Consider the following 57,671-nt stretch of genomic DNA (forward strand, 5'->3'; position numbering starts at 1 on the left):
CTTAGGCTTTTATCAACGCTTCGTGCAACAACCCTTTTGCACATTCATAGCCAACTTAAGATCCTGAATCACGCATCACTTCGTTCTGCTGTTCAGGATGACGTCTTAATTGGTTGACTGGTTCCTCGGTAACAGAAAAGTGTTAATGCCCTGAAATACTTTATTTGCCCCCATCATCTCCAGCGTTAGAATTGAGCAGGAATCGCCTTCATTTTGCATAGCGTCAGAGAAGCAGAACATGCGCCGATTCCGACAGCTGTCGGGGTGGTGTAACTCCCCTTTTGTCCACACAATAGGGGAAAAGAAAGAGAAGCTGGAGCTTCTTGAATGCATTCCCAACGTGGACGTTGGGAACGAGAGTAAGTTCTGCTTCACTGACGTTAAGAAAAAACCGTTTAAATCTTACTCCGATATTACTGTAACAACAAGAAGAAACATTTCTCTATTCTTATAGTTAATATCTAAATTAAAATTTAGGACATCCTTTAAAAGTTTTAGCAAATTACTGGAAAGTAATATCTAAGCTACGTTAAATTAATAATCTACAATAGAATAGGCTCTTATTATGCTTACCAAAATAACAACAAAACCTATTATTTCAATTCTGCTCTTAGGGGCTTTATTGATTAGCACAGCGTGCTCAAGCGATAGTGGCGAATCACCTACTTTGGACATAAACTTTAATACTAACACCTCAGCCTCTACTCTTTCAAAAGCAAAAAATAATAACCTTGTAAACACTCTAACTTTCACTAGTGGCACCATTACACTCACACAAATTCAATTCGAAGTTGAAAGCGATGAAGGCGACTCAGTAGAAGTTAATATTGAGCAAACTGTGAATATTGATTTTGCAACAGGTGGCACCACTCCTGACTTAAGTTCACTTGTTTTACCAGTTNGCACATTCGTTGAAAGTAGAGTTGAGCTAGAATTACTCGATGACACCAACAATCCGTCTGTTGTAATTGAAGGAACTTTTGTTGATGGAAACAACCAATCTCACCCAATTCTGTTTGAATTCAACTCTGGAGAATCGTTCGAAGTAGAGCGAGAAGGCATGATTACTTTCGATACGAATATGAATGTTATTGCAGAAGTAACTTTTGATCCTATTGTTTGGTTCGCTGGTGTTAGTAGAACTATGCTAGAAGGAGCCACTAAAAACAATTCTGGTATTATTGTTATTAGTTCCACTAGTAATAGTGATATTTTTGATATCGTTGCTGACGGGCTTGATTTAGCAACAGAAATAGAAATAGAAATGTAATTATAATGGGATAGTACAAACTCCCATTCTTAATTACTTGAGTATCAAATAAACCTAGTTTTCGAAAATATAGATTCAGTTTATACTTAAGTTTTCTCTTAAATACCGATTGTAAGTTTACTTTTACTAACTACCTACAACAAAAAAGGCTACCGCGTAAAACAGTAGCCTTTTTTCTATAATTCTATGAAGCCTATTATTTCTCGGAGGCCATATAGTAGAGCTGAATGATCTTCAGCTCGTCATAGCCAATGGTTTTATTCAGCTCATCGTAAACCGGGCGTAGCATTAAAGGACCTTTCTTCTTGAAGGCTTTCAACACTTGATCGCGTTGGCGTAGCGATAAACTTGAGGCATTCAACAAACCTTCTAAACGAAGTTCGTTGCCAGCATCTAAGAAATCTTTCAGGTGTTTTAGGATGGTCATGTCTTTCACGCCATGCTCTTCCGCAAGAAGTTCAATGCTTTGTCCGGCGTTAAAAGCCTCGCCAATCACTTCATACTTCTCACCAATCTTCTTAGTGGCTACTACCTTTTTCTCGAGCGATTTCTTTCGCTCTTCCACTTTGTGCTCTGCCGCGTACTTCTTCACCACGCCAATAAAAGCATCGCCGTACTTTTCCTTCTTCACATTCCCCACCCCATATAATGGATCGAGACTTTCTTTGCTTTGAGGGAAGAAATAAGCCATCTCAATTAAAGTCGTATCTGGGAAGATACTGTACGGCGGGATATCCTGTTCGTCGGCCAATTCTTTTCGCTTCAATCTCAACAGATCGAAAAGGGCGGCATCATGTTCATTTTCAATTTCAGATGAGGTACGCACAACGGCCTCGCCTTCCAACGAAGTCTTAGAACGGTCGAGTGTTCCAAATACATTTTCGGAACCATCTAATACAGCCAGCGCCGACTTCTCGAGCTTTAAGTTACCGTGTTCGCCCTTACTGATATATTCTTGGCGAATTAACAGCTTCGAGATTTGCATCCATTGATCTTTCGACCAATCGATACCAATGCCGTAAGTTGAAAGCTCATCATGACTGTTTTCCATCACTTTCTTCGCCTTCGAACCACGTAAAATATCCGCAATATGACCTGCACCGAATTTCTCTCCACTTCGGATAATTGTGCTTAAGAACTGCTGTGCTTGAATAGTCAAATCTTCCACTTCATCATCTACCGATAGGCAATTGTCGCACATGCCACATTCCTCTTTAGGGTAGTTTTCCCCGAAGTAACTCATCAATGGCTTACGTCTACAATCGGTAGTCTCTAAATACTTCACTAGGTCTTTTAAGTGCTTTTCAGCCACTTCTTTTTCCTGACCCTGCTTCTTGTTGATGAAGTATCGGATTTTCTGCGTATCGGATGAGCCGTACAACAACAAACAATCGGAACGCAATCCATCACGGCCTGCTCTACCAATTTGCTGGTAGTACGATTCTATGTTCTGCGGCATATCATAATGAATCACAAACCGTACGTTCGGCTTGTTGATACCCATACCAAAGGCGATGGTTGCCACAATAATGGATACATCGTCTTTAATGAAGGCGCGTTGATTCCCCGCACGCATACCATCACTTAAACCGGCGTGGTAGGGCTTCACGGAATAGCCTTCATCCTCTAATGCTTCGGCAAGTTCATCCACTTGGCGCCGAGAGAAACAGTAAATAATACCCGACTGCTTCTTTCTAGTAAATAGGTAATCCAACAACTGGTTCAGTGGATCTTTTTTATCCACAACTTTTAAGAACAGATTTTCACGATCGAAACTCGAAATAAACTCTTCAGAATCATCAAACTTCAGGATGCTCTTTATATCCTGTTGAACACGTGGAGTAGCCGTTGCCGTTAGTGCCACACATACTGCTTCCGGGAAGTCTTCACGAAGCTTAGCAATCTGGCGGTACTCTGGCCTGAAATCATGCCCCCATTCAGAAATACAGTGCGCCTCATCAATGGTGAGACAATCTACTGTTAAGTTATTCAACATTTCCCGAGTCTTATCCATCATCAAGGTCTCGGGTGCTACATATAGTAATTTCACTTTGCCCGACTTCACTTTCCGCACGTTGAAGTCGTACACATCATGGCTTAACGAGCTGTTCAGATATACAGCATCAATTCCATACTCTCTAAGCTGCTCTACTTGATCCTTCATCAAAGAAATCAGAGGCGAGATCACAACCGTCAACCCATCAAATAAAAGTGCGGGTATCTGGTACACAATAGATTTACCCCCACCCGTTGGCATAATTACCAATGCATCTTTTCGGTCTAAGATTTGGGTAATCGCCTGCTCTTGTTGAAGTCTAAAATTATCGTACCCAAAGGTGTCTTTAAGTACTTGCCTAGCCTGATCTATCATTAATGGTCTTGTGTGCTTTTGCTCAAATTCTATTTTGTTTAAAGATATCCATCTCAGCACTAATAAGTGAAGGTTAATATCTTGTTGGCTGAACTAATTTCATTTTTAAAACGAATAGAGTTTATCTATACTCTGTAATCGTATAAGATTATCCCTTGGAAGGGCTTACAGGCAGTGCTAGATTTATCAATCAACGCAATAATTCATCCATAATTGGTAATTAACTATGCTTGGTATCGATGCCCTAGATATTGTAATCGGACTTTTGTTCGTATATCTGCTCTTCAGCCTTTTTGTGACCATCCTTAATGAAATCATTTCTAGTCTATTTCAGATTCGGGGAAAGGAACTTCAATTTGTGATAGATGTGATGATCACCCAACCATTACGCGAGAATTTCTATAGTCACCCACGCATCAAAGCCTATAGCAAGCGTTCCCTATTGAGGCGTTTGAAGAATCCCCTTCCGGATAACAAAAAGAAGCCCCGACCAGACAAAGAAATACTACCCTCATCAATATCGCCCAAAGACTTCGCGCAGATCTTATTGGATATGTGCATCAGCGACATTGAAGCAAAGTCGGAAATACCTCTCGAGGATATTAACTATGATGATATCATTGCTTATTTAAACACGCTGGAAAAAGAGCAATCTTCCATAAACGAAATCACTTTCTTGAAATCTAGGGTAGAGGAAGCGCGCATCAACTATGAGCTCATCCGCAAAGAATCATTGAGCTGGTACACTCATTTGGTATCGGAATTGGAAGACTGGTACGAAGATATGATGAGTTACGCCAGTGAGTGGTATAAGCGCAAACTGCGGTTCATACTCATTGCTTTGGGCTTTGTAGTGGCGATTATTTTCAATGTGAATACCTTCAACGTAGTTGAAAACTTAGCGAACGATCCTGAAGCACGAGCTTTAATTGTTCAACAAGCCGAGCAGTTTATAGAAGACTATCACACCGTAGATGGAAAGGTGGTGGCTAAAAGTGATTCTGCAATGATGGAGTTTGCGAATACGGCAGAGGTGAATTTGTTTTTGCAGAACAAACGAAAAGAGTTGTTGGCTTCGCCCGATTCTGCGAAAGTGGATAGTATCTTGAGAGCTCAATACCCCACATTGAATACCATTGATTCGCTGAGTACCCAAACTCGATACTTGGTAGAGACGCAGCTTGCCGAAGCGACCTCTATCCTTGGCTTAGGCTGGGATAATACGGATAAACCGTCAGGGTTTATGGGCTATATAAAGCAACTCCTAGGCTGGTTCATTACCGCATTGGCAATCAGCCTAGGAGCTCCTTTTTGGTTCGATATGCTCAACAAAGTGGTGAACATTCGAAGGGCGGTTCAAGAGAACAAACGAAGTACCTAAGGGATTACTTACTTAGGTACAGGCTCTTGAACTCGAATGGCTTTTTGAAGTGCTCATCGTTGAAGTCTTTTGCGAAGTAGATACTTTCGCCTGTCGACTTCATTTCTGGTCCGAGCTCTTTTTTCACCCCAGGGAATTTATCGAATGGGAATACCGGCTCTTTAATCGCCCAACAATCCAGTTTCGATTCTAGGTCGAACTCAGAGAGCTTAGCACCTAACATCACCTTCACCCCAATGGCTGCCTCGGGGCGTTGTGTTGCTTTGGCTAAGAACGGCACCGTACGGGTAGTTCGTGGATTCGCTTCAAGCACGTATACTTTCTCATCTTTCACGGCATACTGCACGTTCAAGAATCCTTGAATTTCCATGGCCGCTGCAATCTTCTCTTGGTACTCTTCGATTTTAGCAATCACTTCATCACTCAGTGAATATGGAGGCAGTACTGCGGTTGAATCGCCTGAGTGTACCCCCGCTGGCTCTATGTGCTGCATCATCCCTGCAATGTGAAGTTGCTCGCCATCGTATACCGAATCAACATCCACTTCAACGGCATGCTCTAAGTACTTATCAATAAGGAAGGCGTTTTCAGGATGCGTTTTCAGGATACGACCCACATAACGCTTTAGCTCTTCCTCTTTCACGGCAATTCGCATGCCTTGTCCACCTAATACATAACTTGGGCGAATCAGCACTGGGTATCCAATTCTGTCGGCGATCTTAAGCGCTTCTTCTTCGTTGAAGGCCGTTCCGTACTCTGGGAAAGGGATATCAAGCTTGATCAGTAGGTCAGAGAACTGTCCACGATCTTCGGCGAAGTCAATCATTTCGAAGTCGGTTCCAAAAATCTTGATGCCTTCTTTAAGGAATCGCTTCCCTAATTTAAGCGCCGTTTGACCACCCACCTGAATAATCACACCTTCAGGCTTTTCATGCTCGATGATATCCAACACTCGTTCCCAGTACACAGGCTCAAAGTAGAGCTTGTCGGCAACATCGAAGTCGGTGGATACCGTCTCTGGGTTACAGTTAATCATGATGGCTTCATAACCCATCTCTTTGGTAGCAAGCACAGCGTGTACACAGCTGTAATCGAATTCAATTCCTTGTCCAATTCGGTTCGGACCACTTCCAAGTATCACTACTTTCTTTCGATCGGTTACTTCACTCTCGTTTTCCCCTTCATAAGATGAGTAGTAGTATGGTGTTTGTGCTGGGAACTCAGCCGCACAAGTATCTACCAACTTGAATACAGGCTTCAGCCCTAAACTCTTACGCTTCTCGCGTACTTCATCTTCTGTTACTACTCCGTTACTCTTACTCAATAACCAAGCAATTTGAGTATCCGAGAAGCCGGCTTGTTTCAACTCATATAAATCGTCTTTTTCGATAGTTATGAGTGATTGTCCTTCCGTTCTATTCTCAAGCGATACCATGTATCTGATTTGCTGTAGGAACCAAGGATCTACTTTGGTGATATCCGCTATTTCTTCTACCGATGCTCCTAATTTGAAGGCATTTCGGATTTGAAGCGAGCGATCCCAATAGGGTTTCTTCAATCGCTCGCTCACATGCTTACGATCTAGCTCTTCGTAGCCGTCTGCTCCTAAACCATCACGGCCTACTTCCATCGACTGCCATGCTTTGTTGAGTGCCTCTGGGAAGTTACGCCCGATGCTCATCACCTCACCTACCGCCTTCATCTGTGTTGAAAGCTCTTCGTCGGCACCAACAAACTTATCGAAGTTGAAACGAGGCACTTTACATACCACATAATCGATACTTGGCTCGAAACATGCCGATGTGGTACCTGTAATCTGATTCTTTAATTCATCAAGGGTATACCCAACTGCGAGTTTGGTAGCCACTTTTGCAATAGGGTATCCCGTTGCTTTTGAAGCTAACGCCGAAGAACGACTTACACGAGGGTTAATCTCAATCGCCACAAATCGATCGCTTCCCGGCTCCATGGCAAACTGAACATTACATCCACCTGCAAAGGTACCGATAGAGCGCATCATCTTGATGGCCGCATCTCGTAAAATCTGTAGCTGCTTGTCGGTGAGTGTTTGCGTAGGCGCAACGGTTACCGAATCACCCGTGTGAACACCCATAGGATCCATGTTCTCGATAGAGCAAATAATCACGACGTTATCGTTGGCATCACGAAGAAGCTCCAATTCATATTCTTTCCAACCGAAGATACATTCTTCAATCAACACCGAGTGTACTGGACTCATCTCTAACCCACGGAGTACCTTTTGGTCGAATTCGTCTTCATTCCATACGATACCACCTCCGGCACCCCCCATGGTGAATGATGGACGGATTACAATCGGCAAACCACCAAGCTCTTCTTTAATCTCTTTCGCATCTAACAGCGACTCAGCTTGTCTACTTTTACACTGCTCAATACCAATTTCTTCCATCTTATCACGGAATAACTGGCGGTCTTCGGTAAGCTCAACCGCGTCAATATCCACTCCGATAATCTGAATTCCATTGGCTTCCCAGAACCCTTCTTTTTCGAGATCTCGCGCTAAGTTTAGCCCTGTTTGGCCACCCATAGTTGGTAGTACCGCATCTGGCTTCTCTTTAGCTACAATCTCTTTGATAGAATCGGTGGTCATCGGCAACATGTAGATCGAATCTGCCATGATGGGATCCGTCATAATTGTTGCAGGGTTAGAGTTGATAAGCACGATTTCGTACCCTTCCTCTTGCAGTGATTTACAAGCTTGAGTTCCTGAGTAATCAAACTCGCACGCTTGACCAATTACAATAGGACCAGAACCGATGATGAGAATTTTGTTAATGTCGTTACGTCTAGGCATTTCAGTACTTTTTAAAAAAGTTAAATTTCTTGGTTTCTTTGGTTATTGGAGCGCTTAGGCCTTGTGCTTTTTAATCAGGTCAATAAACTGATCAAACAAGTAGGCTGAATCGTGTGGTCCCGGTGAAGCCTCAGGGTGATACTGCACTGAGAAGCCTGGGAAGTTCTTGAATTTCAGCCCTTCAATGGTGCCATCATTTAAATTGATGTGAGTTACTTGAGCTACCTTCTCATCAACGCTACCTTCTACTACTCCGAAACCATGATTTTGAGTAGAAATTTCAACGAGTCCAGTATCTAAGTTTTTAACAGGATGGTTTGCTCCTCGGTGGCCTACAAACATCTTTCCAACTTCGATGCCTTCACTTAGCGCCATTAATTGATGCCCTAAGCAAATTCCAAACATCGGCTTTCCAGTAGACTTCGCATACTCAACAATCTCGAGTGCATACTCGGCGGTAGCATTTGGATCGCCCGGGCCATTGCTAAAGAAGTAGCCATCGGCATTCCATTCTTTCACTTCTTCTAAGCTCGTTTTAGCCGGGAATACTCGAAGCGTACATCCTCTGTCTCGCAGGTTGTTGATGATGTTTTGCTTAATCCCATAGTCGAAAGCAGCCACTTTGAGTCCACCTTCGCCATGAACTGTTTGGGCTTCTTCTCTACATACTTTTGAAGCAAGCTCAAGACCAGCCATATCTTCCCAGTCTTTTGCCATCTGCACTAATTTGTCTTCATCTAGTTCAGTAGATGAAATCACGGCGTTCATCACACCCTTCTCACGAATATGACGTACTAGTTTTCTTGTATCTACCCCAGAGATACCCACTACTTCATTATCCTCAAGGTATTCTTGAAGGCTGCGATCGGCCATTGGGTTACTAAACTCCCAAGAAAAAGCTCTAGTGATGATACCTGCAACCATCACCTTTCTGGCTTCATCATCTCTTGCCATTGTACCATAGTTCCCAATATGAGGATAGGTCATCATCATTAACTGACCGTGGTAACTTGGGTCTGTAAAGATTTCCTGATAGCCTGTCATGGAAGTGTTAAAACAAAGTTCACCGCCAGTGATACCTTCATGACCTACGGCCCATCCGTGAACCACGGTGCCATCACTAAGTGCGAGAATTGCTTTTTTTCTAGGATAAAGTGACATAAACGTTTTTTGATTTTTGCTGGTGCGAGGTTAATGACGTTGAACAGAGCGGAGTCCACCCCTTCCAAGTTTTGATCGTGGAAAAGCGACGGACAAGAAGTAAAAAAGTGGTAGTGAAAAAGAAGGTAAGGCTTAGATAAAAACTCAAAAAAAATCCGACTACGGAAACCGTGTCGGATTTAAAACTGATATGAGTAAACAGAAATGGCATCAATTGCACATCCATTTTATTAAGGTGTGCGCTGCCGATTTATCAAAGCTATAGATTGCTGACACTTTTATTCTGTTCGAGCTTTGTTCAAAGTTCCACGAAGATAAGGAACCAGCGATTTCTATTCAACGCAGTTCCGCTTTTTATTCTGCTTTTTACCAATCTTCATCTATAGGGGACACTCCTTCAAAGTGTATCACATAATCACCATAGATAGGATCGTAATAATGACCGTTTTCTTTGTAGTCGGCATTCCACTTCTTACTGCCATTCTCGCCCAGTTCATATAAATACGGCGATATCTTAAGGCGTTCTAGATGCCAACGCCCTTCTTCCCCGGATGGAATTTCTTCGCCATTTCCATATAACATGAGTCCACCATCGGCATATACCTCGTGCTGCGGACTCGTTTCTCTATACTCATGGCTTACATTCATCACTTTGTGCCCAATTTCATGAGCGACTGTTCTTCTGAATCTGTCTGGGCGCGCCAAATTACTAATAGTGATCACACCTCTATATGGTTTTGGGATGGTGCCCGGATAGGAATACGATGGGAAGGAAAGTCCGCCAGTTCGCACTGTTTGCATCATCCAATTTCGCCCTTCGGCCACGGTTAGAAATGGATAGAATACATCTTGAAGAGCCACTAAGTAAATGGTTCTATCACTGTCTTCAGTTTCTTCCACGATATGCTCAAAAGCCTGCTTAGTTTGCTCGGTTAATTCTGCAGGGTTCCGGTAACTGTGCTCATACATATTTGCATAACCCGTGGTTGGAATACCCGGCACCTTATTGGCTTGAATTGCTAGAAATTTGGGGTCGATCTCACCCTGCTTAATCCAGAGCAGATTAATCTGAACATCCGTAGGCTTAAATATTTCTTTAGCTGCTACAAAGCTTTCAATCATGTTATCCATGGTTACTTTGTTGAATGCATCATCAAAGTTTGACGGGAAATAAATTCCTACATCCATGGTTAGTTTCCCCGGTACTATATCGCTGTTGATGCTATCTACTTTGCTTGTAAGCACTTCTTGCCACTTAACCGGTTCCACATCCGATTTTACTTCTGACTTATCGCCTGTAGTACACGAAATCATTAAAATTACCACGAGTAGCGTGTTCAATATTCTCTTCATTACCTATTCCCTTATGTTAGTTTTTGAGGAAGGTAGCACATGGCAACCAATTCAAAAAATGGATTTTTAGTATTATTTAGCGCCTTTTACAATCAATTTAGAAACAAGTACTTCCTTTAATTATATTTATCGAATTCTTTAAAGAGCATAATTTTTTATATCGTGTTCACAAACCCCAAACAACTCTATCTATTATGAAAAAAGCATATTCTTCCCTCATTCTATTGTTCGCCCTGCTGATTTCAACTCATGCTGTTGCGCAGGAAAATCAAATGCACGCTGGTGCAGGTCTGGTTTATGGCAATGAAGTCGAAAAATTCGGTGTAAACCTGAATGGGTACTACACCATCACATCTGAGTTTAGAATTGGTGCTACTATTAACATTTTCTTCCCTGAAAGTGAAACCTTTGGAGGCAACGACTTCAAATCTCAGTTTACAGGCATCAACTTTGATGGTAATTATTTCTTTTACCGTGAGAATGAGTTGAGCGCTTACGGGTTAGCTGGAATTAATATCCTACGTGGTAAAGTAGAAGTAAATAACGATTCTGAAACCGACTCTGAGGTTGGCCTTAATCTAGGCGCCGGTTTAGAGTATGCTTTAGATTTCGGCAATCTATTTGGTGAGTTGAAGTTTGCAGGCCTTGGTGGCGATGCCGATCAACTCGTATTGGGTGCAGGTGTAAGATTCAACCTGTCCAATTAAACCAACCTTTTGATAAAGCCCCTAACTTCAGGGGCTTTTTTTTATTTAGCTGAATCTTTTGTGGCAGCAATCACACTTCCGGTCATCACACTCAGCCCTCCGACTAAGCCCCCAATCAATCCCGTAATCAATACCACCAATAAAGGACTTCCTACGTTCAACATCGTAGCGATGCGCTCAGCCAAAATTCCGTCATTCGCCAAGTGAATATATAAAGCTTGTGCTCCCCATAGCAGAAACATGGCCGCAAAACCCATTCCAAATGCTTTTCCTGCATGTTCTTTGTAAAACAGCCCTAGAAAAAGACCGGCTACCGTAATTACCCACCATGGCAGTACAAGGTTAGCTAGAAAGGCGAGTAAGATATAAAGTGTAATTAATTTCATAATACGATTGCTAAAAAAAGGTTCTCAGATTCTACTTTTTGGGAGATAATTCCACGCTATAACTGTATTCAGTTGGTGCTTCTTTATGCAAGATGAGCTCAAAATGCTTCCCTGTTCTCCAAGCTTCTAGCATATTATCATAATATGGGGAGCCCGGATTCCCAGATGGTCCACCCGGATACACGCCATACCCTCTAACTTCGGGCCCTAATACTATCACCATTCTCCACGATGGGCCAAAACCATCTCTGGTTGCATTCACCGACTCCGACGAACCTCCCGATATCACATTTTGATCTCCAAAGCCAGGGATATAAGAGATGTGTTCAATATCATTATTCATTTGGTATCCCCACTTCCATCTATCTGTTACTTCTTCTCCTAAGCTAGAGTAGATGTTCGTAATCGCTTTCTTAAATGAGGCCGTTGCTAACTCTTGAATAGACTCCTTTTTATCGGTGGTAATGTCATCAATAAAGGCCATTTCAGGATTTTCTTTTATCAACTCAATCACTCGATCTCTTGAGGGTCTACGCATAGCTAGCTCAACAGAACCATACTCATCATTAAAAATAGCATTGTAGAACTGCCTCCACCACTGTCTAAATAAAAACGGCTCGATGAGATCTGCGTTATTGAAAAAATTCCATTCACTAAGCTGTTGCAGAAACTCCTGTTCATCTTCACTCAGTTCACTGCTATCTACCCAGTTAATCAATTCAGGAAGGATAGTTGAGGCATGATAGCTGAAGTTATCCATTTGCAACTCCATCATATCTTGCATGGTGATGTCCTCCATTTCACGAAGTCTATCATTGATGCGTCGACCTCTTTCGAAGGGAGCGAATTCATCATCTAAGTAATAGGGATAATCTTCAGCCGCTGACTCCTGGTTCGCTGAACTCACAAAGCCTCGCTCTGGATTTTTAACATGTGGGTTATGCTCAAATGGAATCCAACCTTGCCAATCATATCTCGGATCTGACCCATCACTAACGGTTCGTCCTTGATGCTTCCACTTATTTGGAAATTTCCCGTTCACCCAAAGAGCAATGTCACCCTCGCTACTAGCAAATACAAAGTTTTGAGCCGGGGCCACATAATGACTTAACGCTTCCACATAGTCATCATAATCTTTTGCTCTATTCAAGCCATAAAACGTTCGAATATCTGAAGAGCCTTCATGTGCAATCCATCTCAGTGCAAAGTATTTAGTCTTCTCTTCATCTGTTGCGGAATTCAACTCCCATACAGGACCATGATGCGTATAAATCAACGTGTCTAAAATGGTTTCTTCACCACGCACTTTAATTTCTTCGATTCGTTGTGAGGTTGGCTGCCAAGCGCCGTCATACCAATACTCACTCATCGTCTCATCTTTGAAAGTGATTTCGTACCAATCCATTACATCCGAGCCTACATTGGTAACCCCCCAAGCTACTTTTTCATTGAACCCGATTACCACTCCTGGTGCCCCTTGTAAAGAAACCCCACGTACGTTCACCGTTGGTGAGTGTAATTGCACTTCGTACCAAATAGATGGGTAGGTGAGAGATAAATGTGGATCGTTTGAGAGTATAGGGTAACCCGACTTTGTTTTTGAACCGGCGACCGCCCAGTTATTACTACCCACTCCTTCAGGACGTTCGAAATCATCCACTCCTCTTATATCTGATGGCACATATAGTGAATCAGGTTGGTTCACTGGCACTCGCTCAAAATCCCATTTCTTGGAAGCTGGAATAATAGGGTCGTTTAAATCGGGCTTAGTAGTAAAGAAGGTTTCAATAAAGTCTTCCCCAAAATATTGAAGGGTATTACTAGTTCGAATGTCATTATTCCCTCCCGCCAGAGTGCGAGTCATGTTTTTTAGAAGATACACCGTGTTCTTTTCGATCCATGCTTCGGGTGCGAAATCCAACACTTTGTACTCTATAGGGTAGTCCTCAGCACTTAATTCTGCCAAGTATGCATTCACCCCTTTAGAATATGCTTGAACGGCAGCCCATGAAACTTCATCCTTTTTTAACACTTCATAGGCTTGATCGGCCCCATAAGTCATACCGAGCTTTCTGGTAGATCGATCACGTTCTAGAGCCTGATTACCTACTTTTTCTGCTAATCGCCCTGCAGCATCAAAAGCTTGCATCTCCATTTGAAACAGGCGGTCTTTGGCGGTTACATAACCCTGGGCATAATATAAGTCATGATCATTTTGAGCGAAGATATGAGGCACTTGTCGCTCATCGTAGTAGATGCTAACCTTGTCTTTTAGTCCTGCTAGCTGAAGTTCATCATCTTGGTTATCTGCTGTAACTGCATTTGCCCAAAAACCGGCTTGTGGGTCAAAAAACTTTCCTAAGGGTGGGATGGATCCAAATTTTGTATGGAGAGCAGTAACAACTGCAATCAGGAGGATTGCACAAATCCCGGCTTTTAAGAACTTCATAAAATAAAAACTGTTAAGTGTTAAAAAAGGCACACAGATTTAACACTTAACAGCGTAAATCTCAACTTACCAGAGCATCATTTTCATACAAAATACACTACCGCCGCTTTTAAGAAACTCTGCAGTGCTAAACTCATGTACGTTGAAGCCATTCTCACGTAGCTTTTGGTTTACATCCGTGCAGCCCTGTTGTATAAATACATTTTTACCATCAGGGCTGGTAGCATTACAAGCAAACAATTCTTCTGCTTCATACTTAGAAGCTTCTATAACGGTAGGGAATACCTTGTTGATAAGAGCGAGTCCTTCGTCAGTAAATGCCTTAGGGTAAATCAACGCTGTGTTCTCATCAAGAATACATAAGCAGGTGTCTAAGTGATAAAACTTATCATCTAGAAGCTCAAAGGTGATTACAGGAACATCATATTTTTCTGAGATGAGCTCATATACTTCCTTAGAGGAACGGAAACCATATCCACCCCAAATCAAGCCTTTCTTGAAGTGCCACAGTGCATCGCCCATTCCTTCAAAATCGTTGAACTTTGACTCATCTAAATGATGGATTTCATACTGGCTCTCTTCGTAGAACTTTTGAATAGCCTCTACTTCACCTTTACGTTCTTGTGCGTGCATAATACTCATCAGCACTTTTTTATTCCCATCTTCATCGATGTAAGGCAAACTTTGGTTCGCACAGAATACCATATCAGGATACCCACGCTCTCCATCTAGTACTTTCGTTTCTAAGCCTAATTCATCGTAGGCTTTTTTCAGGTGCTCCCACTCATCCATTGCTGCAATTTTGTCTACATCTCCAATATTTCCCTGCATATGCGGATTGATCACATACTCTACCGCAAAGTGTGTTGGCTTTACCAATAGCACCTTTTTAGGAGCTGGCATTTCTCTTAAATCGGATAGTTCAAAATCTAATTCTTCTACTGTTGATATAACTTTCTTCATGGATAATTTCTTTCTAATTAGGAGGGGCACCAAAGATTGCAAAAAAGCTAAATCGGAACAAATTTTAATAGCTTATTTATTAATGAAAAGCACAGGTAAATCACTATTTTCAACCACTGAATCCAAACATTTTTTCATGTCCCAAAAAAATCTCATTATCGCCTTCGGTGGAGCTTCGCCTGAACACGAAGTTTCTGTGTTAACTGCAATGCAAGTAATTGCTGCACTCGATGAATCTGATTATACCCTTACGCCTTTGTATATCACCAAATCTGGCAACTGGTTAACCGGCCAAAAGCTTCTAGATCTGAGCAATTACAAAGACCTCAACGAACTTGAAGCTTCCTCCACGCGCTGTGCTTTTGTGAAAGACGAGATGGGCCGAACTTTATTAAAGGAGCAAGAAAAACAAGGGCTGTTTACTAAGCCTGCCGCCATACCCGTGTATGCTGTTGTTACCGCCTTTCATGGTAGCGATGGTGAGAATGGCTCTTTTCAGGGTACTTGTGAGATGTTTAACATTCCTTATACCGGTAGTGGTGTTCTGGCGTCTTCCGTGGGCATGAATAAAGTAAAAGCAAAGCAACTATGTGTAGCCAATAAAATTCCTGTTACAGATAGCTTAGACTTTTTTGAAAAGAATTGGGAAGACGATCAAGCAACCATTTTAAAAGAAGCCGAAATGATTGGCTATCCACTTATCGTGAAGCCTTGTAATCTAGGCTCAAGTATTGGAGTAGCTAAAGCGAATTCCAAAGATGAACTCATCGACGCGATTGAAACTGCTTTTCGTTACGATGCTCATCTACTAGTAGAAGAAGCCATTCAACCTCTGATGGAAATCAACTGCTCGGTTTTAGGAAGCAGCACCGATTGCAGAGCCAGTGTTTGTGAAAGACCTATGGGTGCTTCTGAAATGCTCTCATTCCAAGATAAATACCAAAGTGGAGGGAATGCAGAAAAAGGCATGGCTTCCGCAGATCGAATTATCCCTGCCGACATCTCCTCAGAACTTACCGAAGAGATTAGAGAGCTCGCTGTTCAAACTTTCAAAACCTTCGATGCTTCAGGAGTTGCACGATTAGACTTCCTAGTGAACGCCGATACCAAAAAAGTATACTTTAATGAGATTAACACTATTCCTGGGTCGTTCTCATTCTACTTATGGGAAAAATCAGAGCTGACTTTTAAAGCGCTAATCGAAGAATTAGTAGCGGTTGCAATACAGAATCATCAAGCTAAGAATGGTCGTGTTCGTAGCTATCAAACGAATTTGTTGAATGAAAAAGCCGCAAAAGGTATTAAAGGACTAAAAGGTTTAAAAAAATAACACCATGCGTACGATCTCCTCTTTACTTCCTTTACTTATTGTTGCCATACTCATAGGATGTTCTTCATCTGCGGAAGTTATCGTAGTGGATTCTACCGGGGGTTTAGGGGAGGAGAGTGCTCAGCAAACGCCTCCAGCAACTACAACCACTGCACCTCCGAAATCAGATTTCGTTAAGGTGACCATAGGTGAACACGATACTATTCACTCCCTAGATCCACTGTTTGCACAAAATGCCGCCGAATTGAGAGCAGTACATTTGATTTATGATGGACTCACAACTATCAACGAAAATAACCTAGTGCAACCAGCAATTGCTTCCTCTTGGGAAGTAAGTAGTGATTCTCTGAATTACACCTTCACACTTCGACCCGATGCTTTTTTCCACAATAACACTGCATTTTCTTCGGGCAAAGGTAGATTGGTAGTTGCTGAAGATATTCTACAGATATTTAAACGCATGGGATCCCTGAATGCCCCAACCCATATCGCAGAGCGCTTTTATGCTATCAAAGGATATCCATCCTATCACCATGAGCAACTGAGTGTAAAAAATCCCAAGCTACAAGCTATTACCGAAATTGAAGGTATTTCAATTGAAAATGATTCTACTATCTCTTTTCAATTAACCCAAAAAGACGCGGATTTCCTTTCCAAATTAGCACATCCGAATGCTTCTATATACCCAATAGAGAGCGTTTCTAAAGAAGAGGTATTACTTGATTCGCCTATTGGAACCGGTGCTTTTTATATGGCCCAAAAAATGGAGGATAAAATCATTCTTGCTGCCAATAAAGATTACTTTGGGAATACAAATGAGCTAAGTCGAATTGATATCGTTCACGGCAAAACGGAATCGAGCCTGTATCAAGAGTTTGCTAAAGGCACTGTGGATGCTATTATCGCACCTAGCCCATCTACACTAGCTACCGTTAGTGATATCACAGGTGACATTAATCCTGTATTTAAAAATGTGTTTAGTTTAGAGAAAACTGATGCACTTACAGTAGTAAACATCTTCTACAATCCGAATTCACAAAGAAATGAACTTCATGATCTTATGACTCAGACTAGAGTTATTAGCTCTGATGCTGTAACTGACTTTACAATTCAAACGGCTCCTTCTATTGCTGACTCAATACTTGGTAATGAACAAATTCTTTTTGCTTACACCGACAGTCCGTTTGAATTACATTTATTGAACCGACTAGCAAGTACGCTAAATGAGCACGCAGCTGTAGTTCTTGGATCTACCTATGCCGTTTGGGATGAAACCGTATTTTCAACCAAGTATTTTAGTGGAGCAAAAACTAGCTTAACATGGAATGCACCCACTTATATTCTACAACATAAATCTATCACTGGTATAGATCTTGGGCCTTATAACTGGGCTATATCTTTCGATTCCTTTTCACGAAATTGAGGCACTATGAAATTTGCTATCGTTGCTAACCCGAGAAAATTCGAAGTAAAAGGAATATTAGAAAATGCCATTAAGTGGGCTTCCTCTAATAATGTTCAGTTTTTGGTGAGCGAGGAAGTGTGCTCCCTCACGAATATTAATTTCCCTGATGTAGTCATTAAAACCAAAGACGATAAACTGTCTATCGAACAATCGAATGTTGTAATTGTGATTGGCGGCGACGGAACCATTCTTTACACTGCTCGCATCTCTAAACACACTCAAAAACCAATTCTCGGTATAAATAGTGGTCGCTTAGGCTTTATGACCGATACCAAAGCTGAAGACCTTGAAAGTGCTTTAGACTCTGTAAAATCTGGCAATTATACCCTCGACGAACGTCATTTCTTGAAGGCTATAGATCAAGACGGAAATGAATATCATGCCCTTAATGAGTTTTTGTTTACCCGAAAAGATTCAACTTCCATGATCAACATCACCGCAGAGTATGATGGAAGTTTAATTAACACCTATTGGGCAGATGGACTAATCATTGCCTCATCAACAGGCTCTACGGCCTATAATTTATCATCGGGTGGACCTATTGTACTGCCCGGCACCGGGGTCATGCTGGTAACGCCTATTAATCCACATACATTAACTACTCGTCCGCTTGTAGTTCGATCAGATAAATCACTTAAAATTAGAGTGGATGAACAGGAGAGTGAAGTCAGTTTTTCTTATGACGGTGTGCACTGCCCAACAAATGGACTTCCCTTAGAAGTTGAGATCACAAAAAGCGACTTAGCCTTCCAGCTTATCACACTCCCCGGGCATAATTATTTTGAAACTCTACGCAATAAATTGATGTGGGGAAAGGACAGCAGAAGAAACAAGAAATAAGCTATTCAAATTGTTATCTTATGGGTCTTAGAGACTTTTAAATTGCTAAAAATAACCAAAAACAATCTAGATAATGAAAGTAACAGTTGTAGGAGCCGGAGGTAACGTAGGATCTACTGTAGCACTTAGCGTTGCACAGCGTGATTTTGCTAAAGAAGTTGTAGCCGTTGACCTTGAGCGCAAAGACGGAGATAAAACCTTTTACCCATCTAAAGGCCGTGCATTAGATCAATGGGAAGCATCCCCAATTCACCTTTTTGATACTCGTATTAAAGGTACTACAGACTACGCTGATACAGCTGGTTCTGATGTTTGTGTTATTACAGCAGGTGTACCTCGTCGCCCTGGCATGAGCCGTGACGACTTACTCGAAATCAATGCTAACATCGTGAAGAGTGTTACTGAGCAATTAGTAAAATACTCTCCAGACACGATTATCATTGTTGTATCTAACCCACTTGACGTAATGGTTCAAGTTGCTAAAGATGCTAGTGGTCTTCCACATGAAAAAGTAATGGGTATGGCTGGTATCTTAGATACTGCTCGCTACCGTGCTTTTATCGCAGACGAACTCAATGTATCTCCAAAAGATATTCAGGCGCTATTAATGGGTGGCCACGGTGATACTATGGTACCACTTCCAAGATTCACTACTCTCTCTGGGATGCCTATCACGCACTTTATCTCAGACGAACGCTTAGAAGAAATCGTAAACCGCGCTAAAAAAGGTGGTGGAGAAATCGTAGGACTTATGGGAACATCTGCATGGTATGCACCTGGTGCTGCTGCAGCTCAAATGGTTGAAGCGATTCTTCTTGACCAAAACAGAATCTTCCCAGTATGTGCGTACATCGATGGCCAGTACGGAATCGACGACCTTTACATTGGCGTTCCAGTGAAGCTTGGCAAAGGCGGAATTAAAGAAGTAATTGAAGTTGAATTAACGAAAGAAGAAAACGATCTTCTTAAGCAGTCGGCTGATGCTGTACGTGGTACACTCAACGACTTTAAAAAACTAATGAATAAGTAAACAAACGAGGACTAAGGTCTTCACTACTTGCATTTTAAAGCCCTTTGGTTTTCCAAAGGGCTTTTTTTATATCTCTGAAGGAAGGAAAAAGTTCTTCACGGTTAATATGCCTAATACCCCTACGGCTAATACAAACACAAATAACGAAGCGTAGAAATCGGAATTGAACATTCCTGTCATAGTTGGTTTTAAAGCCAACGCAAACTGAGCAATGGCAATCGCAAAAAAGCCTTGCCACAGTTTATAAGGTACATCAAAAGCTTTCTTAGAATAGAAATAGATGATCAAGGCCATCACCGCGTAACTCGCTAAGGTTGTATAAGCAGAACCCAACATCCCAAATCGATCAACAAAGAGTAGGTTTCCAACAATGGTTATAGTAGAACCAATCAAGGTTATAAAGGCCAATACTTTTGTTTTCTCACCAATAAATATTCCAGCAGAGAAATTAATGTACCACCCCTGAAACCAGTAGGCTAATAGTAGAGGAGACACGATACCTAAGCCCAGCCAATAATTTTTACCAATTATTGTGGCATCTGTAAACGGGATCTGAATCTTCACAATGGTGGGCATAAACAGTGAAAAGAAGATGAATATCAGAGCCGCTCCTAAATTGAAATATCGGAATGTCTCTGAAAAGATCTCAGGAGCTTCTTCGTCATCCGATTTCCGCATAAAAAATGGCTGCCAAGCAAACTTGAAAACCGTCACAAACAACAACATCACTACACTTAACTTGTAGCAGGCCGAGTAAATACCTACCAAGTCTTTGCCTGTGTAATTTGCGCCATATAAACTGATAATACGATCAGCATCCATGCTTTTTAGGAATAACCGATCAAGCATCTCATTAATCACATAACCAATTCCTGCTGGTACAAAGGGCAACCCAAACCGTATTGCTTTTTTAAGAAACGCAGCATCCCAGCTTCCCTTAAAGAACTTGCGGGTCATAAACCAAACTATACTAGCCGTTACTATAGAAGCTAGCAGATTACTGATTAGCACCCCTTCAATACCTAAGCCTAGTCCTAATATCAGATATAGATTCAAGCCAATATTGATCAGCACATTTAGGGTTTTCAGAGTTGCAAAAGCAACAGGACGTTTACCCATTCTAAGCTCAGCAAAAGGAACAGCAGCCATCGTATCAAAAGCGAGTATACCCAACATTAGGGTTAGTAGCGGAAATGGCTCCACTAATCCAATCAATGGATTAATAATAGGATTGGCTACCCAAACAACCCCCAATAATAAAAGGGTGGTGCAGAATAAAGAGATCTGCATCGTTTTGAAGATATCCTTAGCCTTATCTCTGTCTTTTGCATAGCGGAAATAGGTAGACTCCATTCCATAGGTGAACACTACATTCAGAAATGCTATGGCCACATAGATTAAACTAACGATTCCGTATTCATCCGCGTTAAATACATCGGTATAAAATGGAACCAATAGGTAGCTTATAAAGCGTGCGAATACACTACTAATACCATATATAATAGTGTCGGAAAAAAGTTCTTTTAATTGCTTCAAGATGTAGTACTAAGTTGTTCTGCTGCTTGAATACCTAATATGTAGCTTTGTTTCCCAAATCCTGTAATAATCCCATGCACTACTGCACCGGTAAGCGAGCGCTCTCTAAATTCTTCACGCGCATGAATGTTCGATAGGTGAACTTCTATTTTTGGAATTTCGATGGCCTCTAAAGCATCACGCAGTGCAACTGATGTATGTGTATAAGCTCCGAAGTTGGCAACTATTGCTTCTATTCCTAATTCAGTACAAGATTGAAGCTTGTTAATTAACTCACCCTCCACATTACTTTGATAGAACTCAAAAGTATGCCCTGGAAAATGATCAGTGATGTAATTTTCTATATCGGATAGTGTTTCGCTTCCATATACTTCAGGATTGCGCGTACCAAGCATGTTAAGATTAGGTCCATTTATGACTAAAAATTTCATTCTTCAAACTCCTTACTAATCATTTCTGCCACGGCTTTCATCCGATCTTCATCAACTTCTACTTTTCTTTTCAAACTCATGTCTTGCCCATCAAAATATATAGGTACTAAATGTATATGTGCGTGTGGGACTTCCATTCCTTCAACAATTACGCCTGTACGTATCGGCACAAGTGCAGCATCAATAGCCTTTGCTACTTTTTTACTAAAAGCTATCAACCCTTTCAAAGTATCATCTTCTAAATCGAATATATAATCTACCTCCACCTTTGGAATCACCAATGTATGCCCCTCAGCAACAGGGTTTATATCTAAGAAGGCATAGTAGTGTTCATCTTCAGCTACTTTGTAAGAGGGGATTTCACCTTTTATGATCTTTGTAAAAATAGTAGACATTTTTTTTACTTCTGAATTGGTTTCATTATGATGCTTAAGTTAACAGACACAACTTAGAAATACACCTGATGAAATATCTTCTTGTCACTCTCTTTTTATGGATGCCTTTTCTCGTCCAATCACAAGATCATTTATCAGGACCTACTACAGAATCACAGATTCGGACACACAAAATTTTTGATTTGTATGCTAAACGCTACAAACCAGATGAGAAAGTAGTAGCCGCATTCAATGCTATCACTGATCAAATTCAGATAAATGTATTTATGGGCACCTGGTGCCACGACAGTAAACGTGAAATTCCAGCTATGTTTGCCTTGATGAATGCTATTGATAATGCAAATATCTCTACTAGTTATACGGCCATAGAATATAGAAGAAGTGGCCCAAAGGATATCATTGAGAAGAATAACATAAAACGCACCCCTACTTTCGTTATCCTCAAAAATGGGAAGGAGATAGGTAGAATTATAGAAGAATCAGAGAAGAACCTTGAATCTCATTTGCTGAAGATAATAGAATCTAAAAAAGACTGATTTTTTATAGATTTTCCTTGTTATCTAATTGTAAAAACCCTTATCTTTGGAGCCTTTCGCAGACGCGATGGAAGAACCGGTAGCTCAGTTGGTAGAGCAACTGCCTTTTAAGCCGTGGGTCGAGGGTTCGAGTCCCTCCCGGTTCACTTTTACAAGAATCTCTCTTGACCAGCCCCTTACGATTGATCTCGGAAGGGGTTTTTTGTTGGAATAAAGTTTAGACCAAAAAAAAAGACTTACAGATGCTGTAAGTCTTTAGTTAAGCCCGCAATGATACGGTCTAATACTTTCTCGTCGTTTAGCAGATACCGCTTCCGACTTTCTGTTAATTTTTTAGGCACTTTATTCGATTTGCGAATACTTTCCACTAATACCTGATCTGTTTTTTTTCTCATTAGATAACTTTCCTGAACTTATTTAAATCCAGAATGACTGCCCCCTCAGTTTTTTCTTGGACATTAGATGATAATTTTCCCTGTAAAAGTCTGGCCAATTCGTCGAATTCATTATTTATTGCCAACGACTGACAGTAAGTAAAGAACTCGAATAAGTTTTCAGAAGCAACATACCGGAAGTCTAATTCTTTCTTTATGACCGTTAATCGCTCATAGATAAGAATATCATCCTCTCTTTCACATGCTTCTATCAGTTCACGATAGAGCCCTTTGAAGTCTTGTAATGTTTTTCTGTTTTCACTCATGATGCCGTCCTTTTTCTAAAATTGTTATCGGCAATACTCTCAAAAACCAAAGTCTTTTTTTAAAAAACTTTTATAAAAAGAGAGACTCATTTACAAAATGTTACAATATGAGCCATACGCCTCGATTTCACGCGCCTAAAAATTTTAAATTTTAATGTTAGAAAATTTTAATTATTAATTTTTTCTAATAAATTAGTGTTAGAAGATTTTAATAAAAGGTCATAAGATATAAGAAGGTATTCAGGATGGACGTACAAGAGCTGGTTTCAAAATACATGGCAAAGCCAACACAACAATTGCGTGAAAGCATTATAAAAGAATCAATTCCACTCATTAAGAGTATTGTGAATAAGATCAAGCTTCCTAATTCACCACTTTGTGATGAAGAAGATCTTTTAAACATTGGGGCTACTGGTTTATTACAAGCTTTGGATAATTACACATTAGACAAAGATGTACAGTTTAACACCTTTGCCTATTACCGCATCAGAGGTAGCATTATCGATTACCTACGATCTATCGATGAATTATCTCGTACTAACCGTACTCGATATGGAGCAGCTCAAGAAGCTATTAGCGTACTTCAACAAATGCTTGGCCGCACCCCAACAAATACTGAAGTTGCCAATCACATTGACATGAGCGTTGAAGATTACCAGAGCCTACTTAGTACAGTACAAGTACGCTCGGCCCTATCACTGGATATGAGTTTAGATGAAGACTCAGGTTTTTCTCTAAGAAATACTATTGCTGATACAACGTATGAAAGCCCTGACTCACAAATTTTAAAGAATGAATCTTCCTTAGAGTTGAAAAAAGCGATTCAAACACTTAGCGACCGTGAGCAACTTATCTTAGCACTTTACTACTATGAAGACTACAACCTGAGAGAAATTGCGGAAAACTTAAATCTTAGCGAAGCTAGAATTTCACAAATCATTGGTAAGGTATTAATGACTTTAAAATCTACACTGCACCAAACAGTTATGGTTTCTCGATAGTTACCAAAGCACGTAATTTTGCGAATGTCTTTGGACCAATACCTTTTATAGCTAGCAACTCCTCTACTTCATCAAATCCTTGATTTTGCACACGGTAATCAATGATACGCTGTGCATAAGCCTCCCCAATTCCTGGCAACATCCTCAATGTGGCTTTATCGGCCGTATTTATATTGATGGGATAAACAGCCAAAGCTACACCATCTTTCTTACCCTCCGTTATTCTTGAAACCCGCGTTCCTACTTTCAAAGGATGCTTCCAAAGTCCGGCCTTCTGTGATTTTGCCGTTCGCTCTAATTCTCTATACAAAGATATTGAATCAGGGTGCTGCCTAAATCGATCTGAATACTCCCCATATCCTTTTTGGAGTACTTCATGATTCAATGAATAGACTTGTTCACCCACCTTTACTTTCACATAACCATATGCTCTATTGTAATAGCTGAATGGCTCACCCCCATCGTAATCTGAAACCTGAACTTCTCCCCCCTCAAGCAGATTGCTCATGTACTTTAACGCTTCCCCTGCTCCGTAGTAGGATGAATCTTCTCCCGCCCATAAGCTTGGCAATTGCACACCTAGCAATCGAACGGGGTAGCCAAAACCAGGCACAATTTCGATTTCAAATTCATTGCCATCCCTAACCGCATATACTTTATACCATTTCTTCGGATCAATAGGAGGGGCTGGGGCAAAAGACTTTCTAAGAGCACGATTTTTCACCTCTGATAAACTCTGATAGTACTGATTGGCTATTTCATCAGAATATATAATGAGGGTATTCTCGTCATTATTTACCTCCGCATTATTCGAAAAATTATATGAGCCCGCTATCACTACTGCAACATCCGCACTTGTTGTATCCTCAGCATCAATGATAATGAGCTTATCGTGCAGCTTTCTAGTTTCGCGTGCTGGCATAACAGCTCTATTTCCTGTATTAGCAGCTTCACTACCCCAAATGGTATTCGTTTTTTTGTACCTACTATAAAAGCCGGGGTCAATTAAACCTGTGAGGGTTATGGATGTATCAGATGATTTACTCCATAATGCCTTACTTATGGGAATAGTTGGTGTAATGGCGAACGCCTGAAAGTGCAGACTATGCTGTGTTTCGGCATCAATAATAGAAACAATCTTTTCCGAGACACTTGGCTTTGAACGATCTCGATTGATAGGAGCAAAATAGACTTCAACTTTAGTTCCACCTACATCAAATACATGGTCTGAAACATCTTTTTTGTCTTTGTGGAATACCGCTTTGTTTGGATTAGGATAGTCCCCATCACCACCCCACATTTGTTCGAATTCTTCAGTGTAAACCTTAGCCACATCACGGTCTTTGATTACAATTACGGAATTTGTATTAAAATTTGAGGTATAGGTTAAATTGGTAGACCCCGTCCAAACTAGCTCTTCATCAATAACTGCGAATTTGTTATGCATATCAGCTCCAGCATTCACCAGCTTATGATCTGATATTTCTCCATTGGGTAAATAGATATCTCCATCGTCATCCATAGAAATAACACCTCCATCAGCAAGTATTTGCCAGATTACTTCATCTAGATATCCACCATCGAACCTATTGAAATTATCAGTGATCACACGCACTTGAACTCCTCGCTTTTTGGCTTCGACTAGTGCAGTAGCTACACTTGGTAGTTCTAAATCATAAATACTGAGATCAATGGAAGTGGAGGCATCCCCCATCAACTCAATGAGCGTATTAGGTAAATTAACCTCGCTATTAGCCATTACACCAGATTGCCTAACGGTAGTATCAACTGGCATGTTGAAATATACACGAATCCATTCTTGCTCTTGATCTTGTGCAGTTACACTTAGCCAAGGCAGGGCACAAAGTACCAGAATGAACCAAATTCTTTTCTCTCTCATTACTGCTATCAAATTATTATAAGTAATCATTTTAACGTATTTTGGCAGCATATCATGTCAATATATACCATCTGCGACACATGAACACTGCTTTTTTTAACCCCATACATTGGAAAAAGTCTTTTTTAGTAGTGCTGCTATTAAGCTTCGTGCTAATCTGGTTTGGCTTTATTGATAGTTATAGCCTTTTGGCTAGATTTGAACTCAATTCAAAGAAAGCTGATCTCAATGAAAAGATTGAGAAGCTCAATGCATCTTCAGATGAACTAAAAGAGAAGATTGAAAACCTGAATAATGACGCTGCTCTTTTAGAAAAAATTGCTCGTGAGGAATACGGCATGCGTAAGCCAGGTGAGACCGTGTACAAGATCAAAAGAACAAAATAAGAAGGGTAAATGAAAGCCATTGGGGTAGACCTTGGAGGCACCAACAGCCGCATTGCCGTTGTTGATGATAAACAAGGAATTATAGAGCGTGTTAGCTATCCAACCCAAGCTGATAAGGGAATTGATTTTGTTTTTGGGCAGCTTAGCAAGACCATCAACACATTTAATGAGCAACACTCTTTAATTGGAGTTGGCTTTGCCCTTCCAGGCATGGTAAGCCTAGATCAAACAACGGTGTACAACCCACCTAATCTTCCTGGTTGGGAAACAGTATATGCCGCTGAACAAATCCGGAAGCGAACGGCCTTACCTTGTAGAATTGAGAATGATGCCAATATAGCTGCGCTGGGCTCTAGTTTTTATGGAGTTGCAAAAGAAAGAGGCTTCAGTTCATTCATTACGATAACACTGGGCACAGGAGTTGGTGGCGGCGTGATTCTTGACGGGGAGCTTTTTAAAGGCCCCAAAGGAATGGCTGGAGAATTAGGGCATATGATTATCAACTATGATGGCCCGAAATCGAATGGCAGAACCCCAGGCACCGTAGAAGCTTACTTAGGGCAACGATTTTTGAGTAGAAGAGCGATGCATCAAATACTTCAGCACCCTGATAACCCGCTATACCAATCGTTCAAAGACCAGCCCGATCTCTTAGAGCCCATTCATTTATATGAAGAAGCCAATAATGGCAATACTCTCGCTCAAAGCATCTTGCAAGAGTGCGGACAGTATTTGGGATATGCCATTATCAATTACACGCACATTTTTGACGTCAGAAAATATGTTCTATCTGGAGGCGTTTCGGGAACAGGGCAATGGATACTAGAATCTGCTCAAAAAACTATACAGGAATACTTAATGAAGCCATATCTCAATGGTCATGAGATATGCATTGAACCTTCAAATACCGATAGTGCTTTATTGGGTGCTGCTGCACTCGCTTTTAAATCTTTTGCTTAAATTGTCTCGATGTTGAATAGTCACTTTAAGCGCTTTGGCGGCATTCTTTGTTGCCTGTGCTTAACCTTACTTTTTGGTGGTAGCCTACTTGCGCAAAGTGGTCCAGATAAAGTGCGTACTCAAGACGGTGCTGATTCGCCTACTACTCAACCTGCTTCAGCACAAAAAAAAAGCAATGTAAAAGATGCGGTTGAGTATCAATCGAGCGATTCACTTGTTATTGATTTTACTGAAGGCCGAAAAGCATTTTTATATGGTTCGGCAAGGGTCTCACATTCTGCCGGTGAGCTTACTGCGGGCGCTATTAAAATGGACCTCAAGAAAAGCGAAGTTGAAGCGGCGGCAGCATCCGAACAGGATACCTTATCTTACCCCGTATTAAAGCGTGAATCGGATGAAATAAAGAGCACGAATATCTTATTTAACTACAAAACTCAAAAAGGTCGGTTTGAATCGGCACGAGTGAAAGTAGCAGAAGGGCACCTGATTGGCTCGCGGGTTAAAAATGTAAGTGAAGATGAAGTATTTATTGAGGACGGCATCTACTCTACTTGCCCTCCTGATTACCTCTATTACTACATCAAAGCCAAAAAGATGAAGGTGGTAGACCAAGAAGAGATATTCTTCTCGAATGCTCGGCTTTATATTTTAGATATCCCTTACCCACTCATCTTCCCATTTGGATATGTACCTGCAGATCTTGAGAAGAAGAGGTCAGGACTTTTAACACCATCCTATGCATTTGAAGCACAATCAACGCGAGGGATTGGATTACAAAACTTAGGCTGGTTTCAATACTTCAACGATTACATTACTGGACAAATAAGCACGGATATATTTACTTCAGGCTCCTATTATTTATCTAGTAATGTTCAATATGCTAATAGAGATCAATACACAGGTAATATAGGAATTGGGTACTCCCAAGAACGTGGGCTAGAAAAAACCGATCCCAACTTTACCACTACGGTTCAAAAGAGCCTATCGCTAACACATAATCAAGATTTTTCGCCCTACGCTTCGCTAAATGCGAACATCAACCTAAGAACGGCGGATTATTTCAAGCGAAACTCATACGACATCGATGACCGTGCAAGTACGAACTCAGATTCAAAATTATCCTATCAGTATAAGCATCCTGAAAACCTATTCTCATTTGGTATTAGCTCTCAATTGAATCAAAATTTTAGTGAAAACACCACCAATTTACGTGGTCCTTCTGCAAATTTTAGCTTAAAGACGTTAACTCCTTTTCAGAAAGGAACTGGAGATGCTAAATGGTATGAAACCCTTTCTATTCGATACGCCAACAATCTAGAATCTAAATTCGAATACGATCCGATTGATGCCGATTCTGCTGAAGTTACTTTTCTAGAAGCTCTGTTTGATCCCGATAAGTACGAAGAAGCCACCGGAAACAACGATCATTATCAGTATGGTGTTAAGCAAAGTGTGAGTGCCCAAGTAAGTCAGCTTGCCAAAAATCCCTTTATAAACTTATCAGGGGGTATCAGTTATAATGAGTATTGGGTTTCAGCTACCACTCAAAAAACATTTAATGCCGATTCCAATAGAGTTGAAACTACCCAAGTACCGGGCTTTGCAACCGCACGTGATTTCAGTACTAATTTGTCATTTTCTACTACATTTTATGGGGTTAGCAATGCTCAAATCGGGAAATTTCAGGGGTTCAGGCATACGGTTCGGCCACAACTTACCTATAGTTATCGTCCAGACTTTGGCAAGGAACACTGGGGCTATTACAAAACGGTGCCTATAGATTCGGCGGGTAATACACGTCAATACTCCATTTTTGAAGGGCAAATTTTTAGAGGCCCTGGAGCTGGCGAACAACAGTCATTGAATTTTTCAGTTCGAAATGTCTTTGAAACCAAAATTGTAGAACGCGACACAACGGGTGAAGTAAATGAGAAAAAACTAAAACTGATTGACAACCTTTCAGCCAGCTTGTCTTATAATTTTGCAGCTGACAGCTTGAAGCTTAGTCAGATGAATACTTCATTATCTTCTAGTGCAATAAGTGGCCTTAGCTTACGTGCCAATGCTCGCTTCTCGTTTTATGATGTTGATTCTTCAGGTATTCAGATAAATCGCTTTTTGATTGAGAACGGGGAAAAATTAGCCCAACTACAAAGCTTTAGTGCATCAGCTTCTACATCGTTTAAAGGGGGAAGTCGTGGCATTGAAGTTTATACTCCTGTATATCGTAGAATCTATGATCCTTATAACCAATCCAGGTTCCACCCTATAGATCCGCACTTTAATGATGAACCTGTAACACCATTCAATTCACCGTGGAGTGTTTCCTTAAACTTTAATTATAGCTGGACCTATAGGTTTAATCAGAAGCCGAATAAATCCGCTACAATCAATGCCCAAAACATCTCGTTTAGGCTTACTCCAAAATGGAGATTCAGCACTCGACTGGGATATGATTTCATTCAAGAAGAACTAACGCCTTCGCAGTTCAACTTAACTCGTAATTTAGAGTGTTGGGATCTGTCTTTTCAAATCAATCCCTTTGGAGACAATCAGTATTACTTCTTCAGCTTAAGATTGAACAATGCACAAATTCAAAGTTTATTCCAGAAGTTACCTGTACTTAAGAATTTAGAACGAAGCTCTTCTCCAACCGGACGAAGATATCGTGGTGGGGGTGGAAACCGCTTTTAAGGTTTACAGTGAGTCTCGACCTATTTTTGAGAGGTATTTAACTACATACTTCCCAATTACATCAAACTCTAGGTTTAGCTTGTCGCCTACTTTCTTATGATGTAGGTTTGTGTGCTCCCATGTATATGGAATGATAGCCAAAGTGAACTGATTTCCTTCTTCCCGAGCCACAGTAAGGCTAATACCCTCTACGGTAATACTACCTCTTCCCACAATCATATTCTCATATTCATTGGGGTATTCAAGTGTAAGAAGCCAGCCTGTTTTCTCTTCTTCGATATTGATAATGGTACCGGTAGTATCTACATGCCCTTGCACAAGATGACCTTCTATACCTGTTTGGAGGGTTAACGAACGTTCCAGATTCACTGGCGAGCTCGCTTCTAAATCCCCAATAGATGTCTTACGTAGAGTTTCTTCTACACTTTGTACGGTAAAGAACTCATCTTCAAAAGCAGTTACGGTGTGGCATACCCCGTTTATTGCGATGCTTTCATCTTCATGGCAGGTTGAAGCAAAACTACATCGGATATCAAATTCTAAACCACCACCATTCAAGCTTCTCTTTGCTTTTACTTCGCCAATTTCTTGTACAATTCCTGTAAACATATCTATCCTATAAATATCCTGTTAATAACATATCGTCGCCGCATTGAGACCATTCCACTTCTTTCAAGTTATAGATCTCAGCCATTTTGTTCACCCCGATGCTTAGTACCGATCGAGTACCACTACCTAATAGCTTAGGCGCTATAAACACACAAAGCTTATCCACCAGTCCCTGTTTTAATAGCGCTGAACTTAACTGTTGTCCGCCTTCTACCAACACAGAGGTAACCCCTCGTTCACCTAAATGAAGAAACACTTCTTTTAGGTTTACATGCCCATCCAACTTTGATACCTGAATGACTTCTCCTCTAAAGTAATTCTGCGACATCACCTTCATCATTGGGTCGGCGTCATTTTTTGATGCTTCTTTATTCCACGTAAAAACTATGGTTTTCTCTTCATGTTTATCCGAGAACACATTCAATTCTCTTGGGAGTTCGTAAGGCCCATCAATTACCACACGGAGCGGTTGTCGCCCCTTAACATGGCGCACGGTTAAGGAAGGGTTATCAGCCATCGCTGTAGTTCGGCCTACTAAAACAGCATCATATTCACTTCTCCATTGATGCACTAATTTCCTAGATTTTTCGCCAGAAATCCATTGAGAATCACCGTCAGCTGCAGCTAAAAACCCATCAACTGTTTGAGCTATTTTCAACATCACCATTGGCCGCCCAAATGTTTGATGATGAATAAAAAACTCATTCAATTTTTCGGCTTCTTCTTGCAGAACACCCGTTGTAATATCGATTCCAGCATTTTTTAGAATTCGAATTCCATTCCCGTTTACTTTTGGGTTTGGGTCTTTCATAGCCACTACTACCCGCTTCAACGGTAGTTTAGCAAGCATATCAGCGCAGGGTGGGGTTTTTCCGTAGTGCGAACAGGGCTCTAGGGTTACATAAGCTGTAGCACCTTTCAGTAGTTTTTTACTAGAGACTGATTTTATGGCGTTCACTTCGGCATGAGCTTGCCCAAATTTCTTGTGGTATCCTTCGCCAATTAGTTCATTATCTGCACTAACAATTACACACCCTACTAAAGGGTTTGGCGAAACGGCACCTTTACCTTTTGCGGCTAGCTGCAAGGCTTCCCGCATCCAATCTTTATCTTGTTCTGCTTGCTCTGCCATAGATTATCTATTCTGAACTTGGTTTATAAGCTACAAACAAAAAAGGGTGAGAAGAAACTCCTCACCCTTGCAATTTTCTTATCCAGCTAAATTAGCCTTGGCTAAAGAACTTTCTGTTATCAACGATATCAGCATTTTCTTTTAACTCTTCTAACCAAATAGATACAAACTTTTGGTTTTTCTGCTGCTCTAAACGCTGGCGAATTTGCTCAGCTGTTGTAGCATCCATGTTCTCAACTGAGGCCATTGATTTCGAAGTTACTTGAACAACGAATACACCTGTTGAACCCGTAATAGCTTTTGAAGTTTGACCTTCTTCTAAGGCGAAAACAGCTCCAATAACTTTAGGCTCACGTCCAGCTTCAGGCATTACAACAGCGTTGGCTGCAACACCACTTGCTTCCGTTATTTCCTTTCCACTTGCCGTTGCTAAAGCGGCTAAGTCTGCATTACCAGCTAGCATGTTCGTTACTTTCTCAGCGGTTAATGCTTTACGCTTTTCAAGCTTTACGATGTTTTCAATTTGGCTTTTAACTTCGTCGAATGGTCTAAAACCAGCTTCAGTTTTTTCATCCAGTTTTACTACAACGAACTCAGATCCTAACTCATACACTGGAGACACATCGCCTTCGTCAGCTTTTTCTAGGAATGAAAGTACTTGTTGGCTACTTCCTAATCCTGAAATGAATGGGTTATCTTTTGTAGCGAAAGAAGACTTGATCTCTAGACCTGCATTTTCAGCTTCTGTTTCGAAATCTGTTTCTTCGGTAGCAAATAATTGGAAGTCTCTTGCATCGCTATCTGCTTTTCTGATGGTTGAAGGAAGTGCTTCAATAATTTGAGAGTACACAACAAACTTCACGTCATTTCTACGCTCATCAACTTTTTTGATAACACTTACTTGTCCTGCGTTGATGAATGGCTCAGTTACTTCACCTTCTTCAATCTCTAATACCGCTTTATACTCATCACGTACATCACTCTTGTTGATGTAGGCTGCAGAGTAAGGAGTAGTAGACTGGCGACGAACTAAGAACAATGAATCATCTTCAGCAGTTGCAAAGTCGGCACGTAGAGCTTCAACTTCAGCGATGATTTCAGTAGTATCTTCAGCTGTAGGTAAAAAGCTAAAAGTAACATAGCTAGCTCTGTAGCTTTCTTCCTGCTTGTACTCTTCTTTGTTTGCGTTGTAGTAGTCGCGAAGATCTTTGTCAGATACGGTTATTTCAGACTCATCAATCTCGCTGAACGGGAAACGAATGTAAGATACATCAGCGAACGAGTTGTTCTTGATATACTCTTCTTCAATTTCTTGATTGGTAACCTGTAGTCCAGCAGTAATGAAGTTGCTTAACTTTTCTTGTCTTCTTTTTTGGCGTAACTGAAGATCAATAGCAATGGCTTGCTGTGAAAAGTCAGGGTTGGTCAAAATCTGATCGATATATGCACGATCGATAGAGCCATCTTGACGACTGAAATTCTGAACGATGAACGGGTCTGGGTTCTCACCATATACCATATCCAGTAATTCATTATCAGTAACAGTAATACCAAGCTCATCCATTTTTTGCTCGATCAGTCGAGAAGTAACAAGTTCGTCCCAAACTTGTCGCTCATAGATAGCCGTAATCTCAGGCGACATTGAGCCACCAGATTGCTGAACATATAAATTACTATAGTATTGCAAGCGGCTTTGATATTCTTCGAGTGAAATGTCTTCGCCATTCACTTCCCCTAATTTATTTGGTCCAGCTTGCATAGCCCCAAAAAAGTCAACATCAGCTAACACCCAAATCAACCCAAAAGAGATGATCAATACGATTACAATGTATTTGGTGCTGCTTCTTAACGTTTCCATTAAACCCATAACAGGTATCCTCTAAAACAGTACTTAAAATTTTAATTAAAATTAAGATGCACAGGCATCTAAAATAGCTTGCAAATATACAGTAAAGCCATAGGAATTGAAAGTGCTAGAAAGGCTTTGTTCGTTAAAACACCTCAACTAAACGCATATGCTTAAGATACTTCTTAGGATCCTTCTGAATGCTCTTTACTAACTCATTTAAATTAAAGGATAAGCTATCTAAATTATTATAGAGCGACTCATCATTTACCATTTTTCCTAAGGTACCTTCTCCGCTATTTATCTTAACTAGAAGTTCGTTTACAGTAGATGTAGTTTGATTTAAGCTTTTACTCAGCGTTTCCAACTCCTCACTGGTTGAACGCAGGTTCGAAATCATCTCACCAATTTCTTCCTTCTTAGATTCACTTAAATCATCAAAATTTTCGGTTAAGCTGCTCATGTTCGCAATCATTGCATCGATATCAGCTCTACGTTTTTCAATCACGAGTTGAACATCTTCACTACTCTTTTTCATGTTCATGAGAATATCACCAATAGGGTCTTCCCCTTCACGGTACATGGAGCTATCGAGCTTTTGCATAAACTGATTTAAGCCTGTAACCGATTCTGTAAGTTCATCCGTAAGCACTTCACCTTTTTCTGAAAAGGTTTCAAAGATACCACCATCAATCTCACCTTGGATATATGAACCCCATTCAATCACTTCTGAACTTTTAGACTTCTCAATTTCTATAGTAACCGCACCAAGAGGTCCTGGCTTTTTTAAGATAGCTTTAGAACCTTTGGTAATGGGTATATCAGCCGTAATGCTAAGAGTAACGAGCGTACTATCTTTATCAATAAGATATTCCATGCTTTTAACAGCACCGATTTTATAGCCTTTAATCTGAACCACATTACCTGGAAGCAGAGCGTCTACACGATCAAATTTTGTGTATAACACAGTTGGTTGACGAAATAAAGGTTCGTCGCGCATAATTCTGAAGCCTATAAAAGCAATGATTAATGCGGCCAATACCGTTAGGCCAATTTTGACTTCGTTGCTTAATATGTTCTTTGATGAATCCAATTTCTATGCCTTAATTTTATACTCACTGGCGGTCGTAAATTCTACCAGTGGAGGGTGTTCACTATTTTTCATTTCATCGATGGTTCCAAACCAACTCAGTTTCTGATCATCTAGAAATGCTACTTTCTCAGCAATCGATAACACACTGTGCATATCGTGGGTGATAACAATGGAAGTTATATCCAATTGATCGGCCATATCAACTATAAGTTCGTTAATTTCATCCGATGTTTTAGGATCGAGCCCTGAGGTTGGCTCATCATATAATAAATAATCTGGTTTCAGGATAATGGCACGAGCTAATCCAACACGCTTTCTCATGCCCCCTGATAATTCCGAAGTTTGTTTACTTCCAGATCCATCCAGATTTACAAGACTCAATGCCTCATACACGTTCTTCTCAATCTCTTCTTCAGTCTGATTGGTAAAATATCGAAGGGGGAAGGCAACGTTTTCAAAGGTATTAATGGAATCGAATAAAGCAGCTCCTTGAAAGAGAATTCCAAATCGCTGGCGAATCAATCTGAGTTCTGAATAACTTAAATCGAATATATGTTGCCCATCAATAATTACATCACCAGAATCAGGATAGAGTAACGCATTGAGGTGTTTGAGCAATACCGATTTTCCACAACCCGACTTACCAATAACGGCTAATGTTTCCCCATCCTCGATGGTAAAAGAAACATCCTTCCATATTAGGTTATCGCCAAAGCTCTTAGTAAGATTTTTAATTTCTATCATTTCTTATAGTAATATGGCTGCTAACACAAAGTCGGCCAATAATATATAGATACAGCTTAATACCGTAGCTTGCGTTGTAGCGTTCCCTACACCTTCAGCACCACCAAACGCAAAATACCCTTTAAAAGATGCAATGGAGGTGATTACAAAACCAAAAACGAACGATTTAAGCACTCCAAAAACGACATCTTCTGGGAAGAAAAATGAACGTGCTCCTTTCATGAATTCTGCAGCTGGCAAAATTCCATCTAGTGCACCGGCCATGATACCGCCAATAATTCCTAAGGAAGTGGCAATTACATACAACACAGGAAACATCAATATTCCTGCAAATACTCGAGGTAGCACCAAAAATGCTACGGAGTTAAAACCCATAGATTCTAAGGCATCTATCTGCTCACTCACTCGCATGGTGCCTAACTCTGTTGAAATTCTAGCTCCAACTTTACCCGCAAGTACTAATGCACTAATTACTGCGGCAAGCTCAATAATTACAGATTGGGAAACAATGGAACCAACGATGTATGGAGGATATAGATCAGTATCTAACTGATAGGCGGTTTGAAGCGTTAGCACGGCCCCAGTAAAAATACCAACCAGCATTATGATAGGAATGGACTCATACCCAACTTTTATGAACTCATTGAATAAATTTTTCCGATATGTACTGAATTCAGTAACCGAACGTAATGCCCGGTAAAGGAGTAATGAGTACTGACCTAATTGTTTAATTGCTTCCATTAAAAATATTGATATTCAAACTTAACTTAACCGTTTAGGGCTTTGCTCATTCAATTAATTATATTACAAAACATTTCATCCAATTGTCATTTCGAAATTGAAAGAAGTTAAGCCTTTACTACTCATAATTCTTACGTTTTTCCTCAGCAGTTCACTAATAGCTCAGTCTGACAGAACCGCTATTTACCGCTTTTTGGATATGAGCCCCAATGCAAGTATCGCGGGTTTAGGTGGATATCATCCTGGTTTATTCGAACCAGATTTTTCGAATATGCACTTAAACCCTGCGTATCTCCATGGCTCCGAAACAGGTATGGTTTCCGCTACGTTCATTAATTTTTTTGGTGACTCCAAAATGGGAAACACTAGCTATTCCCTCGACTTAGGCACTTCTCATACTTTAGGAGTAGGCCTAAGGTTCCTTGGACACGGCGACTTTACATCTTATGACGAAAATGGCAATGAATTAAACTCCTTTTCCGCCACCGATCTAGCCATTAATGCGGCATACGCCACTACTATTATTCCGAATTGGACTGGAGGGCTAAGTGTTGATTTAATTCATTCTTCCTATGAACAATACACCTCGTCGGCTTTTGCCTTAACGGGAGGTGTACTTTATACCGATACAGAAAATCATTTTTCATTAGGTGTCGTAATTCGAAATTTAGGCACCCAATTTAGTACCTATAATGGCACCCGCGAGCCCATGCCTTTGGATATTGCTGTTGGTATCACCAAAAAACCTGAAGCATTCCCCGCCGAGCTCACAGTCACATTACGAAAGCTGAATGACTGGAATTTAAACGGCGCTTTAACTGAAAGCAGCTCTTCCAATGCATTCAATGAACTGATGAAGCATGTTGTGCTCGGGTCCAAATTTCAGCTCAGTGAATCCTTTCAATTTACACTCGGTTATAATCACTATCTTCATGAGTTAAATAAGACCAATGAAAACTTTGATTTTGCAGGCTTACACGCTGGTGTAGGTTTTACTATAAAAAAGCTACACTTCGATATCAGCAGAAGCTCTTACAGCTCTTTAGGTGGGGTAACCCACTTGAGCTTTAAAATTGCTCTATAACCATGAGTTCTTTCAAGATTTTAAATGACAACCCCGGTATAAAGAATATTATTATTGCTACCGCTATGATGATATTGATCTTTAGTGTAGGCACTATGGGGTATCAATTTATTGAAGACATGACATGGTTTGAAGGGCTTTATATGACCTTTATAACCATCTCAACCATCGGTTTTACTGAGATTCATACTCTTTCCATTGAAGGCAGAGTATTTACAATGTCACTCTTCGTATTTGGTATTGGTGTCATCTCATACATCGCTTCCCAAACAACACAATTACTATTTGAGAGCGAATTATTTCATAAACGCGCAATGCAAAAAAGACTTCAAAAAATGGAAAACCATTATATCATATGCGGCTACGGTAGAATTGGCCATCGAATTGCAGAAGTACTCAAAGATGCCGGACTACCTCTAGTAATTGTTGAAAACCGAGAAGATAGTTTAGACCGTGTTAAACAAGATCAGGTTTTATTTATAGAAGGCGATGCTGAAGATGAATCTGTGTTACTTGAAGCAGGCATCAAAAAAGCTAAAGGGTTGATTTGCACTCTCTCAAGTGATCAAGATAATGTGTTTACCACTCTGCTAGCTCGTGAACTGAATCCAAATTTATTCATCCTTGTACGAACCAATGAGAACAAAAACCGAAGCAGAGTACTTAGAGCTGGCGCAAATAAAGTAATCTCCCCTTATGAAATTGGGGCTGATCGAATGGCAAATGTGATCTTACGCCCTCACGTAGATGAATTTGTGAATTCCATTACAAAATACACTTTACACGATCACACGTTTGACGAGGTTTTAATTGCTAAAGGATCGGAATTAGACGGTAAATCTTTAGCTGAGATCAACGTCCGAAATCAACACGGAGTGCTCATTATAGCGATCATTCCTCAAGGTGAAAGTATAAAATTTAACCCCGATAGTTCTGAACATATCTATGAAGGAGATTCCTTAATTTTGATAGGTGATCTAAAGCAGATTGATAAGTTTAGAACTGAGGTTTGCAACGACAATCGTTCAATAGCTGAACGAACAATGAATTACGAAATTAAAAAATCCCATGATTAGATATTTAACAGCGGGCGAATCTCATGGACCAGCATTAACCGGAATTGTAGAAGGGGTTCCAGCAGGTTTATCCATAACAGAAGCTGATTTAGCGGAACATTTAGCTCGCCGCCAAAAAGGGTATGGTCGTGGTGGTCGCATGGCTTTTGAAAAAGATATAGCCACCATTAACTCCGGTGTACGCTTCGGCAAAACCATGGGTGGTCCCATTTCTTTGGTTTTAGAAAATCGTGCATTCCAAAAAGATGCTGCAGGTTGGCCAGTAGTAATGAACAAAGAGGAAGAGGCTGAAGGCATTGAGAAAATCACCCTTCCACGCCCAGGACATGCAGATTTAGTAGGAAGCCAGAAGTATAGATTTGATGATATTCGACCTGTTATTGAGCGCTCTAGTGCTCGTGAAACAGCCATGCGTGTAGCTTGTTGTGGTGTAGCTCGGCAGTTTTTAAAACATTTCGGCATTCAGATTGGTGGGCATGTTATTCAAATTGGGAAAGTGGGTTACGAGTCTTGGGAAGATGTTAGAACCTTAGCCGACCCCCTTGTAGAAAAGGGCGCTGAAGAAATTTTTAGAGCTTCCGATCAATCCGATGTTCGCTGTTTAGATGCCACCTTGAGCGAAGCCATGCGTGAAGAAATTAAAATTCAACGGAAAGCTGGTTCTTCACTTGGGGGTATCTACGAAATTATCATTACCGGTGTACCCGTAGGTTTAGGTAGCTACACCCATTGGGATAAGAAACTCGATGGAATGATTGCCCATGCAATTATGGGAACTCAAGCAATGAAAGGCGTTGAAATCGGCTATGGGTTTGAAGCCGCGCGCACTCATGGCCATGAAGTGCATGACGAGATATCACATGATGGTTCAAGATTTACCCGAAAAACCAATAGAGCAGGCGGTATTGAAGGTGGTATGAGCACAGGTATGCCTATCATCATACGTGGAGCTATGAAACCTATTCCTACCATGCTTAACCCATTGGGAACGATTGATATGCATACGCTAGAGGAAACAAATACACGTTATGAGCGTTCTGATGTTTGTGCATTACCAAGAGCCGTTGTTGTGGCAGAAAGTGTACTAGCGCCTGTGATAGCCAATGCCTTTTTAGAAAAATTCGGTGGCGACTCAATACAAGAAATAGAAGAACGTTTTAAAAAAGCTAAATAGGTAATCCTGTGAGCTCAAAGATTTCAATACTTGCTACTAAGTTGAAAAATAATCCTAAGGATTGTTTTTTAATGTTTGCTTTAGCTCTAGAATTACTAAAGTTAGGTGAGCAACAAAAAGCTTTAACTCTATTTCAAACTATAGCTAAAACGGATCCTAATTACGTAGGGGTTTACTATCACCTTGGTAAACTTTTAGAGGAACTAAATAGAGCAGAAGAAGCTATAGTTCAATATAAAACAGGCATTAAAATCGCTCAGCAATTGAACGACCAACATGCCAAGTCTGAGTTACAGGGTGCGCTCATGAATTTAGAAATGGAAATCAACGAATGAACAAATTCACTCCAATAATCACTATGCTTCGTCCATTCTTAGTTTTAATTATCGCTGTATTATTCACGGGCTTTGTGAATGCACAAGAGAAACAAAGCTATACTGTTAAAAAAGGAGATACTTTCTATAGCATCTCAAAACTACTGGATGCTACCGTTGCTGAGTTAAAACAGTGGAATGATATCACAGGCAATGAATTATCGATTGGGCAAGTACTAACGTATTACACCACTTCTGATACTACGGCTACTGAAGCTATTGAAGAAGGCGTTGCAGATGACACCTCCAGTTTAGTAGAACGATCATCTGCCAACCCTAATACTTTTTATATCGTTAAAAGCGGTGACACTCTTACTAAAATTGCCCGGGAATATGATATGGGCATTCAAGAGCTCCGATCTTTAAACAACCTAAGCAGTGACAACCTTCGCATAGGTCAACGCCTTGCTGTTAAAGCCGTTAGTGTTGCTCCTGTTGTATCCGAGTTTTCTGAAGAGTCTTCTCCACAAGGGAAATTTGCTCTCTATACCGTAGGCAATTCAGAAAGTCTGGAGGATGTACTCTCTAAATTCGAAATGACCAAGACCGAGCTTCAAGCTCTTAATCCTGATATTAATATGGATAATTTCGAACTCGCTAAACGAGTGACTGTACTTCTACCTCCATCTCGAACTTTCGATAATCCCTATTTAGAAAAAGCTGACTTAGAAGACTTAGGCTCTGTGAATGTGCAAGTTTATACCGATGCCTCAAAAGGTAGTACTACAACCAACGGTGAACTTTATAATCCCAACAAACTAACCGCTGCTCATTCCAATATGTCGTTGGGTTCAATCATATTTATTGAAAACCCAGAGAATGGTCGTGGTATTTATGTTCGAGTAAATGATCGTATAGTTGGCTCAGGTTTGAAACTTTCTCATGAAGCTTACCGAATATTAGCTTTCGATTCTTCTAAACCTGCCACCGTTTCTATCTATACCAGCAACCAATGAAAAATGAGATAACTGAATATTTTAAGGATACTAAAAGTCTTTTATATAGCTTCCTATTCAGTTTGCCATTATTTCTCACTTACGAGCTACTCATTTTAATAGCTCAACCTGATCCCACTCTTGCTGTTCGAGTTAGCGTTGATGTTTGGTTCAAGTCCATTTTCACATCACTGAATTTAAATGCTATCTCTTGGACACTCACCGTTGCTGTTATTCTTGGGTTCATTATTCTTTACAAAGAGCGTGAAAAGCTTAGAACTTTACGATTTCGTTATTTCCCAATACTTATAGCTGAAAGTCTTCTATATGCAATAGTCACCGCTGTTATCGCAAACTTTCTCGTCAACTTAGTATTTGCATTCGCTCCTGATGGCAGCATTCAAACCTTGAGTGTTGTTCAAAAATTTGCACTTTCACTTGGGGCGGGTCTCTATGAAGAACTATTCTTCAGAGTTATCCTCGTTACTGCTTTAATATGGGTTTTTGATAAAGTATTTAAAGAAGCGAAATGGGCTTCTATAACTTCATCGGTTGTTTTATCTGCTCTTCTATTTAGCTTGGTGCATTATATCGGGCAATATGGCGACCCATTTACACTTTCATCTTTCAGTTATCGGTTTATATTTGGGTTGTTACTGAATGGCTTATATGTATGGAGAGGATTCGGTGTAGCTGCTTGGACGCACGCACTTTACGACATTATTGTTCTTCTTATTATTAATTGATTCTTTAAGAGACCGATAAGTTAAATCTATTAACAACTCTTGGGCAGGCTTGTTACTTTGATTTAACGTTGAATTAATTCAATACAACCAAACCGATTAGGAACGAATTACGTTTGTAATACCATTGACTGGAAGTTACATTGATATTCATTTAGAGGACATAGGATTTAATGAGGGATACGAAGAAAAAACAACAGGAATTCAATGAGGAAATTATTCCACACATGGATGTTCTGTATAACTTTGCCCTTAGGTTAACCACCGATCCCAACGATGCGGAAGATTTAGTGCAAGACACTATTGTAAAGGCCTTTCGTTTTTTCAGCAGTTATGAAAAAGGCACTAATGCCAAAGCGTGGTTATTTAGAATTCTCAAAAACTCCTTCATTAACAACTATCGTAAGGTTTCCAAACGTCCACAGGAAGTCGACTTTGATGAAGTTTCCACTTATTACGAAAGTGTAAGAGCAGAACGCACAGAAACCTCTGATCTTGAACGATTGATGTTTCGTGAGTTAATGGACGATGAACTTTCGATTGCTCTATCGCGCCTACCCGAAGATTTTAGAACGGTTGTATTACTTTGCGATGTAGAAGGCTACACCTATGAAGAAATCGCCAATATGCTGGATGTACCCATTGGAACCATCCGTTCGCGCCTGCACCGTGGTAGAAATCTACTTAAAACCGAGTTGCTTGAGTACGCTAAGAAAAGAGGCTATACCGGCGATTGATCAATCATCGGTGTGAGTTGCTCATTTTCTTCTTCAATTTTAAGTGTCACTCTCATGGTGGTTCCCTCATTAAGCTCAGATCTTAATACATAAACAGAACCATTGTGGTAATCTTCTATAATCCTTTTGGTTAAGCTAAGGCCTAATCCCCACCCTCTTTTCTTCGTGCTGAAGCCAGGCCTAAATACACTTCTAACATGTTTAATGTCTATCCCTAAGCCAGAGTCCTCGATATCAATTAAGATTTCACCTGCATCTACATTTGAGGTTACTTTGATGTAGGAATCCGTTTTGGATGATTGGAGTGCGTCCATTGCATTCTTAACCAGATTCTCAATCGCCCATTGAAATAACTCTGGATTAATAAGAACCTTTCCTTCAGCTTTTAATTCTTTTTCGATTCTAATTCCCTTTCCTAAGCGAGGTAAGCGCCGTTCCATGTACGCTAACACTTGATCCAAGATGGGCTCAATATTCATCAGCTTGAGCTCTGGTTCCGAGCCAATTTTCCCAAACCTTTCTGCAACTCCCGCTAAGCGTTGAACATCCTTCTCTATTTCGGAAGTAATATTGGTAGCCGTTTCATCATGCCGATACTCATCTTTCATCAAATGAATCCAACCATATAAACTCGAAATGGGTGTACCTAATTGATGCGCTGCTTCCTTTGCCATACCCACCCATAAGTTCGATTGCTCAGATCTTGTAATAGAACGATAGGTGGTGAATCCAATTCCGAGAAGTAATGCCAAAATCAAAATCTGTACATAAGGGAAATACCGCAACAGTTGTACCGTTGGGCTTTCCCCGTAATACACATACTGTACTATTTTCTTCTTCTCATCCCCAATAGTGATTTTGATTTCCGGATTGAGGCTTTTGTACTCACGAATCAATAATTCTTGATCGCGCGGAGTAGCTAGTCGAGCGGAATCAACATTGTTCGAAATGATAATCACATTCTCGTCATCCACTACAATTGCAGGAATCTTAGACTTTTCATCTATGATGATTTCCTGACTTACAAAATCATTTGAGCTTTTAGCCGCCTCGGCTTCCATAATAAGCTGGATCACACTATCCGGAACGGCTGGGTTGCGCCTTAGGAGCCTGGTTGCTTTAAACAACTTGGTGCTTGCTTGCTCATTTACAGGTAGGCTATTAAACTCGATGGCCTTTGCCCATAGCTCAACACTTGAACGTTCTTGTTCCAGTATTTTACTCACTAAGTATTGATTGTATACAACAGAGCCAACTCCTAAAAATATGAGGAGCACTACTAGTATTATCTTAACCCGACTGGAGGGAACAAACAGTTTCATTAGCGAGGCTTGGTGACTACCTGAATGTATGAATCTTTATGAAATGAAAAAGCCCCTATAAAAGGGGCTTTAAAACTGATTAAGCAGAAGCTTTCTGCTTTTCGTACACCGGTGGTGCTTTGTCTTCGATGGTCTCTGCGGTTATCACACAACGCGAGATATCTTTCATAGAAGGTAAGTTAAACATGATATCTAACATTGCTTCCTCCATAATAGATCGAAGTCCACGAGCTCCTGTTTTTCTTGCTTTCGCTTTCTTCACGATTGCTTTTAGAGCTTCATCTTCGAACTCTAGATCTACATCTTCCATCTTAAACAGCTTTTTGTACTGCTTAGTAATCGCATTCTTAGGATTTTGGAGGATATCCATCATGGCTTCATCCGAAAGCTCGTGGAGACCACAAATCATTGGTAAACGACCAATCAATTCTGGAATTAATCCAAATCGTTGTAAATCCTCGGGCTCTACTAGCGTAAAGATATCAGGGTCGTTCTTATCAAATTTCGTGTTTTCTAGGTTATGGAAACCCATCGAGCTGGTTGAAAGCCTTCTTGAAATAATCTCTTCTAGGCCAGCAAATGCGCCACCACAGATAAACAAGATGTTTGATGTATCTAATTGGATAAAGCTCTGCTCTGGGTGCTTTCTTCCGCCTTTTGGTGGGATGTTAGCTATAGTGCCTTCTAAGATTTTCAGAAGTGCCTGCTGAACTCCTTCGCCACTCACATCACGAGTGATAGATGGGTTATCGCTTTTACGAGCCACCTTATCTACTTCATCAATGTAAACGATACCTTGCTTTGCGCGTTCTACATCGTAATCTGCGGCTTGCAGTAAGTTGCTTAAGATGCTTTCAACATCTTCGCCTACATAACCAGCTTCGGTTAGAACCGTTGCATCGGCTATAGTAAATGGTACATCGATAATTTTAGCAAGGGTACGTGCCAGTAACGTTTTACCACTACCTGTTGGTCCAAGCAGTACGATGTTACTCTTTTCAATCTGAGTATCATCAATTTCGTTACCATCGTGATTAACACGCTTATAATGGTTATAAACGGCAACCGATAGTGTCTTCTTTGCTTGCTCTTGCCCAATCACATACTCATCAAGTTTAGTCTTGATTTCTACAGGCTTGAGTTGGGTGCTTTCCGGCTTATCTCTACGGCGTGCTAGCGATGCTAAATCGCTTTTGATGATACTAGATGCATCTTCAACGCATCTATCACATACATACACTCCAGGTCCAGCAACCATACTGTTCACTTCGAGGCTTGAACGCCCACAAAATGAACAATTTACAATATCATTGTTCTTTTCTTTATCACTCATGACACTACAATCTAATTAAATCGGACTTATTTTCCAGATTTTGGACGTGCAACAACGTTATCCACTAGTCCATACTTCTTTGCTTCCGCTGCCGACATCCAGTTATTTCTGTCAGAGTCTTTGATGATATCTTCTAAAGTATTACCACTGTGATCAGCAATAATTTGAGAAAGTTCTTTTTTGATGCGAATAATTTCCTTCGCTTCAATTTCGATATCACTTGCTTGCCCTTGCACACCACCTAATGGCTGGTGAATCATCACTCGTGCGTGTGGCAAACAACTTCTTTTACCTTCTGCACCTGCTGTTAATAGCACAGCGCCCATACTTGCTGCCATACCCATGCAGGTAGTAGCTACGTCGCACTTGATGTGCTGCATAGTATCGTAGATAGCTAAACCTGCTGATACTACACCACCAGGACTGTTAATGTATAGGTTGATATCCTTTTCAGGATCTTCAGATTCTAAAAATAGAAGCTGGGCTACGATAGAACTCGCTACAACATCATTGATAGGGCTACCAAGGATGATGATGCGGTCTTTTAGCAACCTAGAGTAAATATCGTATGCTCGCTCACCGCGGCTGGTTGTTTCTACAACCATAGGCACAAGGTTGCTTTCTATTGGATCATTCACTTCAAAAATGGGTTGGGTTGCTAATGGTTGTCTTATCATAGCCTCTTCAGCTTTATTTTTTAGATTTTTTCTCCCGCATTTTACGGTATTTCTCTTTGTCTACTTCGGTAATTTTAACCTCGTCTTCCAGTTTTTCAAATACTTTGTTCTCTCTAATGCTGCTACGTAATTGCTCTAGCATATTAGGATTTTGAGCATAGTATTGTTTTAACTGATCAGCCGTAGCACCATAACGTGCAGCTTCAGCCGAAATAAACTCATCAATATCTTCGGGTTTTATTTCGATATCTTCAAATGATTCCTGAAGTTTTTGACTAATGAACGACCACTTCGCTTCATTCAAGCCACGCTCGCGCATTTCTTCTTTGTAAACAACTTCGTCGAAGTTAGCTGGTAGCTTTCCACCTTGTTGTTGCTTTAATTGCTCAACATATGCATTCAAGATCTGCTCTAAGAATACTTCTGGAACTTCAACTTCATGAGCTTCAACGAGTGCTTCAACCAATTCGTTCTTCAGCATATCATCTGTAGATTGGTCGTAGTACTTTTGCATCTGGCTTTTTAGGAAGCTTTTGAATTCATCTTCCGTCTTCGCTTCGCCATTGCTGTTTTTAGTAATGAACTCTTCGTTCATCTCAGCTTTTTCAAGCTTTTGAACTTTCTTGATAGTTACACGGAAGCGATCTGTTTCGTCGCCATCACCAAGCTCCATGTCTACAACATCGCCTGTTTTCTTGCCTTTAAGCGACTTTAAGAAATCTTTAGCGCCATCCTGACGAAGATCGATCACTTGGTCTGTGTCTTCTTCACCATCTACAGGGTTGCCATCTGCATCTAAAGAGATTACGTCAACGATAAGTTTTGAGTCTTTTGTAGCTTTAGTATCTACATCTTCCCAAGTACCTTCGCGCTCAAGAGTTCTTTCGATTTCCTCTTCAACTTCTTCGTCGGTTACATCGTGAACCATTTTGTTCACTTTGATTTTCTTGAGGTCTTTGAGCTCAAACTCAGGCTTAGCACCAATTTTGAATACTACTTCAAGCTCATCGTTCTCCCACTTGAGATCAAGCATCTCAGTTTCGCCAACAGGAGCGTATTCTGGCACGATATCTTTTTCGTACACACGCTGAACGTAGTTATTTATTTCTTCGAGTTCGATTTCTTTACCGAATCTCTTTTTTACAACTGTCAAAGGCACTTTACCAGGTCTGAAACCAGGCATAGCAATTTGATTCTTGTATTTCTTATAGGCTTTATCGAAAGTATCTTGTAAGTCTTCGCGATTAGCTGTTAAGGTGAGTTCTTTATCAACTGAGGTTATCTCTTTAACAGAAATGTTCACTTTTTCTCCGCTTTTTGGTGTGCTATTAAATGGATGAACAGAATATCATTCATTAAGAAAGGAAAGTACGAGAGGGGGGACTCGAACCCCCACGCCGGTTAAAGCACTAGATCCTAAATCTAGCGTGTCTACCAATTCCACCACTCTCGCGAAATTTAGAGCTTGCAAAGATAGGAGTTATTCTCAACAAATACCAAACCTAAAGGGCAATTTTCTTTATTAATTTTCCTTCATACCAAATCCGCCAAAACTTAATTCTTGGGATTTCAGACAGCTTTTTTAAATTAATCGCTATGTATAATAATATTCATTTTGTTTACATCACTTTTCCCAACAAAGAGGAAGCTCGCCGCATTGGTGCTAAGTTAGTTGAAGACCGACTTGCAGCCTGTGTAAATATCTTTGATTCCATGGAATCTATATACCGATGGGAGGGGAAGATTGAATCGGATAACGAGACCGTTATGATTGCTAAAACGCATAAATCTAAAGTGAAAGCACTCACTAAATATGTGGTAAGCAATCACAGCTATGATTGCCCGTGTGTAATTTCACTTCCTGTTGCTGAAGAAGAAGGCAATTCTGCCTACATTAAGTGGCTTATTCAAGAATCAAAATATTAAGCCTTGATCACCACTGAGTTTCTTACCCCTCAAATACTTAAAGCTACTATTAATCGGCCTGAAGCTCGAAATGCCATTAATTTTAGAGTCATTGAACAACTTGAATCTCTCGTAGATCAAATACGGGATAATGACGAGATTCGCATATTCTTATTAACGGGGGAAGGCACTCAAAGCTTTATCTCGGGGGGCGACTTAAAGGAGTTTCACAGCATTACCTCTCAAGACGCAGCGGTAGAGATGTCGAAAAGAATGCATGAGTTGTTTTTGAACATCGAACAGCTACCCACTTGGAATGTAGCACTCATTAACGGTGATGCTTATGGCGGCGGAATAGAATTGATGCTCGCTTTTGATTTTATCTTATCTAAACCTGATGCAAAGTTCGGGTTCACCCAAGGCCGATTTCACTTAACGCCAGGATGGGGTGGGCTTACCCGCCTCATTGAAAAAGTTGGCCGTTCAAAAGCCCTTGAATGGCTGGGCAAGGCTGAAGTCCACAATGCTGAATCTATGCTTCGAGCACAGTTCTTGAACGCTATACTTTCAGATGAGAACTTAATCGATGAAGCGGTAACATGGTGTGAACCACTATTGAAGAATTCCAGAGATTATATAAGTCGCATAAAGCGCGCAGGGTGGGGTAATTCAGGCTCAAGAGAAGCAAGTATGCAAAACGAAGTGATTCCCTTTTCAGAGCTTTGGGTGCATCCAGAGCATATCGCTCGGGTTGAACGTTTTATGCAAAGAAAGAAATAAGTGATCTTTTTAGAATGAACCTCAACTCGTGTTTGGTTTAGCCTTTTTCTTGTTTAATTCTCCACAGCATAGAACTGCATCGAATGGCTAGTTTGGAGATTACTGAATACTCTTTCGTTGATATTACCGATGAACGCTTAAGTAGTAAGTACCCATAGATTTTAGTTTTTGCGGGTATTTTCATCTCATGCTTTATCAAATCAGATTCTGTGATGCAAAACATAGGAACTCCTATTTCTACACCAAGATCTTTTTCTTTCGAGAATTCAGCATTTACCCCATTACCGTCGTTTAACACATTATTGGAGTAATAGGGCTTTCGAGATTTAACAAACTTATGGAAGGTCTTTTCAGAGTAAAGGTCGTTCGGTGTGTAGTCGTTTTGGAATTCTATACCTGCCACCCCTTTTAGTGATGGCTCTTCTTTGTTTAACCACCAAAACGATACATGATCGAATTGGAAATTCTTTTTTAAAATCTCACAAAAGGATTGGCATACTTTATCAAACTCCTGTTCTGCCACTGCACTTATCATTTCTTTTACAACGGCATTCTGTGCTTCGCTTACTTTCTTAGGTAAATTTGGCACCGTTAGATTACTCACCAATTTCATTTCTATTCTATGGCGCACTTCTAACGGGCTATAGGTAAACATTTCTTTCTTTAAGAAATCCTGTGCACCTAAATCCAATGCTTGCTGTTCCTTTTCTACACTAGGCAGGCTCGTCATTATCAAAACTGGGATATGCTTTTTGTTGGCATCTTTCACCAGCACATTTAAAAACTCTAGGCCCGACATTCCCGGCATATGGATGTCTGATAGCACTAAGTCTACTTTTTTCTCCGACAATACATTGATTCCCTGTTGTGCATTCAACGCGTGAATTAAGGAATATCTTTTAGCTAGCATTGTTTTAACGATGTAGTGTGTCGACTTATCATCGTCTATTACAAGAATGGTATACTTTGTGCTCATTATTTACCCTTCACTCTCTTCCGTAAGGTCATTGTAGTTTCGTATTTATTATTGCCTCGTACTAGTATCAACTTCATCTTTTCACCCTCTTGATATTCGCGCATAAGTGCCCATGCATGCATTTCACTGCTTACTCGAATATCTCCTATTTTTGTGATGATGTCTCCCGGCATGATCCCACAATCATATGCTGGTCCGTTTTTATTTACACTAGTTACAAATAAACCAGGTATGGATGGCAACCCATACTGATACACAAGCTTACTCGTCATTGGAGTAAACTCCATTCCGGGGTCAAAATCAAGTGATACTTGACCCGACTCTTCCAATTGCTTTATGATTTTCTTAACCCTATTCGAAGGGATTGCGAAACCCAATCCGACAAAGCCTCCACTTGTGCCACCCGTATAAATAAAGGTATTTACACCTATTACTTCACCTTCACTGTTCACAAGTGGCCCTCCTGAATTACCGCGGTTAATAGCCGCATCCGTTTGGATCATATCAATATAAACTCTTGGTTCTTGCGGATCGGGCCTAAAGTCTCGCTTAGTGGCGCTTATTACACCCACTGTTACCGAGGCCTTGCCATCATCAAACAATCCAAATGGATTACCCATGGCAATAGCCCACTCACCTACCATAGCGTTATCGGAATTACTGAACTTTATATAAGGCATTTTTTTCTTCGGCTCTTTGATTTTGAGCAAGGCAAGGTCTGCCAACTCATCAGAGCCAAGTAACTCTGCCTCATAGGTTTCGCCATTTGCCAGTGCCACCATTATTTTGCGCGCACTACTACTAGCAACATGTTCATTCGTTACCACTAAACCGTCTTCGCTTATGATAAAACCAGAACCCATACTTTTAACTTCACGTTCGGTTGGCATCTGAAAAAATCTCGAGAAAAAAGGATCCATCACTCGGTTATACCCTCTTTCTACTTCCGTAACTGTGATACTTACAATGGCAGGACTAGCTTTTTCAACTGCGTTGGTAATTGCATTTCGCCTGCTTGTGGTTATTTGATCGTTTGTACTTGGTTGAGCTTCTTCTTCCACTTGTGGCTCTTCAACCATAGCCACACTTTTAGCAGGTGAGGCTTCCACTTTTAAGGGTGCTATCACAGGAACAGGTTCTATTTTTTGCTCCTGAGCACAGTTCATTATCAATCCACAAAATACTAGTACACTAGCTATCTTCTTCATACTGTCGAATTAGGTCCATTGCTTTCTGCCGATTTTCAGTGCCGCCTGTAATGCTTCATCAAGTGTGCCTTGATAGGAAGCTCCAGCCGCTTTTTTATGGCCACCACCATTCATTTGCCTTGCCCATTCATTCACGTCAATATCACTTCTTGAACGCAGACTAAGTTTTATGCGATGCTCTTCCTCTCTCATAAAGATACATGCTTTAACTCCGTCAATACTCATGGGGTAAGCTACAAAACCTTCGGTGTTTTCAGCAGTTGTGTTAGTTTCGTTAAACATCGCCTGAGTAACGTACATACTGGCGATTTGTTGGTCTTCATGTAAATTTAGAGTCTCAAGTGATAGCCCAAGCAACTTAATCTCATTTAAACTTTTAGTGGCATACACTTTGTCCATTACTTCATTGGGCGTGAAGCCTCCTCTGTCGAGCAGATCGCTAGCTGCCATCATAGTTGCGGGCTTCACACTATCAAATTGAAACGAGCCCGTATCAGTTACTATACCCACATACATTGCTTTTGCAGACTGCTCATCTATCTGTAAAGGATCATTTTCAGTATAAATTCTATGCACTATTTCACACGTAGAAGATGCCGTCACATCTGAAGCCATTTCAGTAAAAACATCATCTGGTTGAGGATGATGATCGATCATATAAATTGGAGCACCTGTTTGTTCTATCTTCTCAGCAACCTCTCCAAAACGATGCAGTGCATTCCCATCCACCACTAAAAAGGCATCAAAGTGAGCTAGGTCTTGTTCTTCAGGTATCTCGATAGGAAAGATATCAGCTAGCCACATCAGGTTCTGCGAGGGGCCGTCGGCATTATAAGCCACCGCTTCAACTCCATTTTTCTGTAACCATAAGCACATGGCCACCTGCGAGCCTAAGCAATCGCCATCCGGTCGAACATGAGAAAATACAGCTACTTTGTTGTGCGACTTTAACTTTTGAATTAATTCTTTGTGCATCAATCTTTTCTTTTTGATGTCAAAAATAGCTTTCTATACCTAGAATTCCATTTCTTTTTGGGTCAATTTTTTTCGATCCTTGCCCTTAAAAACTTATGCGTGCTTTAATTGTATGTGGAGGAACCCCTCCCTCAAAATCTCTTATTGAATCTGAAATCAATGCCGCCAACCTCATCGTGGGCGCCGACAGTGGTGGGCATGCCATTTTGGGCTATGGCTTTACCCCTGATATTGTTTTGGGAGATCTGGACAGCTTCCATTACACCAACCATGAAGGTATTCAAACTTTAGAAATTGAAGACCAAGATTTCAATGATTTGGAGAAAGCCCTTCAATATGCCCTCGACAAAGGCAGCAAAGATGTAGTGATACTGGGTGCGCTTGGGAAACGCGTAGATCACCAGATGAAAAACCTATCGGCAATGGTGGGATACTACCAGAAATTTAATTCATTGATTATTCGTGATGACTACGGTGACACACTCTGTGTTAGTTCGCCTTATTCAGTTCAACTGCCTTTGAATACTGTAATATCTTTTTTCCCACTTTCGGGCATTGTCAAAAGCTTTAGCTCTGAAGGGGTGCAATATCCGCTTAGCAACACTGATTTGATCCCGGGTATTCAAGATGGCACATCCAATACGGTTACTGATGAAACCGTCACCATTAGCTATGACGAGGGCACACTGGGTGTGTTCATAGGAACGGGCAAGAAAACTAAGTAGCCGCTAACTGTTGTTGTTTAGCATAGGATTTCTTCCACACGAAGTAGCCCATGGTGGCTAACACTGTGAATACTAGAAATTGGAAGCTCGTGAGCACCAGTCCTTTATAAAAATAGAGAGGGATCGAGAGTAAATCTGTGATGATCCACGCAATCCAGTTTTCTAATTTTTTGCGTGCCATTAGCCACATGCCAACAATTGCGAATGAAGTTGTAGAGGCATCCCAATAGGGAACATCGCTGTCTGTAAAGTTGATAAGTACAGCGGCTAATAGGCTAAAACTTGTGAGTAGTAAAAGCAGGGTATAGCCATGCTCGCGCATAGAATTTAAGGTAATGGGCACCTGATCTCTTTTAGCTGAATCGGTGTTAGTCCAGTAATACCACCCATACAAACTCATAATGAAGTAGTAGGCATTAACTCCCATATCGGCATATAATTTATACTGAAAAGCTAAATACACATAGATAACTACACTTACGATGCCTGTTGGGTATACCCATATATTTTCTCGCATTGAACATACCACGCTTGCAATCCCGAAAATCACAGCTGTCCATTCTAATAAGGTAGTTTGCATCACGCCTTGAATGATGCCATCAATGATATATTCCATATGTAGTATTTGAGAGCTAAAGGGCCAAGATTAGCATTATTTACACCCCTTACCAAGAACGAATTACACTATCTAGATTTTAGTACTCTTGAGAGATTCAGCTTATGAATTGGGATGAGGTAGCTGGCTAGTAGTTCGTCTTTATGAATACCCATTAGACCCGTGCCTCGAAAATCGACCACACACACTTTCTCCTCAACTTGTACCACTTCGCCAATACCGTAATACTCAGGGCTTGGGCCGTAATACACGAGGTCTCCCATTTTAAGGTCGTTCTTTGCTCTTCGGTGAAAGGGCAATATCACGGGGAGTAAATCTAGCCGATATGAAAGTCTTCTCTTTTTTAACGAGGACATAGTCTAAAAAATCTAGTCGCCTAATATATGAATAGTTCTTGAGTTATCACCTTGGTGGGTTATTTCCACACGAATGGCATCTTCAGGGAGTAAACCAGAAATTTTTGATGGCCATTCAATCACCGAAACGCCGTCTCCATATAAATATTCTTCCGTGCCAATTTCAAGAGCTTCTTGCTCCGACTTTAATCTATACGCATCAAAGTGATACAGAGGCAAAGTACCTCCTTTGTATTCATTGATCAGGGTGAAGGTAGGTGAGCTAACGGTGGCTTCATCAATACCGAAAGTGGAAGCCATCCCTTTCACAAAATGTGTTTTTCCGGCTCCTAAGTCACCCTCAAGGCATACTACATCTCCTTGTTTTAAGGTGGCTGCAAAAGTACGACCTGCTTGCAGAGTTTCTTCTACCGACTTACTCTCAATCTTCATGAATTACTCTACGATTTCGGCTTTAAGGTTGCTACAGGTAAAATCATTTCTTCCATTGAAGCGCCGCCATGTTGGAAGGTATCTCTGAAGCGATTTTGGAATTTATTATAGTTGGTTGGGTACACAAAATAATAATCCTCTTTAGCAATAATATAGTTGTTCACTTTTGCCACTTCAGGCAACATAAAATCGGATGGCTTATCCATAAAAAGTACTGCGCCGCGTTCATCCGCTTTTAAGTTTCTACCAAATTTATATCTCAAATTGGTAGCTGTGTCTTTATCGCCATACACCTTTGTATCACGAAGCGACCGTACTGAACCATGATCTGTTGTTACCACTACAGTTACATCTTCTTCGGCTAAAGTCTTAAACATTTGAAGTAGGTTAGAATGCATAAACCAAGCTTCTGTGATAGAGCGAAAGGCATTTTCATCGGGAGCCAACTCTTTAATTACGGCCGAATCAGAACGAGAATGCACCAGTGTATCTACAAAGTTGTACACAAAAGCTGCGAACTTTGATTGGCTGTAGTTGTGAATTTTATCTGCCACTTTTTTGCCATCATCTGCATTCAGGATTTTTTCATAACGGAAATTTATATCCAAATGAGAACGCTGCAATTGTCGCTTTAGGAGCTCCTCTTCATGCCTGTTTAATGAAGTCTCATCTTGGCCCTGTTGCCACAAACTTGGGTACATGCGCTCAATTTCAGATGGATATAATCCAGCAAATATCGCGTTTCTTGAATAGGGTGTTGCCGTAGGCAGAATAGAGTAATACATATCTGTTTCGATGGTATAAAACTCGGAAAGCACGGCCTCAAAAGTAAGCCACTGATCGTACCTCATACAATCAATGATGAAGAACATAGTCTTTTCGCCCCGATCAAGATGAGGTTTTACGTACTTCGAAATAATTTCAGGTGATAGGGTGGGTGCTCCTTCTTCTCCTTGTACCCAACTGCGGTATTCATTCTCAATAAATTTACCGAACTCTTTGTTGGCCTCCTGAAGCTGATCCTTCAACACCTGTGTTAAATTTTCATCGCCCGACTGCAGATCCATACTCCACTTCGAAAGCTCTTTATAGATCTCAATCCATTCCGCCCAACTTGTTCTGGGATGAATTCTAGAACTCAACTCTCCAAATTGTCTTAGATAACTTTGGGCAGACTTCTCGTTCTGTAGCCTCGAACGCTCTAATAATCGTTTGGTAGTTAATAAAATCTGGTTCGGGTTAACCGGCTTAATCAGGTAATCTGAGATTTTGCCCCCAATCGCATCTTCCATGATAGACTCTTCTTCACTCTTGGTGATCATCACTACTGGAATAAGCGGGTTAATATTTTTGATATGCTCGAGAGTCTCGATGCCATCCATACCCGGCATCTGCTCATCTAAGAACACCATATCAAACGTTCGTTCCTTGATTATGCTAATGGCATCTTCCCCATTCGAAACGGGTTCAATGGTATATCCTTTCTTTTCTAGAAAAATGATGTGCGATTTCAGCTCATCAATTTGGTCGTCTACCCATAAAATATTTGGCATAATCTAAACTTGGCTACAATGTGATGAATGGTCGTATCTGTTCAAGACGCTTTTTACCAATTCCTTTAATGTGTAATAACTCTTCCACAGATTGAAACGGACCGTTTTCAGTTCTATAATCTATAATTCTTTGTGCATAAATACTTCCAATTCCATCTAGTTTTAGAAGTTCCGACAAACCCGCTGTATTTACGTTTACGACGCTAAGTACCTTAGGCGAATTAGCATCCTCATTCTTGTTATCTATCTCCGTTTCAATGCCGTCGTATTTTTGAGCGAGCGCTTCTTCTCTTGCCTTCATTGCCTTAGTGCGCTCATCAAACTCTTGCTTTAATATGGCATAATGCTGCGTATTTTCTATCTGCTTTTGTTCAACAAATAGATTCATGGCGGTAAGTATTACAATTAAGAAGAATATTATAGAAATAGATATTCGTTCTTTTCTTGTAATCTGTAACTTATCGACCCAGAAGAACCAGTTTCTTTTAAGTTTCTTCATGCTAACTCCATTGACTGAAGCAATAAGGGAACAAAATCTTTGTATGTCAACTCTTTCTAGGAACTTGAACACCCCAACATGAGCGAATTACACACTTTTAATTATCAGAATTTAGCCCTTAGCTACCAAGTAGTAGGCGAGGGCAAGCCCCTTGTTATCTTGCATGGGTGGGGTAGTAGTAAAAGAGTGATGATGCCAATAGCCACACAATTAGCTGATATACGCCGTTCTTATGTGTTAGACTTACCGGGCTTTGGAGACACCCCTGAGCCCCCAGAGGCATGGAGTATCGACGATTATACCAATGCTATTCAGGCTTTTATTGAAGAACACTTTTCTGAACCCGTTGATCTACTTGTTCACTCATTTGGAGGGCGAATTACACTAAAGCTTTGTAGCCGACCATTTGCCACTTCTCGTATTGAGAAAGTATTGATTACGGGTGGTGCGGGTATGAAGCCAAAGCGATCCGCTAAATTTTATTTCAAAAAGTATTTAGCTAAAACACTCAAGGCTCCCTTTTTAATTCTACCAACGAAGCTACAAGAACAAGGTCTTTCTAAGCTTCGTGAAACTTCACTTTGGAAGAAACTCGGTTCCAGCGAATACAGTGGACTGTCGGGCGTTATGAGAGGCACTTTTGTAAAGTCGGTTACTGAATATCTAGAATCTTGTCTGCCTTCCATCCCCCATGAGGTACTTCTTATATGGGGAAGAAACGACGACGCGACTCCGGTTTACCAAGGCGAACGCATTGAAGCCGGGATTGAAAAAGCAGCGCTAGTGGTAATTGAGGATGCTGGCCATTATGCATTCCTAGATAAGCCTAAGCAGTTTGCGGCCATTGCCCGAGCTTTCTTTAACAGCTAAACGGGTTCTCTACAGCTAGCTCAATATTTAAATGCGGTATTGAAAGCCCTGCACTTACTAAACTAATGCTTCTATTCTGAGTGCGTTTGCTGGTAGTGTCGCCATTGGGACCATAAATAGGGTCGTCGATGATAGGATACCCCCATTCTTCAAGGTGTAGCCTTATTTGGTGGGTTCTTCCTGTTTTGGGAAAGCATTTAATCACACAATGTTCACTTCCTTTGATAGCTACTTCAAAATGGGTTTCCGCTTTTTTCGCGTTTAGCAGGTTATCGCCACTTTCGAACACGAAACCATTTTTCCTACGTATCGAGCTATTTATCGTCCGGCTTTTTTCCACGGGCACCCCATGTACTTTTGCGTAATATATTTTTTGAACCTTGGATGCCGTAAACGCTTCCATCCCACGGCGGGCAAACTCTTTGTTCTTCGCGAATAAAACGATGCCAGAAGTTACCGCATCTAGCCGGTGGATAATTCGCAGTTTCTCATACCCCATATCTTCCAAAATCGCTGTAAGGGTATTTTTATTGAACCGACCTCCGGGATGCATCGACAAGGGTGCGGGCTTATATACCGCCAACCAATCGTCGGTTTCTTTCAGAATTTTAACTTCATCTGGAACCGATGGTTCTACCACTTTTGGGTTGTGGTGATACACCAAGTCTGATTTAAGAAGTTGATAGGAGGTAGCTACACTCTGGCCGTTAATTCCTACCCGTCCATTTTGTATACGTCGCAGCCATTCCTCTTTTGCATGAAAAGGGAAGCGAGTACACATCATATTGAGCAGACTCTGCCCTACAAATTCATCTTGAACTTTAAATTGATGAGTAATTGGATAGGGTGGAACTATCCGAACATTACGACTTTGAAGGGGTAGCTGCTGATGCTTCATTACGGGCCTTAAAGTCTTCACCGAAATAGTTATACCACTTGCGGAATGGCCTGAATGCATTCTCAGGATCAAACGGACGGCGATATTCACTTTTCATACACTCTTCACTACAACACCCTTCCATTTGAAAAGCACCTTCTTCAGAGCACACAAAAAGCTTATTACATTCCATATTTGCAC

Annotated in this window: 55 protein-coding genes and 2 tRNA genes (1 of these 57 running past the window's edge); 23 read left to right on the forward strand and 34 right to left on the reverse strand. The window is 40.7% G+C overall.

Annotated elements, in window-relative coordinates:
* Nucleotides 1–1,466: 1,466 nt before the first annotated feature.
* Entirely contained in the window at nt 1,467–3,641 is a 2,175-nt protein-coding gene (gene recQ / locus B155_RS0110865) for a DNA helicase RecQ (protein WP_018128294.1), read from the reverse strand.
* Between the two features lie 226 nt (nt 3,642–3,867).
* Between recQ and B155_RS0110870 the strand changes: the two genes are divergently transcribed.
* The gene (locus B155_RS0110870) at nt 3,868–5,022 is read left to right on the forward strand and encodes a hypothetical protein (protein ID WP_018128295.1); all 1,155 of its coding nucleotides are present in this window, start codon (nt 3,868–3,870) and stop codon (nt 5,020–5,022) included.
* Between the two features lie 4 nt (nt 5,023–5,026).
* On the opposite strand, the gene carB is transcribed toward B155_RS0110870, so the two are convergent.
* The 3 genes from carB to B155_RS0110885 form a co-directional block, all read right to left on the reverse strand.
* Nucleotides 5,027–7,855 (reverse strand): carbamoyl-phosphate synthase large subunit, encoded by a 2,829-nt coding sequence (gene carB, locus B155_RS0110875; protein WP_018128296.1) that lies wholly within the window; start codon nt 7,853–7,855, stop codon nt 5,027–5,029.
* A gap of 54 nt (nt 7,856–7,909) precedes the next feature.
* Nucleotides 7,910–9,016, reverse strand: a complete 1,107-nt coding sequence (gene carA / locus B155_RS0110880; RefSeq protein ID WP_018128297.1) for a glutamine-hydrolyzing carbamoyl-phosphate synthase small subunit — start codon at nt 9,014–9,016, stop codon at nt 7,910–7,912.
* Nucleotides 9,017–9,382: 366 nt separating this feature from the next.
* Complete coding sequence (locus tag B155_RS0110885; RefSeq protein WP_018128298.1) at nt 9,383–10,369, reverse strand: zinc metalloprotease; 987 nt, start codon at nt 10,367–10,369, stop codon at nt 9,383–9,385.
* A 194-nt stretch (nt 10,370–10,563) separates the two neighbouring features.
* Here B155_RS0110885 and B155_RS0110890 point away from each other — a divergent pair, with 194 nt between their 5' ends.
* Nucleotides 10,564–11,076, forward strand: a complete 513-nt coding sequence (locus B155_RS0110890) for an outer membrane beta-barrel protein (protein WP_018128299.1) — start codon at nt 10,564–10,566, stop codon at nt 11,074–11,076.
* A 41-nt stretch (nt 11,077–11,117) separates the two neighbouring features.
* Here the strand turns inward: B155_RS0110890 and B155_RS0110895 are convergent, their stop codons facing one another.
* From B155_RS0110895 to B155_RS0110905, 3 genes are all read right to left on the reverse strand, one after another.
* Nucleotides 11,118–11,462, reverse strand: coding sequence for a hypothetical protein (locus B155_RS0110895; protein ID WP_018128300.1), 345 nt, complete (start codon nt 11,460–11,462; stop codon nt 11,118–11,120).
* Between the two features lie 31 nt (nt 11,463–11,493).
* Nucleotides 11,494–13,911, reverse strand: a complete 2,418-nt coding sequence (locus tag B155_RS0110900; RefSeq protein ID WP_018128301.1) for a penicillin acylase family protein — start codon at nt 13,909–13,911, stop codon at nt 11,494–11,496.
* A gap of 66 nt (nt 13,912–13,977) precedes the next feature.
* Nucleotides 13,978–14,874, reverse strand: coding sequence for a dimethylarginine dimethylaminohydrolase family protein (locus B155_RS0110905; RefSeq protein ID WP_018128302.1), 897 nt, complete (start codon nt 14,872–14,874; stop codon nt 13,978–13,980).
* A 136-nt stretch (nt 14,875–15,010) separates the two neighbouring features.
* Here B155_RS0110905 and B155_RS0110910 point away from each other — a divergent pair, with 136 nt between their 5' ends.
* The 4 genes from B155_RS0110910 to mdh all read left to right on the forward strand — a co-directional run bounded on the left by B155_RS0110910 (nt 15,011) and on the right by mdh (nt 19,539).
* Nucleotides 15,011–16,204: a D-alanine--D-alanine ligase family protein gene (locus B155_RS0110910; RefSeq protein WP_040368515.1), complete on the forward strand. Its 1,194-nt coding sequence runs from the start codon at nt 15,011–15,013 to the stop codon at nt 16,202–16,204.
* Between the two features lie 4 nt (nt 16,205–16,208).
* Nucleotides 16,209–17,627, forward strand: coding sequence for an ABC transporter substrate-binding protein (locus tag B155_RS0110915; protein ID WP_018128304.1), 1,419 nt, complete (start codon nt 16,209–16,211; stop codon nt 17,625–17,627).
* Between the two features lie 6 nt (nt 17,628–17,633).
* Complete coding sequence (locus B155_RS0110920) at nt 17,634–18,509, forward strand: NAD(+)/NADH kinase (protein WP_018128305.1); 876 nt, start codon at nt 17,634–17,636, stop codon at nt 18,507–18,509.
* Nucleotides 18,510–18,582: 73 nt separating this feature from the next.
* The gene (gene mdh, locus B155_RS0110925) at nt 18,583–19,539 is read left to right on the forward strand and encodes a malate dehydrogenase (protein WP_018128306.1); all 957 of its coding nucleotides are present in this window, start codon (nt 18,583–18,585) and stop codon (nt 19,537–19,539) included.
* A 66-nt stretch (nt 19,540–19,605) separates the two neighbouring features.
* Here mdh and B155_RS0110930 read toward each other — a convergent pair whose 3' ends face one another.
* From B155_RS0110930 to B155_RS0110940, 3 genes are read right to left on the reverse strand one after another with little or no spacing between them, the layout of a single operon-like run.
* On the reverse strand, nt 19,606–21,075 hold the full coding sequence (locus B155_RS0110930) for a lipopolysaccharide biosynthesis protein (protein ID WP_018128307.1): 1,470 nt from the start codon (nt 21,073–21,075) through the stop codon (nt 19,606–19,608).
* Nucleotides 21,072–21,506, reverse strand: coding sequence for a type II 3-dehydroquinate dehydratase (gene aroQ, locus B155_RS0110935; protein WP_026167323.1), 435 nt, complete (start codon nt 21,504–21,506; stop codon nt 21,072–21,074). The genes B155_RS0110930 and aroQ overlap by 4 nt, the downstream gene beginning before the upstream one ends.
* Nucleotides 21,503–21,901, reverse strand: coding sequence for an HIT family protein (locus B155_RS0110940; RefSeq protein WP_018128309.1), 399 nt, complete (start codon nt 21,899–21,901; stop codon nt 21,503–21,505). Before B155_RS0110940 ends, aroQ begins: the two co-directional genes overlap by 4 nt.
* 68 nt (nt 21,902–21,969) lie before the next feature.
* Between B155_RS0110940 and B155_RS13665 the strand changes: the two genes are divergently transcribed.
* Nucleotides 21,970–22,437 (forward strand): TlpA family protein disulfide reductase, encoded by a 468-nt coding sequence (locus tag B155_RS13665; RefSeq protein WP_018128310.1) that lies wholly within the window; start codon nt 21,970–21,972, stop codon nt 22,435–22,437.
* A gap of 73 nt (nt 22,438–22,510) precedes the next feature.
* Nucleotides 22,511–22,583 (forward strand) — tRNA-Lys (locus B155_RS0110950).
* A gap of 90 nt (nt 22,584–22,673) precedes the next feature.
* On the opposite strand, the gene B155_RS13880 is transcribed toward B155_RS0110950, so the two are convergent.
* Nucleotides 22,674–22,832: a hypothetical protein gene (locus B155_RS13880; protein WP_018128311.1), complete on the reverse strand. Its 159-nt coding sequence runs from the start codon at nt 22,830–22,832 to the stop codon at nt 22,674–22,676.
* Nucleotides 22,832–23,137 carry a hypothetical protein gene (locus B155_RS0110960; protein WP_018128312.1) on the reverse strand — a complete coding sequence of 102 codons (306 nt, stop codon included), beginning with the start codon at nt 23,135–23,137 and terminating at the stop codon, nt 22,832–22,834. The genes B155_RS13880 and B155_RS0110960 overlap by 1 nt, the downstream gene beginning before the upstream one ends.
* 245 nt (nt 23,138–23,382) lie before the next feature.
* Between B155_RS0110960 and B155_RS0110965 the strand changes: the two genes are divergently transcribed.
* Nucleotides 23,383–24,138 carry a sigma-70 family RNA polymerase sigma factor gene (locus B155_RS0110965; protein WP_018128313.1) on the forward strand — a complete coding sequence of 252 codons (756 nt, stop codon included), beginning with the start codon at nt 23,383–23,385 and terminating at the stop codon, nt 24,136–24,138.
* On the opposite strand, the gene B155_RS0110970 is transcribed toward B155_RS0110965, so the two are convergent.
* Nucleotides 24,122–26,038, reverse strand: coding sequence for a phospholipase D-like domain-containing protein (locus B155_RS0110970; protein ID WP_169331298.1), 1,917 nt, complete (start codon nt 26,036–26,038; stop codon nt 24,122–24,124). The genes B155_RS0110965 and B155_RS0110970 overlap by 17 nt on opposite strands.
* An 80-nt stretch (nt 26,039–26,118) precedes the next feature.
* Between B155_RS0110970 and B155_RS0110975 the strand changes: the two genes are divergently transcribed.
* From B155_RS0110975 to B155_RS0110985, 3 genes are read left to right on the forward strand one after another with little or no spacing between them, the layout of a single operon-like run.
* The gene (locus B155_RS0110975) at nt 26,119–26,424 is read left to right on the forward strand and encodes an FtsB family cell division protein (RefSeq protein ID WP_018128315.1); all 306 of its coding nucleotides are present in this window, start codon (nt 26,119–26,121) and stop codon (nt 26,422–26,424) included.
* Between the two features lie 9 nt (nt 26,425–26,433).
* The gene (locus tag B155_RS0110980) at nt 26,434–27,384 is read left to right on the forward strand and encodes an ROK family protein (RefSeq protein ID WP_018128316.1); all 951 of its coding nucleotides are present in this window, start codon (nt 26,434–26,436) and stop codon (nt 27,382–27,384) included.
* 9 nt (nt 27,385–27,393) lie between these two features.
* A complete protein-coding gene (locus B155_RS0110985; protein WP_018128317.1) occupies nt 27,394–30,078 on the forward strand; it encodes a putative LPS assembly protein LptD in 2,685 nt (894 codons plus the stop codon).
* A 3-nt stretch (nt 30,079–30,081) separates the two neighbouring features.
* On the opposite strand, the gene B155_RS0110990 is transcribed toward B155_RS0110985, so the two are convergent.
* The 6 genes from B155_RS0110990 to B155_RS0111015 form a co-directional block, all read right to left on the reverse strand.
* Entirely contained in the window at nt 30,082–30,687 is a 606-nt protein-coding gene (locus B155_RS0110990; protein ID WP_018128318.1) for a riboflavin synthase, read from the reverse strand.
* Nucleotides 30,688–30,694: 7 nt separating this feature from the next.
* On the reverse strand, nt 30,695–31,819 hold the full coding sequence (ribD, locus tag B155_RS0110995; protein ID WP_018128319.1) for a bifunctional diaminohydroxyphosphoribosylaminopyrimidine deaminase/5-amino-6-(5-phosphoribosylamino)uracil reductase RibD: 1,125 nt from the start codon (nt 31,817–31,819) through the stop codon (nt 30,695–30,697).
* Between the two features lie 91 nt (nt 31,820–31,910).
* Complete coding sequence (locus tag B155_RS0111000) at nt 31,911–33,677, reverse strand: SurA N-terminal domain-containing protein (protein ID WP_240386283.1); 1,767 nt, start codon at nt 33,675–33,677, stop codon at nt 31,911–31,913.
* Between the two features lie 133 nt (nt 33,678–33,810).
* On the reverse strand, nt 33,811–34,758 hold the full coding sequence (locus B155_RS0111005; protein WP_018128321.1) for an MlaD family protein: 948 nt from the start codon (nt 34,756–34,758) through the stop codon (nt 33,811–33,813).
* 3 nt (nt 34,759–34,761) lie between these two features.
* Nucleotides 34,762–35,502 carry an ABC transporter ATP-binding protein gene (locus B155_RS0111010; RefSeq protein ID WP_018128322.1) on the reverse strand — a complete coding sequence of 247 codons (741 nt, stop codon included), beginning with the start codon at nt 35,500–35,502 and terminating at the stop codon, nt 34,762–34,764.
* A gap of 3 nt (nt 35,503–35,505) precedes the next feature.
* Nucleotides 35,506–36,243, reverse strand: a complete 738-nt coding sequence (locus B155_RS0111015) for an MlaE family ABC transporter permease (protein ID WP_018128323.1) — start codon at nt 36,241–36,243, stop codon at nt 35,506–35,508.
* A gap of 97 nt (nt 36,244–36,340) precedes the next feature.
* Here B155_RS0111015 and porQ point away from each other — a divergent pair, with 97 nt between their 5' ends.
* From porQ to B155_RS0111050, 7 genes are all read left to right on the forward strand, one after another.
* Nucleotides 36,341–37,327 carry a type IX secretion system protein PorQ gene (gene porQ, locus B155_RS0111020; RefSeq protein WP_169331299.1) on the forward strand — a complete coding sequence of 329 codons (987 nt, stop codon included), beginning with the start codon at nt 36,341–36,343 and terminating at the stop codon, nt 37,325–37,327.
* A gap of 2 nt (nt 37,328–37,329) precedes the next feature.
* Nucleotides 37,330–38,403 carry a potassium channel family protein gene (locus tag B155_RS13380; RefSeq protein ID WP_018128325.1) on the forward strand — a complete coding sequence of 358 codons (1,074 nt, stop codon included), beginning with the start codon at nt 37,330–37,332 and terminating at the stop codon, nt 38,401–38,403.
* Entirely contained in the window at nt 38,396–39,577 is a 1,182-nt protein-coding gene (aroC, locus tag B155_RS0111030) for a chorismate synthase (RefSeq protein WP_018128326.1), read from the forward strand. The genes B155_RS13380 and aroC overlap by 8 nt, the downstream gene beginning before the upstream one ends.
* A gap of 71 nt (nt 39,578–39,648) precedes the next feature.
* Entirely contained in the window at nt 39,649–39,912 is a 264-nt protein-coding gene (locus B155_RS0111035; protein WP_018128327.1) for a tetratricopeptide repeat protein, read from the forward strand.
* Complete coding sequence (locus tag B155_RS13670) at nt 39,909–40,907, forward strand: LysM peptidoglycan-binding domain-containing protein (protein WP_018128328.1); 999 nt, start codon at nt 39,909–39,911, stop codon at nt 40,905–40,907. Before B155_RS0111035 ends, B155_RS13670 begins: the two co-directional genes overlap by 4 nt.
* A complete protein-coding gene (locus B155_RS0111045) occupies nt 40,904–41,632 on the forward strand; it encodes a CPBP family intramembrane glutamic endopeptidase (protein ID WP_018128329.1) in 729 nt (242 codons plus the stop codon). The genes B155_RS13670 and B155_RS0111045 overlap by 4 nt, the downstream gene beginning before the upstream one ends.
* A 170-nt stretch (nt 41,633–41,802) precedes the next feature.
* Entirely contained in the window at nt 41,803–42,366 is a 564-nt protein-coding gene (locus tag B155_RS0111050) for a sigma-70 family RNA polymerase sigma factor (RefSeq protein WP_018128330.1), read from the forward strand.
* On the opposite strand, the gene B155_RS0111055 is transcribed toward B155_RS0111050, so the two are convergent.
* From B155_RS0111055 to B155_RS0111075, 5 genes are all read right to left on the reverse strand, one after another.
* Nucleotides 42,351–43,592: a sensor histidine kinase gene (locus B155_RS0111055; protein WP_018128331.1), complete on the reverse strand. Its 1,242-nt coding sequence runs from the start codon at nt 43,590–43,592 to the stop codon at nt 42,351–42,353. The genes B155_RS0111050 and B155_RS0111055 overlap by 16 nt on opposite strands.
* Before the next feature lie 175 nt (nt 43,593–43,767).
* Entirely contained in the window at nt 43,768–45,021 is a 1,254-nt protein-coding gene (clpX, locus tag B155_RS0111060) for an ATP-dependent Clp protease ATP-binding subunit ClpX (protein ID WP_018128332.1), read from the reverse strand.
* 26 nt (nt 45,022–45,047) lie between these two features.
* Nucleotides 45,048–45,698 (reverse strand): ATP-dependent Clp endopeptidase proteolytic subunit ClpP, encoded by a 651-nt coding sequence (gene clpP, locus B155_RS0111065; protein ID WP_018128333.1) that lies wholly within the window; start codon nt 45,696–45,698, stop codon nt 45,048–45,050.
* Nucleotides 45,699–45,711: 13 nt separating this feature from the next.
* Nucleotides 45,712–47,001 carry a trigger factor gene (tig, locus tag B155_RS0111070; RefSeq protein ID WP_018128334.1) on the reverse strand — a complete coding sequence of 430 codons (1,290 nt, stop codon included), beginning with the start codon at nt 46,999–47,001 and terminating at the stop codon, nt 45,712–45,714.
* 66 nt (nt 47,002–47,067) lie between these two features.
* A tRNA-Leu gene (locus B155_RS0111075) sits at nt 47,068–47,151 on the reverse strand.
* Nucleotides 47,152–47,294: 143 nt separating this feature from the next.
* Here B155_RS0111075 and cutA point away from each other — a divergent pair.
* Complete coding sequence (gene cutA / locus B155_RS0111080; protein WP_018128335.1) at nt 47,295–47,624, forward strand: divalent-cation tolerance protein CutA; 330 nt, start codon at nt 47,295–47,297, stop codon at nt 47,622–47,624.
* A 3-nt stretch (nt 47,625–47,627) separates the two neighbouring features.
* Nucleotides 47,628–48,383 (forward strand): enoyl-CoA hydratase/isomerase family protein, encoded by a 756-nt coding sequence (locus tag B155_RS0111085; RefSeq protein ID WP_018128336.1) that lies wholly within the window; start codon nt 47,628–47,630, stop codon nt 48,381–48,383.
* A 37-nt stretch (nt 48,384–48,420) separates the two neighbouring features.
* Here B155_RS0111085 and B155_RS0111090 read toward each other — a convergent pair whose 3' ends face one another.
* The 3 genes from B155_RS0111090 to B155_RS0111100 are packed head-to-tail and all read right to left on the reverse strand — an operon-like array spanning nt 48,421 to nt 51,542.
* On the reverse strand, nt 48,421–49,359 hold the full coding sequence (locus B155_RS0111090) for a response regulator (RefSeq protein ID WP_026167327.1): 939 nt from the start codon (nt 49,357–49,359) through the stop codon (nt 48,421–48,423).
* Nucleotides 49,359–50,567 (reverse strand): S1C family serine protease, encoded by a 1,209-nt coding sequence (locus tag B155_RS0111095; protein ID WP_157464848.1) that lies wholly within the window; start codon nt 50,565–50,567, stop codon nt 49,359–49,361. Before B155_RS0111095 ends, B155_RS0111090 begins: the two co-directional genes overlap by 1 nt.
* Nucleotides 50,568–50,576: 9 nt before the next feature.
* The gene (locus B155_RS0111100) at nt 50,577–51,542 is read right to left on the reverse strand and encodes a DHH family phosphoesterase (RefSeq protein ID WP_018128339.1); all 966 of its coding nucleotides are present in this window, start codon (nt 51,540–51,542) and stop codon (nt 50,577–50,579) included.
* A 95-nt stretch (nt 51,543–51,637) separates the two neighbouring features.
* Between B155_RS0111100 and B155_RS0111105 the strand changes: the two genes are divergently transcribed.
* Nucleotides 51,638–52,267, forward strand: a complete 630-nt coding sequence (locus B155_RS0111105) for a thiamine diphosphokinase (protein WP_018128340.1) — start codon at nt 51,638–51,640, stop codon at nt 52,265–52,267.
* Here B155_RS0111105 and pnuC read toward each other — a convergent pair.
* From pnuC to B155_RS13675, 5 genes are all read right to left on the reverse strand, one after another.
* Nucleotides 52,260–52,883 carry a nicotinamide riboside transporter PnuC gene (gene pnuC / locus B155_RS0111110; protein ID WP_018128341.1) on the reverse strand — a complete coding sequence of 208 codons (624 nt, stop codon included), beginning with the start codon at nt 52,881–52,883 and terminating at the stop codon, nt 52,260–52,262. The genes B155_RS0111105 and pnuC overlap by 8 nt on opposite strands.
* 68 nt (nt 52,884–52,951) lie before the next feature.
* Nucleotides 52,952–53,239 carry a hypothetical protein gene (locus B155_RS0111115; RefSeq protein WP_018128342.1) on the reverse strand — a complete coding sequence of 96 codons (288 nt, stop codon included), beginning with the start codon at nt 53,237–53,239 and terminating at the stop codon, nt 52,952–52,954.
* 12 nt (nt 53,240–53,251) lie between these two features.
* The gene (gene tsaE / locus B155_RS0111120; protein ID WP_018128343.1) at nt 53,252–53,671 is read right to left on the reverse strand and encodes a tRNA (adenosine(37)-N6)-threonylcarbamoyltransferase complex ATPase subunit type 1 TsaE; all 420 of its coding nucleotides are present in this window, start codon (nt 53,669–53,671) and stop codon (nt 53,252–53,254) included.
* An 8-nt stretch (nt 53,672–53,679) separates the two neighbouring features.
* Nucleotides 53,680–55,224 (reverse strand): T9SS response regulator signal transducer PorX, encoded by a 1,545-nt coding sequence (gene porX / locus B155_RS0111125; protein WP_018128344.1) that lies wholly within the window; start codon nt 55,222–55,224, stop codon nt 53,680–53,682.
* Between the two features lie 13 nt (nt 55,225–55,237).
* Entirely contained in the window at nt 55,238–55,723 is a 486-nt protein-coding gene (locus tag B155_RS13675; RefSeq protein WP_018128345.1) for a ComEA family DNA-binding protein, read from the reverse strand.
* A gap of 78 nt (nt 55,724–55,801) precedes the next feature.
* Between B155_RS13675 and B155_RS0111135 the strand changes: the two genes are divergently transcribed.
* Nucleotides 55,802–56,593, forward strand: coding sequence for an alpha/beta fold hydrolase (locus B155_RS0111135; RefSeq protein ID WP_018128346.1), 792 nt, complete (start codon nt 55,802–55,804; stop codon nt 56,591–56,593).
* On the opposite strand, the gene B155_RS0111140 is transcribed toward B155_RS0111135, so the two are convergent.
* Both B155_RS0111140 and trhO read right to left on the reverse strand, forming a co-directional pair.
* Complete coding sequence (locus B155_RS0111140) at nt 56,583–57,491, reverse strand: RluA family pseudouridine synthase (protein WP_018128347.1); 909 nt, start codon at nt 57,489–57,491, stop codon at nt 56,583–56,585. The genes B155_RS0111135 and B155_RS0111140 overlap by 11 nt on opposite strands.
* Nucleotides 57,457–57,671: the final stretch of an oxygen-dependent tRNA uridine(34) hydroxylase TrhO gene (gene trhO, locus B155_RS0111145; RefSeq protein ID WP_018128348.1), read on the reverse strand. It continues 757 nt past the right edge of the window; only the last 215 of its 972 coding nucleotides appear in the window; its start codon lies off the right edge, out of view — the gene reads right to left on this strand; its stop codon occupies nt 57,457–57,459. The genes B155_RS0111140 and trhO overlap by 35 nt, the downstream gene beginning before the upstream one ends.

Origin of the sequence: Balneola vulgaris DSM 17893, assembly GCF_000375465.1 — a bacterium.
Classification (GTDB): domain Bacteria; phylum Bacteroidota; class Rhodothermia; order Balneolales; family Balneolaceae; genus Balneola; species Balneola vulgaris.

What these genes read in the sequence shown, in the direction of transcription:
- porX (WP_018128344.1), bottom strand. Translation starts at nt 55,224, where the DNA reads ATGCCAAATATTTTATGGGTAGACGACCAAATTGATGAGCTGAAATCG.
- recQ (WP_018128294.1), bottom strand. Translation starts at nt 3,641, where the DNA reads ATGATAGATCAGGCTAGGCAAGTACTTAAAGACACCTTTGGGTACGAT.
- pnuC (WP_018128341.1), bottom strand. Translation starts at nt 52,883, where the DNA reads ATGGAATATATCATTGATGGCATCATTCAAGGCGTGATGCAAACTACC.
- B155_RS0110960 (WP_018128312.1), bottom strand. Translation starts at nt 23,137, where the DNA reads ATGAGTGAAAACAGAAAAACATTACAAGACTTCAAAGGGCTCTATCGT.
- carA (WP_018128297.1), bottom strand. Translation starts at nt 9,016, where the DNA reads ATGTCACTTTATCCTAGAAAAAAAGCAATTCTCGCACTTAGTGATGGC.
- carB (WP_018128296.1), bottom strand. Translation starts at nt 7,855, where the DNA reads ATGCCTAGACGTAACGACATTAACAAAATTCTCATCATCGGTTCTGGT.
- B155_RS0111135 (WP_018128346.1), top strand. Translation starts at nt 55,802, where the DNA reads ATGAGCGAATTACACACTTTTAATTATCAGAATTTAGCCCTTAGCTAC.
- ribD (WP_018128319.1), bottom strand. Translation starts at nt 31,819, where the DNA reads ATGGCAGAGCAAGCAGAACAAGATAAAGATTGGATGCGGGAAGCCTTG.
- B155_RS0110885 (WP_018128298.1), bottom strand. Translation starts at nt 10,369, where the DNA reads ATGAAGAGAATATTGAACACGCTACTCGTGGTAATTTTAATGATTTCG.
- B155_RS0110905 (WP_018128302.1), bottom strand. Translation starts at nt 14,874, where the DNA reads ATGAAGAAAGTTATATCAACAGTAGAAGAATTAGATTTTGAACTATCC.
- B155_RS0111105 (WP_018128340.1), top strand. Translation starts at nt 51,638, where the DNA reads ATGCGTGCTTTAATTGTATGTGGAGGAACCCCTCCCTCAAAATCTCTT.
- B155_RS13670 (WP_018128328.1), top strand. Translation starts at nt 39,909, where the DNA reads ATGAACAAATTCACTCCAATAATCACTATGCTTCGTCCATTCTTAGTT.
- tsaE (WP_018128343.1), bottom strand. Translation starts at nt 53,671, where the DNA reads ATGAAGATTGAGAGTAAGTCGGTAGAAGAAACTCTGCAAGCAGGTCGT.
- B155_RS0110965 (WP_018128313.1), top strand. Translation starts at nt 23,383, where the DNA reads ATGGACGTACAAGAGCTGGTTTCAAAATACATGGCAAAGCCAACACAA.
- B155_RS0110975 (WP_018128315.1), top strand. Translation starts at nt 26,119, where the DNA reads ATGAACACTGCTTTTTTTAACCCCATACATTGGAAAAAGTCTTTTTTA.
- B155_RS0111000 (WP_240386283.1), bottom strand. Translation starts at nt 33,677, where the DNA reads ATGGAAACGTTAAGAAGCAGCACCAAATACATTGTAATCGTATTGATC.
- B155_RS0110915 (WP_018128304.1), top strand. Translation starts at nt 16,209, where the DNA reads ATGCGTACGATCTCCTCTTTACTTCCTTTACTTATTGTTGCCATACTC.
- B155_RS0111095 (WP_157464848.1), bottom strand. Translation starts at nt 50,567, where the DNA reads ATGAAGAAGATAGCTAGTGTACTAGTATTTTGTGGATTGATAATGAAC.
- B155_RS0111115 (WP_018128342.1), bottom strand. Translation starts at nt 53,239, where the DNA reads ATGTCCTCGTTAAAAAAGAGAAGACTTTCATATCGGCTAGATTTACTC.
- mdh (WP_018128306.1), top strand. Translation starts at nt 18,583, where the DNA reads ATGAAAGTAACAGTTGTAGGAGCCGGAGGTAACGTAGGATCTACTGTA.
- clpP (WP_018128333.1), bottom strand. Translation starts at nt 45,698, where the DNA reads ATGATAAGACAACCATTAGCAACCCAACCCATTTTTGAAGTGAATGAT.
- B155_RS0110920 (WP_018128305.1), top strand. Translation starts at nt 17,634, where the DNA reads ATGAAATTTGCTATCGTTGCTAACCCGAGAAAATTCGAAGTAAAAGGA.
- B155_RS0111100 (WP_018128339.1), bottom strand. Translation starts at nt 51,542, where the DNA reads ATGCACAAAGAATTAATTCAAAAGTTAAAGTCGCACAACAAAGTAGCT.
- B155_RS0110990 (WP_018128318.1), bottom strand. Translation starts at nt 30,687, where the DNA reads ATGTTTACAGGAATTGTACAAGAAATTGGCGAAGTAAAAGCAAAGAGA.
- B155_RS0110970 (WP_169331298.1), bottom strand. Translation starts at nt 26,038, where the DNA reads ATGAGAGAGAAAAGAATTTGGTTCATTCTGGTACTTTGTGCCCTGCCT.
- B155_RS0111045 (WP_018128329.1), top strand. Translation starts at nt 40,904, where the DNA reads ATGAAAAATGAGATAACTGAATATTTTAAGGATACTAAAAGTCTTTTA.
- B155_RS0110985 (WP_018128317.1), top strand. Translation starts at nt 27,394, where the DNA reads ATGTTGAATAGTCACTTTAAGCGCTTTGGCGGCATTCTTTGTTGCCTG.
- aroC (WP_018128326.1), top strand. Translation starts at nt 38,396, where the DNA reads ATGATTAGATATTTAACAGCGGGCGAATCTCATGGACCAGCATTAACC.
- B155_RS0111140 (WP_018128347.1), bottom strand. Translation starts at nt 57,491, where the DNA reads ATGAAGCATCAGCAGCTACCCCTTCAAAGTCGTAATGTTCGGATAGTT.
- B155_RS0111050 (WP_018128330.1), top strand. Translation starts at nt 41,803, where the DNA reads ATGAGGGATACGAAGAAAAAACAACAGGAATTCAATGAGGAAATTATT.
- B155_RS13880 (WP_018128311.1), bottom strand. Translation starts at nt 22,832, where the DNA reads ATGAGAAAAAAAACAGATCAGGTATTAGTGGAAAGTATTCGCAAATCG.
- B155_RS0110900 (WP_018128301.1), bottom strand. Translation starts at nt 13,911, where the DNA reads ATGAAGTTCTTAAAAGCCGGGATTTGTGCAATCCTCCTGATTGCAGTT.
- B155_RS0110940 (WP_018128309.1), bottom strand. Translation starts at nt 21,901, where the DNA reads ATGTCTACTATTTTTACAAAGATCATAAAAGGTGAAATCCCCTCTTAC.
- B155_RS13675 (WP_018128345.1), bottom strand. Translation starts at nt 55,723, where the DNA reads ATGAAGAAACTTAAAAGAAACTGGTTCTTCTGGGTCGATAAGTTACAG.
- B155_RS0111010 (WP_018128322.1), bottom strand. Translation starts at nt 35,502, where the DNA reads ATGATAGAAATTAAAAATCTTACTAAGAGCTTTGGCGATAACCTAATA.
- aroQ (WP_026167323.1), bottom strand. Translation starts at nt 21,506, where the DNA reads ATGAAATTTTTAGTCATAAATGGACCTAATCTTAACATGCTTGGTACG.
- B155_RS0110895 (WP_018128300.1), bottom strand. Translation starts at nt 11,462, where the DNA reads ATGAAATTAATTACACTTTATATCTTACTCGCCTTTCTAGCTAACCTT.
- B155_RS0110980 (WP_018128316.1), top strand. Translation starts at nt 26,434, where the DNA reads ATGAAAGCCATTGGGGTAGACCTTGGAGGCACCAACAGCCGCATTGCC.
- B155_RS0110870 (WP_018128295.1), top strand. Translation starts at nt 3,868, where the DNA reads ATGCTTGGTATCGATGCCCTAGATATTGTAATCGGACTTTTGTTCGTA.
- B155_RS0111035 (WP_018128327.1), top strand. Translation starts at nt 39,649, where the DNA reads ATGTTTGCTTTAGCTCTAGAATTACTAAAGTTAGGTGAGCAACAAAAA.
- B155_RS13665 (WP_018128310.1), top strand. Translation starts at nt 21,970, where the DNA reads ATGAAATATCTTCTTGTCACTCTCTTTTTATGGATGCCTTTTCTCGTC.
- B155_RS0110910 (WP_040368515.1), top strand. Translation starts at nt 15,011, where the DNA reads ATGTCCCAAAAAAATCTCATTATCGCCTTCGGTGGAGCTTCGCCTGAA.
- cutA (WP_018128335.1), top strand. Translation starts at nt 47,295, where the DNA reads ATGTATAATAATATTCATTTTGTTTACATCACTTTTCCCAACAAAGAG.
- B155_RS13380 (WP_018128325.1), top strand. Translation starts at nt 37,330, where the DNA reads ATGAGTTCTTTCAAGATTTTAAATGACAACCCCGGTATAAAGAATATT.
- B155_RS0110890 (WP_018128299.1), top strand. Translation starts at nt 10,564, where the DNA reads ATGAAAAAAGCATATTCTTCCCTCATTCTATTGTTCGCCCTGCTGATT.
- B155_RS0111015 (WP_018128323.1), bottom strand. Translation starts at nt 36,243, where the DNA reads ATGGAAGCAATTAAACAATTAGGTCAGTACTCATTACTCCTTTACCGG.
- B155_RS0111090 (WP_026167327.1), bottom strand. Translation starts at nt 49,359, where the DNA reads ATGAGCACAAAGTATACCATTCTTGTAATAGACGATGATAAGTCGACA.
- clpX (WP_018128332.1), bottom strand. Translation starts at nt 45,021, where the DNA reads ATGAGTGATAAAGAAAAGAACAATGATATTGTAAATTGTTCATTTTGT.